General features: G+C 72.2%; 49 protein-coding genes (1 of these 49 only partly in view). 27 read left to right on the top strand and 22 right to left on the bottom strand.

The window, feature by feature from the left end:
- The 4 genes from hutU to hutI all read left to right on the top strand — a co-directional run.
- Positions 1-935, top strand: partial view of a urocanate hydratase gene (gene hutU / locus HG542_RS22195; protein ID WP_171084168.1) — the 3' portion only. 730 nt of this gene lie to the left of the window's left edge; 935 of the gene's 1,665 nt are visible here — the last part of the coding sequence; its start codon lies off the left edge, out of view; its stop codon occupies positions 933-935.
- A 74-nt stretch (positions 936-1,009) separates the two neighbouring features.
- Complete coding sequence (locus HG542_RS22190; RefSeq protein WP_171084217.1) at positions 1,010-2,197, top strand: allantoate amidohydrolase; 1,188 nt, start codon at positions 1,010-1,012, stop codon at positions 2,195-2,197.
- A complete protein-coding gene (locus HG542_RS22185; RefSeq protein ID WP_171084166.1) occupies positions 2,188-3,540 on the top strand; it encodes a formimidoylglutamate deiminase in 1,353 nt (450 codons plus the stop codon). Before HG542_RS22190 ends, HG542_RS22185 begins: the two co-directional genes overlap by 10 nt.
- Before the next feature lie 20 nt (positions 3,541-3,560).
- A complete protein-coding gene (hutI, locus tag HG542_RS22180) occupies positions 3,561-4,736 on the top strand; it encodes an imidazolonepropionase (protein WP_171084164.1) in 1,176 nt (391 codons plus the stop codon).
- Here hutI and HG542_RS22175 read toward each other — a convergent pair.
- Positions 4,676-5,179: a nitroreductase/quinone reductase family protein gene (locus HG542_RS22175; RefSeq protein WP_171084162.1), complete on the bottom strand. Its 504-nt coding sequence runs from the start codon at positions 5,177-5,179 to the stop codon at positions 4,676-4,678. The two genes, hutI and HG542_RS22175, sit on opposite strands and share 61 nt — an antisense overlap.
- A 61-nt stretch (positions 5,180-5,240) precedes the next feature.
- Here HG542_RS22175 and HG542_RS22170 point away from each other — a divergent pair, with 61 nt between their 5' ends.
- Positions 5,241-6,365, top strand: coding sequence for a hypothetical protein (locus HG542_RS22170; RefSeq protein ID WP_171084160.1), 1,125 nt, complete (start codon positions 5,241-5,243; stop codon positions 6,363-6,365).
- Positions 6,366-6,393: 28 nt separating this feature from the next.
- On the opposite strand, the gene HG542_RS22165 is transcribed toward HG542_RS22170, so the two are convergent.
- Positions 6,394-7,293, bottom strand: a complete 900-nt coding sequence (locus HG542_RS22165) for an RNA polymerase sigma factor SigF (RefSeq protein ID WP_373313078.1) — start codon at positions 7,291-7,293, stop codon at positions 6,394-6,396.
- 231 nt (positions 7,294-7,524) lie between these two features.
- Between HG542_RS22165 and HG542_RS22160 the strand changes: the two genes are divergently transcribed.
- Positions 7,525-7,893, top strand: coding sequence for an STAS domain-containing protein (locus HG542_RS22160; protein WP_171084157.1), 369 nt, complete (start codon positions 7,525-7,527; stop codon positions 7,891-7,893).
- A 173-nt stretch (positions 7,894-8,066) separates the two neighbouring features.
- Complete coding sequence (locus tag HG542_RS22155) at positions 8,067-8,549, top strand: ATP-binding protein (RefSeq protein ID WP_171084155.1); 483 nt, start codon at positions 8,067-8,069, stop codon at positions 8,547-8,549.
- Between the two features lie 84 nt (positions 8,550-8,633).
- On the opposite strand, the gene HG542_RS22150 is transcribed toward HG542_RS22155, so the two are convergent.
- Positions 8,634-9,791 carry an acyl-CoA dehydrogenase gene (locus tag HG542_RS22150; RefSeq protein WP_171084153.1) on the bottom strand — a complete coding sequence of 386 codons (1,158 nt, stop codon included), beginning with the start codon at positions 9,789-9,791 and terminating at the stop codon, positions 8,634-8,636.
- A 145-nt stretch (positions 9,792-9,936) separates the two neighbouring features.
- Here HG542_RS22150 and HG542_RS22145 point away from each other — a divergent pair, with 145 nt between their 5' ends.
- On the top strand, positions 9,937-11,277 hold the full coding sequence (locus tag HG542_RS22145) for a UDP-glucose dehydrogenase family protein (RefSeq protein WP_171084151.1): 1,341 nt from the start codon (positions 9,937-9,939) through the stop codon (positions 11,275-11,277).
- A gap of 73 nt (positions 11,278-11,350) precedes the next feature.
- On the opposite strand, the gene HG542_RS22140 is transcribed toward HG542_RS22145, so the two are convergent.
- Genes HG542_RS22140 through HG542_RS22130 form a run of 3 tightly spaced genes read right to left on the bottom strand, consistent with a single transcriptional unit; the run spans position 11,351 to position 14,288 of the window.
- Entirely contained in the window at positions 11,351-12,544 is a 1,194-nt protein-coding gene (locus HG542_RS22140; protein ID WP_171084149.1) for a dipeptidase, read from the bottom strand.
- An 11-nt stretch (positions 12,545-12,555) separates the two neighbouring features.
- Positions 12,556-13,092: a 5-(carboxyamino)imidazole ribonucleotide mutase gene (gene purE / locus HG542_RS22135; protein ID WP_171084147.1), complete on the bottom strand. Its 537-nt coding sequence runs from the start codon at positions 13,090-13,092 to the stop codon at positions 12,556-12,558.
- Positions 13,089-14,288 (bottom strand): 5-(carboxyamino)imidazole ribonucleotide synthase, encoded by a 1,200-nt coding sequence (locus HG542_RS22130; protein ID WP_171084146.1) that lies wholly within the window; start codon positions 14,286-14,288, stop codon positions 13,089-13,091. The genes purE and HG542_RS22130 overlap by 4 nt, the downstream gene beginning before the upstream one ends.
- Before the next feature lie 141 nt (positions 14,289-14,429).
- On the opposite strand from HG542_RS22130, the gene HG542_RS22125 reads away from it, so the two are divergent.
- Entirely contained in the window at positions 14,430-14,936 is a 507-nt protein-coding gene (locus HG542_RS22125) for a GtrA family protein (protein ID WP_171084144.1), read from the top strand.
- Between the two features lie 5 nt (positions 14,937-14,941).
- On the opposite strand, the gene HG542_RS22120 is transcribed toward HG542_RS22125, so the two are convergent.
- Positions 14,942-16,189 (bottom strand): sensor histidine kinase, encoded by a 1,248-nt coding sequence (locus HG542_RS22120; protein WP_171084142.1) that lies wholly within the window; start codon positions 16,187-16,189, stop codon positions 14,942-14,944.
- Positions 16,190-16,199: 10 nt separating this feature from the next.
- On the bottom strand, positions 16,200-16,880 hold the full coding sequence (locus HG542_RS22115; RefSeq protein ID WP_171084139.1) for a response regulator transcription factor: 681 nt from the start codon (positions 16,878-16,880) through the stop codon (positions 16,200-16,202).
- Between the two features lie 474 nt (positions 16,881-17,354).
- Here HG542_RS22115 and HG542_RS22110 point away from each other — a divergent pair, with 474 nt between their 5' ends.
- The gene (locus tag HG542_RS22110; protein WP_171084138.1) at positions 17,355-18,890 is read left to right on the top strand and encodes a peptide MFS transporter; all 1,536 of its coding nucleotides are present in this window, start codon (positions 17,355-17,357) and stop codon (positions 18,888-18,890) included.
- Here HG542_RS22110 and HG542_RS22105 read toward each other — a convergent pair.
- From HG542_RS22105 to HG542_RS22095, 3 genes are read right to left on the bottom strand one after another with little or no spacing between them, the layout of a single operon-like run.
- A complete protein-coding gene (locus HG542_RS22105; protein WP_171084136.1) occupies positions 18,847-19,833 on the bottom strand; it encodes a hypothetical protein in 987 nt (328 codons plus the stop codon). The genes HG542_RS22110 and HG542_RS22105 overlap by 44 nt on opposite strands.
- Complete coding sequence (locus tag HG542_RS22100; RefSeq protein ID WP_171084134.1) at positions 19,830-20,630, bottom strand: COG1470 family protein; 801 nt, start codon at positions 20,628-20,630, stop codon at positions 19,830-19,832. Before HG542_RS22100 ends, HG542_RS22105 begins: the two co-directional genes overlap by 4 nt.
- Before the next feature lie 5 nt (positions 20,631-20,635).
- Entirely contained in the window at positions 20,636-21,457 is an 822-nt protein-coding gene (locus HG542_RS22095; protein ID WP_171084132.1) for a peptidase, read from the bottom strand.
- 203 nt (positions 21,458-21,660) lie between these two features.
- Here HG542_RS22095 and HG542_RS22090 point away from each other — a divergent pair, with 203 nt between their 5' ends.
- The gene (locus HG542_RS22090) at positions 21,661-22,452 is read left to right on the top strand and encodes a VOC family protein (protein ID WP_171084131.1); all 792 of its coding nucleotides are present in this window, start codon (positions 21,661-21,663) and stop codon (positions 22,450-22,452) included.
- Between the two features lie 6 nt (positions 22,453-22,458).
- Here HG542_RS22090 and HG542_RS22085 read toward each other — a convergent pair whose 3' ends face one another.
- Positions 22,459-23,625 carry an LCP family protein gene (locus tag HG542_RS22085; protein WP_171084129.1) on the bottom strand — a complete coding sequence of 389 codons (1,167 nt, stop codon included), beginning with the start codon at positions 23,623-23,625 and terminating at the stop codon, positions 22,459-22,461.
- 93 nt (positions 23,626-23,718) lie between these two features.
- Between HG542_RS22085 and HG542_RS22080 the strand changes: the two genes are divergently transcribed.
- On the top strand, positions 23,719-24,270 hold the full coding sequence (locus HG542_RS22080) for an acyl-CoA thioesterase (RefSeq protein ID WP_171084127.1): 552 nt from the start codon (positions 23,719-23,721) through the stop codon (positions 24,268-24,270).
- An 87-nt stretch (positions 24,271-24,357) separates the two neighbouring features.
- Here the strand turns inward: HG542_RS22080 and HG542_RS22075 are convergent, their stop codons facing one another.
- Entirely contained in the window at positions 24,358-25,824 is a 1,467-nt protein-coding gene (locus HG542_RS22075) for an LCP family protein (RefSeq protein WP_227726109.1), read from the bottom strand.
- Between the two features lie 194 nt (positions 25,825-26,018).
- Here HG542_RS22075 and HG542_RS22070 point away from each other — a divergent pair, with 194 nt between their 5' ends.
- Positions 26,019-27,035 (top strand): glycosyltransferase family 2 protein, encoded by a 1,017-nt coding sequence (locus tag HG542_RS22070; RefSeq protein WP_171084123.1) that lies wholly within the window; start codon positions 26,019-26,021, stop codon positions 27,033-27,035.
- On the opposite strand, the gene HG542_RS22065 is transcribed toward HG542_RS22070, so the two are convergent.
- The 4 genes from HG542_RS22065 to HG542_RS22050 form a co-directional block, all read right to left on the bottom strand.
- A complete protein-coding gene (locus HG542_RS22065; protein WP_171084121.1) occupies positions 27,022-28,743 on the bottom strand; it encodes an LCP family protein in 1,722 nt (573 codons plus the stop codon). The two genes, HG542_RS22070 and HG542_RS22065, sit on opposite strands and share 14 nt — an antisense overlap.
- A gap of 124 nt (positions 28,744-28,867) precedes the next feature.
- A complete protein-coding gene (locus tag HG542_RS22060; RefSeq protein ID WP_171084119.1) occupies positions 28,868-30,595 on the bottom strand; it encodes an LCP family protein in 1,728 nt (575 codons plus the stop codon).
- A 261-nt stretch (positions 30,596-30,856) separates the two neighbouring features.
- Positions 30,857-32,260, bottom strand: coding sequence for an LCP family protein (locus tag HG542_RS22055; RefSeq protein WP_171084117.1), 1,404 nt, complete (start codon positions 32,258-32,260; stop codon positions 30,857-30,859).
- A 26-nt stretch (positions 32,261-32,286) separates the two neighbouring features.
- Positions 32,287-33,039, bottom strand: coding sequence for a TIGR03089 family protein (locus HG542_RS22050; RefSeq protein ID WP_171084115.1), 753 nt, complete (start codon positions 33,037-33,039; stop codon positions 32,287-32,289).
- Between the two features lie 128 nt (positions 33,040-33,167).
- Here HG542_RS22050 and HG542_RS22045 point away from each other — a divergent pair, with 128 nt between their 5' ends.
- The 3 genes from HG542_RS22045 (at position 33,168) to HG542_RS22035 (ending at position 36,797) form a co-directional block, all read left to right on the top strand.
- Entirely contained in the window at positions 33,168-34,694 is a 1,527-nt protein-coding gene (locus HG542_RS22045; RefSeq protein ID WP_171084113.1) for a peptidoglycan recognition protein family protein, read from the top strand.
- An 81-nt stretch (positions 34,695-34,775) separates the two neighbouring features.
- Positions 34,776-35,867, top strand: coding sequence for a mannose-1-phosphate guanylyltransferase (manB, locus tag HG542_RS22040; protein ID WP_171084111.1), 1,092 nt, complete (start codon positions 34,776-34,778; stop codon positions 35,865-35,867).
- A gap of 27 nt (positions 35,868-35,894) precedes the next feature.
- Positions 35,895-36,797 carry a DNA-3-methyladenine glycosylase family protein gene (locus HG542_RS22035; RefSeq protein WP_171084109.1) on the top strand — a complete coding sequence of 301 codons (903 nt, stop codon included), beginning with the start codon at positions 35,895-35,897 and terminating at the stop codon, positions 36,795-36,797.
- Positions 36,798-36,838: 41 nt separating this feature from the next.
- Here HG542_RS22035 and HG542_RS22030 read toward each other — a convergent pair whose 3' ends face one another.
- From HG542_RS22030 to HG542_RS22020, 3 genes are read right to left on the bottom strand one after another with little or no spacing between them, the layout of a single operon-like run.
- Positions 36,839-38,173 carry a coenzyme F420-0:L-glutamate ligase gene (locus HG542_RS22030; RefSeq protein WP_171084106.1) on the bottom strand — a complete coding sequence of 445 codons (1,335 nt, stop codon included), beginning with the start codon at positions 38,171-38,173 and terminating at the stop codon, positions 36,839-36,841.
- The gene (gene cofD / locus HG542_RS22025; RefSeq protein WP_171084103.1) at positions 38,170-39,135 is read right to left on the bottom strand and encodes a 2-phospho-L-lactate transferase; all 966 of its coding nucleotides are present in this window, start codon (positions 39,133-39,135) and stop codon (positions 38,170-38,172) included. The genes HG542_RS22030 and cofD overlap by 4 nt, the downstream gene beginning before the upstream one ends.
- 19 nt (positions 39,136-39,154) lie before the next feature.
- Positions 39,155-39,700, bottom strand: coding sequence for a cysteine dioxygenase (locus HG542_RS22020; protein WP_171084101.1), 546 nt, complete (start codon positions 39,698-39,700; stop codon positions 39,155-39,157).
- Positions 39,701-40,352: 652 nt separating this feature from the next.
- Here HG542_RS22020 and HG542_RS22015 point away from each other — a divergent pair.
- From HG542_RS22015 to HG542_RS22005, 3 genes are all read left to right on the top strand, one after another.
- Positions 40,353-40,616, top strand: a complete 264-nt coding sequence (locus HG542_RS22015; protein ID WP_004952403.1) for a WhiB family transcriptional regulator — start codon at positions 40,353-40,355, stop codon at positions 40,614-40,616.
- A 336-nt stretch (positions 40,617-40,952) separates the two neighbouring features.
- Positions 40,953-44,642, top strand: a complete 3,690-nt coding sequence (locus HG542_RS22010) for a glycosyltransferase family 2 protein (RefSeq protein ID WP_171084099.1) — start codon at positions 40,953-40,955, stop codon at positions 44,640-44,642.
- The gene (locus tag HG542_RS22005) at positions 44,639-46,126 is read left to right on the top strand and encodes a DUF5719 family protein (RefSeq protein ID WP_171084097.1); all 1,488 of its coding nucleotides are present in this window, start codon (positions 44,639-44,641) and stop codon (positions 46,124-46,126) included. Before HG542_RS22010 ends, HG542_RS22005 begins: the two co-directional genes overlap by 4 nt.
- Before the next feature lie 20 nt (positions 46,127-46,146).
- On the opposite strand, the gene HG542_RS22000 is transcribed toward HG542_RS22005, so the two are convergent.
- Positions 46,147-46,632 (bottom strand): metallopeptidase family protein, encoded by a 486-nt coding sequence (locus HG542_RS22000; protein WP_171084095.1) that lies wholly within the window; start codon positions 46,630-46,632, stop codon positions 46,147-46,149.
- 274 nt (positions 46,633-46,906) lie between these two features.
- Here HG542_RS22000 and HG542_RS21995 point away from each other — a divergent pair, with 274 nt between their 5' ends.
- The 6 genes from HG542_RS21995 to HG542_RS21970 all read left to right on the top strand — a co-directional run bounded on the left by HG542_RS21995 (position 46,907) and on the right by HG542_RS21970 (position 52,477).
- Complete coding sequence (locus tag HG542_RS21995) at positions 46,907-47,347, top strand: DUF3499 domain-containing protein (RefSeq protein WP_171084093.1); 441 nt, start codon at positions 46,907-46,909, stop codon at positions 47,345-47,347.
- Positions 47,348-47,441: 94 nt separating this feature from the next.
- Entirely contained in the window at positions 47,442-48,800 is a 1,359-nt protein-coding gene (locus HG542_RS21990; protein WP_171084091.1) for a phosphomannomutase/phosphoglucomutase, read from the top strand.
- 62 nt (positions 48,801-48,862) lie between these two features.
- Positions 48,863-49,048: a Trm112 family protein gene (locus tag HG542_RS21985; protein ID WP_171084089.1), complete on the top strand. Its 186-nt coding sequence runs from the start codon at positions 48,863-48,865 to the stop codon at positions 49,046-49,048.
- A 63-nt stretch (positions 49,049-49,111) separates the two neighbouring features.
- Complete coding sequence (locus HG542_RS21980; protein WP_171084087.1) at positions 49,112-50,278, top strand: SIS domain-containing protein; 1,167 nt, start codon at positions 49,112-49,114, stop codon at positions 50,276-50,278.
- Between the two features lie 73 nt (positions 50,279-50,351).
- Positions 50,352-51,572: a mannose-6-phosphate isomerase, class I gene (gene manA / locus HG542_RS21975; RefSeq protein ID WP_171084084.1), complete on the top strand. Its 1,221-nt coding sequence runs from the start codon at positions 50,352-50,354 to the stop codon at positions 51,570-51,572.
- A complete protein-coding gene (locus HG542_RS21970) occupies positions 51,569-52,477 on the top strand; it encodes a cation diffusion facilitator family transporter (protein WP_171084082.1) in 909 nt (302 codons plus the stop codon). Before manA ends, HG542_RS21970 begins: the two co-directional genes overlap by 4 nt.
- A gap of 18 nt (positions 52,478-52,495) precedes the next feature.
- Here HG542_RS21970 and HG542_RS21965 read toward each other — a convergent pair whose 3' ends face one another.
- The gene (locus HG542_RS21965) at positions 52,496-54,463 is read right to left on the bottom strand and encodes a fructose-specific PTS transporter subunit EIIC (protein WP_171084080.1); all 1,968 of its coding nucleotides are present in this window, start codon (positions 54,461-54,463) and stop codon (positions 52,496-52,498) included.
- A gap of 385 nt (positions 54,464-54,848) precedes the next feature.
- On the opposite strand from HG542_RS21965, the gene ahcY reads away from it, so the two are divergent.
- Together ahcY and HG542_RS21955 are read left to right on the top strand one after the other, a co-directional pair.
- Complete coding sequence (gene ahcY / locus HG542_RS21960) at positions 54,849-56,306, top strand: adenosylhomocysteinase (RefSeq protein WP_171084078.1); 1,458 nt, start codon at positions 54,849-54,851, stop codon at positions 56,304-56,306.
- A 93-nt stretch (positions 56,307-56,399) separates the two neighbouring features.
- On the top strand, positions 56,400-57,014 hold the full coding sequence (locus HG542_RS21955) for a hypothetical protein (protein WP_171084076.1): 615 nt from the start codon (positions 56,400-56,402) through the stop codon (positions 57,012-57,014).
- Positions 57,015-57,351: the final 337 nt, after the last annotated feature.

Below are 57,351 nucleotides of genomic sequence, written 5' to 3'. Positions count from 1 at the left end.
CGCAGCTGCTGGCGATGAACGCCCCCATCGACATCGTCACGGACCAGACCAGCGCCCACGACCCGCTGGCCTACCTGCCGCTCGGCATCGACTTCGGCGACATGGCCTCCTACGCGGCCGAGAAGCCCGCCGACTTCACGCGCCGCGCCCGCGAGTCCATGGCGAAGCACGTCGAGGCCATGGTCGGCTTCCAGGACGCGGGCGCCGAGGTCTTCGACTACGGAAACTCCATCCGCGGCGAGGCCCAGTTGGCGGGCTACGAGCGGGCGTTCGCCTTCCCCGGCTTCGTCCCCGCCTACATCCGGCCGCTGTTCTGCGAGGGCAAGGGCCCCTTCCGCTGGGCGGCCCTGTCCGGCGACCCGAAGGACATCGCGGCCACCGACCGCGCGATCCTCGACCTCTTCCCCGAGAACGAGTCCCTCGCCCGCTGGATCAAGATGGCCGGCGAGCGCGTCCACTTCCAGGGCCTGCCGGCCCGCATCTGCTGGCTCGGCTACGGCGAACGCGACCGCGCGGGCGAGCGCTTCAACGACATGGTGGCGAGCGGCGAGCTGTCCGCGCCCGTCGTCATCGGCCGCGACCACCTCGACTGCGGCTCGGTGGCCTCCCCGTACCGCGAGACCGAGGCCATGCTCGACGGCTCGGACGCGATCGCGGACTGGCCGCTGCTCAACGCCATGGTGAACGTCGCCTCCGGCGCCTCCTGGGTCTCCCTCCACCACGGCGGCGGCGTCGGCATGGGCCGCTCGATCCACGCGGGCCAGGTCACGGTGGCGGACGGCACCCCGCTGGCCGGCGAGAAGATCCGCCGGGTCCTGACGAACGACCCGGGCATGGGCGTCATCCGGCATGTGGACGCGGGTTACGACATCGCCGAGTCGGTGGCGGCCGACCGCGGGGTCCGCATCCCGATGCGCGAGGGCGAGCAGGCGTGAATACCGGGCAACCGCGCCCCGAAAGGGGCGCGACCAGCCACAACGGACCCGCACCCGCACCCTCGTTCCACGAGATGTGGCGCGACCTGCTCCCCATCGGCCGCAACGCGGCCACCGGCGGTTACCGCCGCTTCGCCTGGACCGGAGCCGATGCCGACTGCCGCGCCTGGTTCCGCGAACAGGCCGAGCGCCGCGGTCTCACCTACGAGCTGGACCGCAACGGCAACCAGTGGGCCTGGCTCGGCGACCCGGCCGGTGACGACGCCGTCGTCACCGGCTCCCACCTCGACTCCGTCCCCGACGGCGGCGCCTTCGACGGCCCCCTCGGCGTCGTGTCGTCCTTCGCCGCCCTCGACGAGCTCCGCGCCCGCGGCGCCCGGCCGAACCGCCCCCTCGCCGTCGTCAACTTCGGCGACGAGGAGGGAGCCCGCTTCGGCCTCGCCTGCGTCGGCTCCCGGCTGACCGCCGGACAGCTCACCGTCGACAAGGCGCACGCGCTCCGCGACGCCGACGGGATCACCCTCCCGCAGGCCATGGAACGCGCCGGGTACGACCCGGACGCCATCGGCCCCGACCCCGAACGCCTCGCCCGCATCGGTGCGTTCGTCGAGCTGCACGTCGAACAGGGCCGGGCCCTGGCCGACACTCCGCACCCGGTGGGCGTCGCGTCGGCGATCTGGCCGCACGGCCGCTGGCGCTTCGACTTCCACGGCGAGGCCAACCACGCCGGCACCACCCGCATCGAGGACCGCCGCGACCCGATGCTGACCTACGCCAACACCGTCCTCGCCGCCCGCAAGAAGGCCCGGCTCGCCGGTGCCCTGGCCACCTTCGGCAAGGTGAGCGTCGAGCCGAACGGCGTCAACGCCATCGCCTCGCTCGTCCGCGGCTGGCTGGACTCCCGCGCCGCCGACGAGGAGACCCTCGCCGAGGTCGTCGCCGCCGTCGAACAGGCCGCGGTCGAGCGCGGCAAGCGCGACGGCGTGGACGTCCGGATCACCCGGGAGTCCTTCACCCCCGTCGTCGAGTTCGCCCACGGCCTGCGCGACGAACTGGCCAAGATGCTCGGCGGCGCACCGGTCCTGCCCACGGGCGCGGGCCACGACGCCGGTATCTTGTCCGGCACCGTTCCCACCGCCATGCTCTTCGTCCGCAACCCCACCGGCGTCTCGCACTCGCCCGCCGAGACGGCCGCCGAGGACGACTGCACGGCCGGAGTGACCGCACTCGCCGACGTACTGGAGGGCCTCGCGTGCCGGTGACCGTGACCTACTGGGCCGAGCACGCCTGGATCGACCCCGCGGTCGAACCGGGCGTGGCCATCGAGGTGTCGGACGGCCGCATCACGGCCGTCCGCACCGAGGTGCCGACCCCGCCGCCCGGGGCCACCCTCCTGCGGGGCCTGACCCTGCCGGGGCTCGCGAACAGCCACAGTCATGCTTTCCACCGGGCCCTCCGCAGCCGCACCCAGGTCGGCTCGGGCACCTTCTGGACCTGGCGCGAGGTGATGTACCAGGCCGCCCAGAACCTCACCCCCGACTCCTACTTCGCCCTCGCCCGCGCCGTCTACGCCGAGATGGCGCTGGCCGGCATCACCTCCGTCGGCGAGTTCCACTACGTCCATCACGCCCCCGGCGGCACGCCCTACGGCGACCCCAACGCCATGGGCGAGGCCCTGACCGAGGCCGCGGCCGCAGCCGGCATCCGCATCACCCTTCTCGACACCGCCTATCTCTCGTCCGGCTTCGGCGAGCCCCCCAACCACCACCAACTGCGCTTCTCCGACGGCACGGTGGACGCCTGGGCGGACCGGCTCTCCGCCTTCAAGCCCGCCGACGCCGGCCACGTCCGGATCGGCGCCGCCGTGCACTCCGTGCGCGCCGTGCCCGCCGATGCCCTGGCGACCGTCGCCGCCTGGGCCGCGGAGCGCGACGCCCCCCTGCACGTCCACCTCTCCGAGCAGACCGCCGAGAACGACGCCTGCCGCGCGGCGCACGGCTGCACCCCCACCCGGCTCCTCGCCGACCACGGCGTCCTCGGCCCGCGCACCACCGCCGTGCACGCCACGCACCTCACCGACGAGGACATCGCCCTCCTCGGCGGCTCCGGCACCGGCACCTGCATGTGCCCGACCACCGAGCGCGACCTGGCCGACGGCATCGGCCCCGCCGCCGCCCTGCAGCGCGCGGGCTCCCCCCTCTCCCTCGGCAGCGACAGCCACGCCGTGATCGACCTGCTCGAAGAGGCCCGCGCGATGGAACTCGACGAGCGCCTGCGCACCCGCACCCGCGGCCACTGGACGGCGGCCGCCCTGCTGCGGGCCGCCTCCGCCGACGGTCACGCCGCCCTCGGCCGGCCCGACGCGGGCCGGCTGGAGGCGGGCGCGCTCGCCGACTTCACCACGCTGGCACTGGACTCCGTCCGCACCGCGGGACCGCCGCCCCGGCTCGGCGCCGAGACGGCCGTATTCGCCGGGACCGGAGCGGACATCCGGCATACGGTGACCGGCGGCCGGCACATCGTCCGCGACGGGGTCCACCAGCTCGTCCCGGACGTGCCCCGCGCCCTGGCCGACTCCATCGCCGCGCTGACCGGCGGACGTTGAAGGCGGAGGAAAGCACCCCGATGACCACAGCGACCACAGCCATCACGAACATCGGCAGTCTCGTCACCAACGACCCCTCCCTCGGTGCAGGCCCGCTCGGTCTGATCCAGGACGCGGCGGTCGTCGTCGACGGCGACCGCATCGCCTGGGTCGGTGCATCCAGGAAAGCACCCGCCACTGACAACGCCGTCGACGCCGCGGGCCGCGCCGCACTCCCCGGCTTCGTCGACTCCCACTCCCACCTGGTCTTCGCGGGCGACCGCACCGCCGAGTTCAACGCGCGGATGTCCGGGCAGAGTTACAGCGCGGGCGGCATCCGCACCACCGTCGCCGCCACCCGCGCCGCCACGGACGAGGAACTGGAGGCCAACCTCCTGCGATACGTCCGCGAGGCGCTGCGCCAGGGCACCACGACCCTGGAGACCAAGTCCGGCTACGGCCTGACCACCGCGGACGAGGCCCGCGCGCTGCGCATCGCCGCCGCCCACCTCGACGAGGTGACCTACCTCGGTGCCCACATCGTCTCCCCCGACTACGCGGCGGACCCGGAGGCCTATGTGGCCCTGGTCACCGGCGAGATGCTGGACGCCTGTGCCCCGCACGCCCGTTGGGTCGACGTCTTCTGCGAGAAGGGCGCCTTCGACGGCGACCAGGCCCGGACGATCCTGGAGGCGGGCCGGGCCCGTGGCCTGACCCCGCGCGTCCACGCCAACCAGCTCGGGCACGGCCCCGGCGTCCAGCTGGCGGTGGAGCTCGGCGCGGCCTCCGCCGACCACTGCACGCACCTGACGGATGCGGACGTCGACGCGCTGGCGGGCGGCGACACCGTGGCCACGCTCCTCCCCGGCGCGGAGTTCTCCACGCGGGCGCAGTGGCCGGATGCGCGCCGCCTGCTCGACGCGGGCGCGACGGTCGCCCTGTCCACGGACTGCAACCCCGGCTCGTCCTTCACCAGTTCCGTCCCGTTCTGCATCGCGCTGGCGGTGCGGGACATGGGCATGACGCCGGACGAGGCGGTGTGGTCCGCGACGGCGGGCGGCGCGGCGGCCCTGCGCCGCACGGACATCGGCCGCGTGGCACCGGGCGCCCGGGCGGACGTGCTGCTCCTGGACGCCCCGTCCCATGTCCACCTGGCCTACCGGCCGGGCGTCCCGCTGGTCTCGGCGGTCTGGCAGCGGGGCGTCCGGGTGGTGTGACGCCGCAGCGCGACGAGCGGTGTGACCCGGCCCGCCTGCAACGCCCGTTCCCGGAAGGCGGCGAACGCCGGGTCGGCGGCGATCTGCCGTGCCCACAGGGCGTCGTGCTCGGCCGCGTCGACGAGCCCGGCGCGGGCCGCGTAGCGCTCCTCGCCCACTTCGACGGTGATGTCGTCTGGCGCGGCCATCGCATTGCGGAACCAGGCGGGCGCGGTGGGCGCGCCGCCGTTGGACGCGAAGACGACGAGCCGTTCGCCGTCCGGCAGATGCACCAGCGGCGTCGTCCGCAGCAGCCCGCTGCGTGTACCGCGCGTGGTGAGCAGCAACAGCTTCACACCTGCGAACTGCCCGCCGACGCGGCCTCCGTTGGCCCGGAACTCCTCGATGACGCGGAGGTTGAAGGGATTGCTGTTGTGTGCGGGGTTGGTGTTGTCGTCCGGCATGGCCGCAACGCTAGATTCTCACACCGGTGTGAAGGTCAAATCCGAGGTGTGGGGGGGCAGGATGACGAACAACCCGGGCAGACCGGCCTTACCGGTGGCCCGCCGCCGACGGATCGAGGGGCGGTCGGCGCGCGTGAGCCGCCGGGTGGGCACGGTGGCGACCGTCCTGGCGGGGACGGGCGTGCTGAGCCTGGTGCTGTACGCCACGCGCTGCGCGGAACCGCTCTCGGTGATCGGCGCCGGGCTGCTGGTCACCGGCGCGGTGGCCGCCGTCGGGGCGGGGCTCGGGTTCCTGTTCGGCGTTCCCCGTGCCCTTGCGGCGCAGCCCGAGGGGACGCCACCGCAGGAGGAAGCGCGGCCCGCCTACGCGGCCAACACCAACCTGGAGCAGGTCTCCGACTGGCTGACCAAACTGCTCATCGGCGCCGGCCTCACCCAACTCGACAGCCTGGCCCGCCTGTTCAAGCGGCTCTGCAGGGACCTGGCCCCCGGCTTCGGCGCCCGGGCCGACAGCGCGGTCTTCGCGGGGGCGCTGACGGTGGAGTTCCTCATACTGGGCTTCCTCAGCGGCTGGCTCGTCACCCGGCTGCTCCTCGCCTCGGCGCTCTCCGAGGCGGACAGCAAGGCGCTCCAGAGCTTCGTGGAGGCCGAGACCCTGTCCGACCGCGGACGGCACGACGAGGCGGACACCTTGCGGGCCCTGGCCCTGGAGCAACTCGGGTCCCCGCAGCGGGAGGCGCAGCGCTACGACGAGCTGCGCCGCCGGCTTCCGTCGGGCAGCCACCGCACCATCCAGCTGCAGGCGGTGGTCGACGCCGCCCGGGCCTCGGCCCGGGATTCCGGCCTCGGCCCGGAGCAGGTGAAGGAATTCTTCGGCCGCGGAAGCGAGGGGGAGCGCGTCTACGCACTCGCCCTCATGCAGGGCGCGCCGGATCCCGCGCACCTGGATGCGGTCCTGGATTCCCTCACCCGGTCCCGGTCGGCCTTCGAGCAGTACCAGTCCCTGGTGGCAGCGGAGTTGCTGACCCCGTACCTGGCACAGCCGGAACGCAACCGGCTGGCCGCGGCTTTGCGCACGCAACTGGCTCCCGGCGGGTTCGTCGCCCGCTCGTCGGAGCGCAGCCGACTGGCCGAACGGATACTGCGGGTGCTCGAGACGGCCGACGAAGCAGAGCCCGGGGCCTGACCGGCTGCGGTCAGGCCCCGGCGGTCCGCTACTCCTCCGTCAGCAGCCCCCGCCGCAGCTTCACCAGCGTGCGCGACAGCAGCCGCGACACATGCATCTGGGAGATGCCCAGCTCCTCGCCGATCTCCGACTGCGTCATGTTCGCCACGAAGCGCAGGGAGAGGATCTTCCGGTCCCGGGGCGGGAGTTCGGCGATCAGCGGCTTGAGGGACTCGACGTATTCGACGCCTTCCAGGCTGTTGTCCTCGTAGCCGATGCGGTCCGACAGCGAACCCTCGGTGTCGTCCTCCTCCGTCTGGGCGTCCAGCGAGCTCGCGGTGTACGCGTTGCTCGCGGCCATGCCCTCGACGACCTCGTCCTCCGACAGGCCGAGGCGTTCGGCGAGTTCGGCGACGGTGGGGGAACGGTCCAGGCGCTGCGCCAGTTCGTCTCCCGCCTTGGCCAGGTCCAGACGGAGTTCCTGGAGGCGGCGCGGGACGCGCACCGACCAACTGGTGTCGCGGAAGAAGCGCTTGATCTCGCCGATGATGGTCGGCATCGCGAAGGTCGGGAATTCGACACCGCGGCTGAGCTCGAAGCGGTCGATGGCCTTGATGAGGCCGATGGTGCCGACCTGGATGATGTCCTCCATCGGTTCGCTGCGGGTGCGGAACCGGGAGGCGGCGAACTTCACCAGGGCCAGGTTGAGTTCGACGAGTGTGTTGCGGACGTACGCGTAGTCGTGGGTGCCCTCTTCGAGCGATTCGAGGCGCGCGAAGAGCGTCTTGGACAGCGCCCGTGCGTCGACCGCCCCGATCTCCTCGTAGGGAGGTATTTCGGGGAGCCCGTCGAGACCGGGGTCCCGTTGCTCGGGCAGGATTGCCGACGAGGCGGTCTCCTGGGGGGTGGAGCGCTTTTCGTCGAGCCGGGGTGACATGGTGTCCTCCATCATTCTCGGCATATGGCAGCCGAAGCCGTGACCTTTTGCTGCGGTTTGCGGCGCCTCCAAAGCCGTCCGTGGTGGATGTCCTCCTCTAGCCCTACCGGTCTTTGCCCTGCGATCGCAAGTGGCGTTTGTCCGTATATGGCCGGATACGCCGGAACTTTGGCTTCCGGAGCGCGTAAGGAAGGCGTAGGGTTCCACGGAGCATCACGCGCGGCACACCACGAAGGGATGCGCATGGACTGCGGTAAAGCCGGCAGTGCGAGCAGGGGTCGGCTGAAAGTCGAGTTCCGGCATCTCGGAAGAATGGCGGTCCTGACGCCCGCGGGTGAGCTCGATCACCATACGGCGGATCTGCTGCGTGAACTCCTCGACTCCTGTGTCGAGGAAGGTGCTCTCCGTGTCGTCGTCGACTGCGCGCAGCTCGAATTCTGCGATTCCACCGGACTGAATGTGCTCCTGGGCGCCCGGCTCAAGGCCGAGGCCGCCGGTGGCGCCGTCCATCTCGCCGCGATGGGGCCCGTCGTGGCCCGGGTCTTCGAGATCACGGGTGCCGGGGCCGTCTTCAGCATCCACGACACGCTCGACGCGGCACTCGCCGACTGAGGTCTTCGCAGGCCACCCCTCTCTTTTTCGACCGCTGTCGCTCCGTTGCCTGTGTCACAGGAGCCGCCTCGAATCCGTGGGTGTTCTCACGGTTCGCCGGGGCAGGAGACAGCTGACCCTGTGATGTGCGAGATGACCCCTTCTGAATCGGTGATCGGTGAGGTGAAGAGCTGATGAGCACCACTCGGCCGTCCCCGCCGTCGCCGGACGACCCCGGCCCGGGGGCCGACGGCTCGGAGCAGCCGGGCGGCCTGCGCCGTCGGCTGCGCCTCGTCGATGTCAGCGGTGCCGTGCCGCTCTCACGCGACTTCACGCGCCAGGCCCTGCACGACTGGGGCTGGCTCCCGGCGGCCACGGCCGACCACCGCGCCGCGGCCGAGGACGTGCTGCTGGTCGTCTCCGAGCTCGTCACGAACGCGTGCCTGCACGCCGACGGTCCGGAAGAGCTCTGCGTCACCCGCACCGGCAAGGTCCTCCGCCTGGAGGTCTCCGACCTCGGCGCCGGCACCCCGGCCCCTCGCACCCCGCATCGCGCGGGCCGCCCCGGCGGTCACGGCATGTTCATCGTCCAGCGCCTGTGCCTGAACTGGGGCGTGATCCGCCACGAGGGCGGCGTGGGCAAAACGGTATGGGCGGAACTGGCAGGGCCGTCGTAGGAAGGGGCGCCGACAACCCGCACCCGGGTACGGCAAAGGCCCCGACGGCGAACCGCCGGGGCCCATGGAGCCGGCCGCAGTGCCTTACGGCAGGTTCCGCGCCATCACAATGCGCTGCACCTGGTTCGTGCCCTCGTAGATCTGCGTGATCTTCGCATCCCGCATCATCCGCTCCAGCGGGTAGTCACGGGTGTAGCCGTAACCGCCCAGCAGCTGGACCGCGTCCGTGGTGATCTCCATGGCGGCGTCCGACGCGAAGCACTTGGCCGCCGCGCCGAAGAACGTCAGATCGCCGTCCAGGCGCTCGGACTTGGCCGCTGCCGAGTACGTCAGCTGACGTGCCGCCTCCAGCTTCATCGCCATGTCGGCGAGCATGAACTGGATGCCCTGGAAGTCCGCGATCGGCTTGCCGAACTGCTTGCGCTCCTGGACGTACGCCTTGGCGTAGTCCAGCGCGCCCTGGGCGATGCCGAGGGCCTGGGCCGCGATGGTGATACGGGTGTGGTCCAGGGTCTTCATCGCGGTGGCAAAGCCCGTGCCCTCCTCGCCGATCATGCGGTCGGCGGGGATGCGGACGTTGTCGAGGTAGACCTCGCGGGTGGGGGAGCCCTTGATGCCGAGCTTCTTCTCGGGGGCACCGAAGGAGACGCCCTCGTCGTCCTTCTCCACCACGAAGGCGCTGATGCCCTTGGAGCGCTTCTCCGGGTCGGTGACGGCCATGACCGTGTAGTACTCGGAGACGCCCGCGTTGGTGATCCAGCGCTTCACGCCGTTGAGGACGTAGTGGTCGCCGTCCCGCACGGCACGGGTCTTCATGCCCGCCGCGTCCGAGCCCGCGTCCGGCTCGCTCAGGCAGTACGAGAACATCGCGTCGCCCTTGGCGAGCGGGCTCAGGTACCGCTTCTTCAGGTCGTCCGAGCCGGACAGCGCCACCGGCAGCGAACCGAGCTTGTTGACCGCCGGGATCAGGGAGGAGGACGCGCACACGCGGGCCACCTCCTCGATGACGATCACGGTGGCGAGCGCGTCCGCGCCCGCGCCGCCGAACTCCTCGGGGACGTGCACCGCGTGCAGGTCCGCCGCCGTGAGGGCGTCACGCGCCTCCTGGGGGAAGCGCCCCTCCTCGTCCACCTCGGCCGCGAACGGAGCGATCTTCGCCTCGGCGAGCGAGCGTACGACCTTGCGCAGCTCGTCGTGCTCCTCGGACGGCCGGTACAGGTCGAAGTCCTTTGATCCCGCCAAGGCGTACTCCCCAGAGAGTTAACTACCGTTTAGTAACCCCGATTCTAGGGCGGCCCTCCGGAGTGCGCCTACGTGAGCTTGCCGACAGGGACGTATGCTCGGGCGCGCAGTCCAGCCAGTGTCGTAGTACGTATGGAGCACACGCATGGCCCTCAAGATCACTGTGATCGGCACCGGGTATCTCGGCGCCACGCACGCGGCGGCCATGGCCGAGCTCGGCTTCGAGGTGCTGGGCCTGGACGTGGTCCCCGAGAAGATCGAGATGCTCTCGCGGGGCAAGGTCCCGATGTACGAGCCCGGCCTCGAGGAACTGCTGCGCAAGCACGTCGCCGGGATCGAGGGCTCCACCGGGCGGCTGCGCTTCACGACCTCCTGGGAGGAGGTCGGCGAGTTCGGCGACGTCCACTTCGTCTGCGTGAACACTCCGCAGAAGCACGGCGAGTACGCGTGCGACATGTCCTTCGTCGAGAGCGCCTTCGCGGCGCTGGCGCCGCAGCTGAGGCGCCCGGCGCTGGTCGTCGGCAAGTCCACCGTGCCGGTCGGCAGCGCCGCCCGGCTCGCGGAGCTGCTGGCCGATCTGGCGCCGGCGGGGCGCGACGTGGAGCTCGCCTGGAACCCGGAGTTCCTGCGCGAGGGCTTCGCCGTCCAGGACACCCTGCAGCCGGACCGCATCGTGGTCGGCATCGGCGGGGAGCGCGGCGAGAAGCTGCTGCGCGAGGTGTACGCGATCCCGATCGCGGAGGGCTCGCCGTTCGTCGTCGCCGACTACCCGACCGCCGAGTTGGTCAAGACGGCCGCCAACTCCTTCCTCGCCACCAAGATTTCCTTCATCAACGCCATGGCCGAGGTCTGCGAGGCCGCCGACGGCGATGTGGCCAAGCTGGCCGAGGCCATCGGGCACGACGAGCGGATCGGGAAGAAGTTCCTGCGGGCGGGCATCGGCTTCGGCGGCGGGTGCCTGCCGAAGGACATCCGCGCCTTCATGGCCCGCGCCGGCGAACTGGGCGCCGACCAGGCCCTGACCTTCCTGCGCGAGGTCGACTCCATCAACATGCGGCGCCGCGCCCACATGGTCGAGCTCGCCCGCGAGACGGTCGGCGGCAGCTTCCTCGGGCAGCGGGTCGCCGTCCTGGGCGCCTCGTTCAAGCCGGACTCGGACGACGTCCGCGACTCGCCGGCCCTGAACGTCGCCGGGCAGATCCATCTGCAGGGCGGCCAGGTGACGGTCTACGACCCCAAGGGCATGGAGAACGCGCGCCGCGTCTTCCCCACGCTGACGTACGCGCCCTCGGCACCGGAGGCGTGCCGGGGGGCGCACGTGGTGCTGCACCTCACGGAGTGGGGGGAGTTCCGGGAGCTGGACCCTGCGGCGCTGGCGGAGGTTGTGGCCGAGCCACGGATCCTGGACGGCCGCAACGCGCTGGACGCTGCGGTGTGGCGTGCCGCCGGCTGGACGTACCGGGCGATGGGCCGCCCCCGGGTGTGACGCGCCCGCGCCCCGTCAGGGCCGCGGGAACTGCGTGACCGGCCACGGACGGCCCGCAGTTCCCGCGCAGCGCTCAGCCGTCCAGCTGCTCGATCGTCGCGATCGACGGGCCCCGGCGCGCCCCGAGATCGGCCGCGACGTCCTCACAAGCCCGCAGCACGCGCACCGCATTGCCCCACGTCAGCTTCGCCAGGTCCCCCTCCGACCAGCCCCTGCGCAGCAGTTCGGCGATCAGGTTCGGGTAGCCCGAGACGTCCGCCAGGCCGTCCGGCGTGAACGCCGTGCCGTCGAAGTCGCCGCCGATGCCGATGTGGTCGACGCCGGCGACCTCGCGCATGTGGTCCAGGTGGTCCGCGACCGTCGAAGCCGTCGCCCGCGGGCGCGGGTTCGTGGCCTCGAAGGCGTGGTGGACCGCCATGCCCTCCGGCGAGCGGTCGAGCGGGTGCAGGCCGTGGGCGCGCATGTTCTCGTCCGCGGCGCGGGTCCACTCGACCGCCGCGGGGAGGATGAACTTCGGGACGAACGTGGCCATGGCCACGCCCCCGTTGGCGGCCAGCGCCGCGAGCACGTCGTCGGGGACGTTGCGCGGGTGGTCGCACACCGCACGGGACGAGGAGTGCGAGAAGATCACCGGCGCCTCGGTCACCCGCAGCGCGTCCCGCATCGTGTCGGCGGAGACGTGCGAGAGGTCGACGAGCATGCCGATGCGGTTCATCTCCCGCACGACCTCCTCGCCGAAGCGGGTCAGGCCGTTCGCCACGGGGGTGTCCGTCGCCGAGTCCGCCCAGGCCACGTTGTCGTTGTGCGTGAGCGTCATGTAGCGGACACCGAGCTGGTGCAACGCCCGTAGCGTGGCGAGGGAGTTGTTGATGCTGTGGCCGCCCTCGGCGCCCATGAGGGAGGCGATGCGGCCCTCGGTGCGGGCGGCCTCCATGTCGTCGGCGGTGAGGGACAGGCGCAGCTCGCCGGGGTAGCGGTCGGCCATCTGCCGCACGATGTCGATCTGTTCGAGCGTGGCGCTGACCGCCTCGTCGCCCGCCATGTCCGTGCGCACGTAGACGGACCAGAACTGGGCGCCGACCCCGCCCGCCCGCATCCGGGGCAGGTCGGTGTGCAGGCCGGTGGCGCTCTGGTCGGCGGCGATGTCGCGCCGGTCCAGGTCGTAGCGGACGTGCTCGCGCAGCGCCCAGGGGAGGTCGTTGTGACCGTCGACGACGGGGTGCGCGGCCAGCAGTTCGCGGGCGCGTTCGAGGTGTGCAGACGTCATGGTCGCCATCGTCACTTACCGAACCCGAAACCGGCGCTTCCGTCGACCTTGGCGCGCAGCCGCTTGCCCTTCGCCGTGGCCTGCTCGTTGAGCTCGTCCTGGAAGCGCCGCATGCGGGCGAGGAGTTCCTCGTCGTGGGCGGCGAGCATCCGCACGGCCAGCAGGCCCGCGTTGCGGGCGCCCGCGACGGAGACGGTGGCGACGGGCACCCCGGCCGGCATCTGGACGATGGACAGCAGCGAGTCCATGCCGTCCAGGTACTTCAGCGGTACCGGCACCCCGATCACCGGCAGCGGGGTGACGGAGGCCAGCATGCCGGGCAGATGGGCGGCGCCGCCCGCGCCCGCGATGATCGCCTTGAGCCCGCGGCCGGCCGCCTGCTCCCCGTACGCGACCATCTCGCGCGGCATCCGGTGGGCGGAGACGACGTCGACCTCGTAGGGGACCCCGAACTCCGCCAGGGCCTCGGCCGCGGCCTCCATCACGGGCCAGTCGGAGTCCGAGCCCATGACGATGCCGACGCGGGGGGTGGTGCCGGGGGCGCTCATTCCGTGATCGTTCCTCGCAGATATCCGGCGGCATGGCTCGCGCGCTCGCGCACGTCCGCCAGGTCGTCGCCGTAGGTGTTGACGTGTCCGACCTTGCGGCCGGGCTTCACGTCCTTGCCGTACATATGGATCTTCAACTGCGGGTCGCGCGCCATGCAGTGCAGGTACGCGGAGTACATGTCGGGGTAGTCGCCGCCGAGCACATTGGCCATCACGGTCCACGGGGCGCGCGGCCGCGGGTCGCCGAGCGGCAGGTCCAGCACGGCCCGGACATGGTTGGCGAACTGCGAGGTGACCGCGCCGTCCTGGGTCCAGTGGCCGGAGTTGTGCGGGCGCATGGCCAGCTCGTTGACGAGCACCCGGCCGTCGCGGGTCTCGAAGAGCTCCACGGCGAGGTGCCCGACGACGCCCAGCTCCTTGGCGATCTTCAGGGCGAGTTGCTGCGCGTGCGCGGACAGCTCCGGGGACAGCCCGGGCGCGGGCGCGATGACCGTGTCGCAGACGCCGTCGACCTGGACGGACTCGACGACCGGGTACGAGACGGCCTGGCCGTGCGGGGAGCGCACCACGTTGGCGGCGAGCTCGCGGACGAAGTCGACCTTCTCCTCGGCCAGTACGGGCACGCCCGCGCGGAACGCGTCGGCGGCCTCCGCGGGGGAGCGGACGATCCACACGCCCTTGCCGTCGTAGCCGCCGCGCACGGTCTTCAGGACGACCGGGAAGCCGTCGCCCTCGGTGGCGAAGCGCTCCACGTCGGCGGGGTCGTCGACGATCCGGTGCCGCGGGCAGGGCACCCCGATGGCGTCCAGCTTCGCCCGCATCACGCCCTTGTCCTGGGCGTGCACCAGGGCGTCCGGGCCGGGGCGGACGGGGATCCCGTCGGCCTCCAGGGCTCTCAGGTGCTCGGTGGGCACGTGCTCGTGATCGAAGGTGATCACGTCACAGCCTTGTGCGAACGCACGAAGGGTCGCCAGGTCGCGGTAGTCGCCGATGACGACGTCGCCGACCACCTGGGCCGCAGAGTCCTGCGGGGTGTCGCTGAGCAGCTTGAACCTGATGCCGAGGGGGATGCCCGCCTCGTGGGTCATACGGGCGAGCTGGCCGCCGCCGACCATGCCGACTACAGGGAACGTCACGGCACCAGGGTATCCGTACGCACGAACCACTCTCGCCCCTCCTGGATGATCCTCCAACATGCGGGGAGGGTTTTGTCCGATTCCCCGGCGCCCGAAAGCATCTCGAATGCCGGATGAAATCCGCGTGAGAATACGGAGGTTCGCCGTCTGTTTACCCACTCCCGGACTCGGCGCCATCCACCGCTGGTTAGCATGAACAGCATGACTCAACGGCGCACAGTGCGTTCCCGGCTGGAGCGGCTGGCCCGCGAAATCGCGAAGTTCGGTGCCGTCGGCGCCATCGGGTTCGTGGTCAACCTCGCCGTGTTCAATCTCTGCATCCACGGCCTGCACCTCGCCGTGGTGCGCTCGGGTGTGATCGCCACCGTCGTCGCGATCGGTGCCAACTACGTCGGCAACCGCTACTGGACCTACCGCGACTGCGACCGGAGCCGGCGCAGCCGTGAGCTCACGCTCTTCCTGCTGTTCAGCGGTGTCGGCCTGGTGATCGAGAACGGGATCCTGGCGCTGTCGCACTACGGCTTCGGCCTGACGTCGCCGCTGGCGGACAACGTCGCCAAGAACGTCGTGGGACTCGGGCTGGGGACCGTCTTCCGGTTCTGGTCCTACCGGACCTGGGTGTTCCGGGCCATTCCGGCGCGGGAGGCCGTGGAGACGGCCGAGTCCTTCCTGGCGGAGGCGCCGGAGCACGTCGGGGCGCGCCGGTAACCCGGTTACGGCGCCTCCGGGTCCGCGCCCATCGACAGGAACAGTGCGAAGACCGGCGGCCGTTGCTGCAGGAGTTCCAGGCGGCCGCCGTCCGCCTCCGCGAGGTCGCGGGCGACGGCCAGGCCCAGGCCCGTGGAGTTGCGGCCGCTGACCGTCCGCTCGAAGACCCGCGAGCCGAGGTCCGGCGGGACGCCCGGTCCCTCGTCCGTGACCTCCACGACCGCCTGGTTGCCGGTGACGCGGGTGCGCAGGGCGACCGTTCCGGTGCCGTGCATCAGCGAGTTCTCGATGAGCGTCGCCAGCACCTGCGACACCGCACCGGGCGTGCCCACCGCCTGCAGGCCCTGCTTGCCGGAGCGCACCAGGGCCCGGCCGCTGCCGCGCGTGGCGGGGCGCCACTCCTCGATCTGCTGCTTGATGACCTCGTCGAGGTCGAAGGTGACCGCCGAACCCGTCTGCGGATCGCGGGAGTTGGTGAGCAGCCGCTGGACGACGTCGGTGAGCCGCTCGACCTGGGTGAGCGCGATCGTGGCCTCTTCCTTCACCGTGTCCGGGTCGTCGGTGAGGGTGATCTCCTCCAGCCGCATCGACAGGGCGGTCAGCGGCGTGCGCAGCTGGTGCGAGGCGTCGGCGGCCAGCCGCCGCTCGGCCGTGAGCATCCGGGCGATCCGCTCGGCGCTGCCGTCCAGCACGTCGGCGACCCGGTCCAGTTCGGGCACCCCGTAACGGCGGTGCCGGGGACGGGGGTCGCCCGAGCCCAGCCGCTCGGCGGTCTCGGCGAGGTCGGTGAGCGGGGCGGTGAGCCGGTTGGCCTGGCGCACGGCGAGGAACACCGCGGCCACCACGGCCAGCAGTGCCACCGTGAGGATCACCAGCAGGGTGCGGCCGACCTCCCGGCTGACCGCGGAGCGGGACTCCTCGACGCGGACGGTCTCGCCCTGCTCGCCCTTCTCCGTCGCCGTGATCACGCCGCCGGTGGGCCGGTCCCCGAGCTCGATGACGGGCCGGCCCGGGATCTCGATCCGGGCGTACCGGTCCGGGGTGAACTGCTCGCGCAGCACCCCGGACTCCACGCGTTCGCCGCCGAGCAGCCGGGAGTCGACGATGCCCGTCAGCCGGACGGCCTCGGTCTGGACGCTCTCCTGGGCGCTGCTCTCGATCGTGCGGGTCTCGACGATGACGAGCGAGATGCCGAAGACGGCGATCACGACCAGGACGACGGCGAGCGTGGAGTTGATCAGTCGGCGGCGCACTGTGCGGGTATCAGCTCTTCTCGAAGCGGAAGCCGACGCCGCGGACGGTGGCGATGTAGCGCGGGTTGGCTGCGTCGTCGCCCAGCTTCTTGCGCAGCCAGGAGATGTGCATGTCCAGGGTCTTGGTGGAGGACCACCAGGTGGTGTCCCAGACCTCGCGCATCAGCTGGTCGCGGGTGACGACCCGGCCGGCGTCCCGGACGAGGACGCGCAGCAGGTCGAACTCCTTGGCGGTGAGCTGGAGTTCCTCGTCGCCCATCCAGGCGCGGTGGGACTCGACGTCGATCCGGACGCCGTGGGTGGCGGGGGGCTGCTGGTGGGACTCGACGGTGCCGCGGCGGAGCAGGGCCCGTACACGGGCGAGCAGTTCGGCCAGGCGGAAGGGCTTGGTGACGTAGTCGTCGGCGCCGGCGTCCAGGCCGACGACGGTGTCCACCTCGTCGGCGCGGGCGGTGAGCACCAGGACGGGGAAGCCGTGGCCTTCGTTGCGCAGCCGGCGGCAGACTTCCAGGCCGTCCATGCCGGGCAGCCCGAGGTCGAGGACGAGCAGGTCCACCCCTCCCTTGAGGCCGGCGTCCAGCGCCGTGGGACCGTCTTCGCGTACGTCCACCTCATACCCTTCGCGGCGCAGCGCGCGTGCGAGCGGTTCCGAGATGGAGGCGTCATCCTCGGCGAGCAGTACTCGGGTCATGCAAGTGATGGTAGTCCGCCCGGCCGCACGTCAGAGGAGTACTCAGGGCTACCCGGGGCAACACTTCGACAGAAGGGTTACCACCATCGAACATGCGCGAACGGTTCCCGGCCCGCCTGTGATCCATGTCTCAACGCCTTCCATAAGCGGGCAGGGTCTGACGTATGGTGCTGGGAACGTCTGTAGCACAAGGGGGACTTTCGGCTGGGCCACACACTTCGCCGGAGGTCTCTGTTGTGTACAGGGCCGGGTACCCCCGGGCCTGTCACAGTGAATGACCTGTCGGCCGGGTCCGTCGCGCGAGGATGCGCGGGGGCGTGGATCCCGGGAGTACGGCTGTCCTGCCGGATCCTCGTTGCGAGGAGCCGAACCCCTTGGGCGTGGGGGCGGGCAGCGCTGTAACCGGTGCCGGCCTACCCCCACCCGGGCGCGCATCAGCTCCATACCGCGCGTCCCGAGACACAAGGATCGACCATGGCGTCCAGCCTGACGAAGGGACCTGCCGAGGCGGAGAAGACCTCTCCTGCCGCGAGCGAGAAGACCTTCCTCGGCCATCCGATTGGCCTGGCCCCGCTCTTCATGACGGAGATGTGGGAGCGCTTCAGCTACTACGGCATGCGTGCCCTTCTCGTCGTCTACCTGATCGCCGGCGGCCCCGACGCCAAGGCCGGCAGCCTGGGCGGCGGTCTGGCCATGCCGAAGGCCAGTTCGGTGGCCATCTACTCCGTCTACGTGGCCATGGTGTACCTGCTCGCCATGCCCGGCGGCTGGATCGGCGACCGGATCTGGGGCCCGCGCAAGACGGTCACCGTCGCGGCGAGCACCATCATGTGCGGCCACCTGCTGCTGGCGGTTCCGGGCAAGCCGACCTTCTTCATCGGCCTCGCGCTGGTCGCGATCGGTTCCGGTCTGCTCAAGGCCAACATCTCCACGATGGTCGGCCACCTCTACGACGGTCCCAAGGACCCGCGCCGCGACGGTGGCTTCACGATCTTCTACATGGCCATCAACATCGGTGCGTTCTTCGCCCCGCTGGTCATCGGCACCGTCGGCCAGAAGGTCAGCTGGCACCTGGGCTTCAGCATCGCCGCCGTCGGCATGGCGATCGGCCTCGCGTTCTTCCTGTGGGGCACCCGCCACCTGAACCCGCGCAGCAGCGAGGTCCCGACCCCGCTGACGGCCGAGGAGCGCAACTCCTGGCTGAAGAAGGGCCTGATGTGGCTCGCCGTCGCCGCCGTCTTCTACGGCGTCGTCGGTGGCACCGGCCACTTCACGATGAACTGGGCCACCGTGCCGCTCGCCCTGCTGGGCCTGGTCATCCCGATCTCCGTCCTGGTCCGCATCAAGCGCGACAAGGAGCTCTCGGACACCGAGCAGACCAAGGTCAGCGGCTACATCTGGTTCTTCGTCGCCGCCGCGGTGTTCTGGATGATCTTCGACCAGGCCGGTTCGACCATGTCGACCTTCGCCGAGTCGAAGACCGCGGACAACGTCTTCGGCATCAACTTCCCGTCGACCTGGTTCCAGTCGGTCAACCCGCTGTGGGTCATGGCCCTCGCCCCGGTCTTCGCCTCCGCGTGGCTGGCGCTGGCCAGGCGCAACCGCGAGCCCAGCACCACCGTGAAGTTCTCCATGGCGATGATCTTCGCCGGTGCCTCGTTCGTCATCTTCGCCATCCCGATGTCGATGGCCACGGGCGGCCACACGGTGAGCCCCGCCTGGCTGATCGCGATCTACATGGTCCAGACCATGGGTGAGCTCTGCCTCTCCCCGGTCGGCCTCTCGCTGACCACCAAGATGGCGCCGCAGAAGTACGCCAGCCAGATGATGGGCGTCTGGTTCCTCGCCGTCACCGCCGGTGACTGCGTGACCAGCCTGCTCGCCACGGGCGGCGTCAACCTCGACGGCATCGGCGTGATCCTCGGCGAGGCGGCCGCCGCCGTCCTGGCCGGCGCCGCGATCTGGGTCAACCGGAAGAAGATCGTGGCCCTGATGGGCGACGTCCACTGACGGACCCCGTACCCGTACCGAGTGCCCCCGGCGCGTTCCCGCGCCGGGGGCGCTTTGTCGTCCGGCGCGGTTTCCGCCGGCGCGGCTTCCGCTGCGGCGGACGGATCCGGTCGACCACCGCCATCCCGAGCCGGTAGACGCCCGCCGGGATCACCACGCACAGCAGCACCCAGAACAGCGTCACGCCCCACGGGCGGCTCACGTCCCATGGCTCCTCGACGAGCAGCCTGCCCCCGTACTCCAGCGAGACCAGGTAGTCCCCGTACGCCCCCGCCGCCAGCTCCACGTCCAGCGCCACCCGTGCCGTGCGCCCGGGCTCCACGGTGCCGCGCCAGTGGCGGTCCTCCCAGGAGGGGGCGAGGACGCCGTGCGAGGTGCCGAGCCGGAAGACCGGGTCCCGGGCCGGCGTGGTGCCCACGTTGCCGACGGTGAGGACGAGCGTCCGCTCCGGCGGTGCGCCGAACCACGTCAGCAGCCCGTCACCGCCCTGCAGGCGCGCCGCCAGGATGCTCAGCCGCTCCCCGCCCTCCTGGCGCGGCAGCGTGGCGCTGGGGTGCCCGGAAATGGTCAGTGCGGCATCGGCGGCAGCGGGCGTGCCCATGACGGTCGCCACGTGGACGACACAGGGGCAGGGCGTGGGCGGTGCCGGGACCGGGATGTTCCGCCGGAACGTGCCGTCGGCGGCGGTGGTGACCGTGCGGCCGTCGGCGTTGGCGCAGGAGCCGGTGCCGCCGATCATGTTCTGCCCGCACACCAGCAGCGTCAGCAGCGCCCCGGGCCGCCAGCCCGCGCCGGTGACGGTGGCGCTGCCGCCCTTGACGGCCTCGCCCCCGCTCACGACCGCCGTGGGCCCGTCGGCCGCGGTGGCGGGTGCGGTGCAGGGCCCGGCCAGGAGCGCGAGGAACAGGAAGGCGCACTGCACGGCCCGCACCACCGCTCTCACGTCCGCACCACCTTCCGGCGCCGCCGTATCAGCAGGCCGGCCGCCGCGGCGGCCACGGCCGCGCCCAGTCCCGGCAGCAGCCAGGGCAGCGGCGTGTATGTGCCCGAGGCGGTGGAGTGCGCAGCGCCGGGCGCCGTGGCGGTGACGCTGACCCGGACCCGGTCCAGTCGCGGGGCACCCGGCCACGGCTCCGCGAGCCGGACGCCGCGCCCCGGCGGCAGCTCCGCGGGCACCCCGTCCGCCGCGCGGTGCAGCACCTCGCCGAAGACGCCGGCGGCACGGATCTCCAGGTGCGGGGCGAGCACGGTGTTGCCCCGGTTGACCAGCGCGTAGTGGATCACGGTGCCCCGGCCCGTACCGCTGACCCGCACGTGCTCGACCGACAGCGCCGCCAGCGTCGGCCCCGTGACGCGCACGGTCACCGGCACCTGCAGCTGCCTGCCGTCCCCGCCGACGGCCACGGCGGCCGGGTGCTCGCCGGGCACCGCGCCCGTGGGCACGGTCACGCTCAGCGGTACGTCCGCGCGGGTGCGCGGCGGGACCCGCACCCGGCGCTCGGCCAGGGCGATCCACGCACCGGTGGCGCGCAGCTCGACGGTGCGGGGTGCGGTGCCGGGGTTGACCACCGACAGCCTGTCCTCGAACACGGTGCCGGGGGCGCCTTCCAGGGCGATCGCGGACCGTCCGCCGGCCGGCGCGGCCCACCACGGCTGCGGCTCCGCGGCGGCCGGTGCGGCGAACAGAGCCGCTGCGACGGCCGGGACGGCCAGGGCCGCCGCGCGGGTACGGGGCTGCACCGGCCCTAGCCCGCGGCGCGGTTCCGCCGGGTCAGCCAGAGCGTGCCCGCGATCCCGGCGAGCAGCACCGTGCCGCCGAGGGTGCCGAGGGCGATGGCGCTGTCGGAGGGACCGGTCTGCGGGAGCTGCCCGCCGCCGGTGGAACTGCCGGTGGATCCGGATGTGGATCCGGCGGTGGATCCGGACGTGGTGCTGCCGCCCGTGGACGACCCTCCGGTGGTCGACCCTCCGGTGGAGGCGCCGCCTGACGTCGACCCTCCGGACGTCGAACCCCCCGTCGTGGACCCGCCCGTCGTCCCGCCGCCCGCCTTGACGTCCAGCGTGAGCGACGGCTTGGGGTTGTTGGTGGGGTCGCAGGTGGTCGTGGTGCCCAGCGCCAGGATGGTGAGCGTGGAGGCGGTGAAGGTGACCTTGCCGTCCTTCTTGGGTGTGTACGTCCCCGACAAGTCGCCTATTTTGATCGGGGTGTTGGCCGGTATCGGCTCTGCGTTGCCGGGCCCCGAGACGGCGACCGTGCCGGAGTCCGCACCGCCCAGCTTGATGACGGCACTTGGCTTCATCGCCCCCTTGCCGAGTTCGACGGGGCTGGAGGAAACGCCTTTCTGGAAGGACATGGTGAGCTTGTACGAGTCGCCGCTCTGCTCGCCCTTGATGTCGATGGGCGAGACGGCGCTCCGGTCCCCGATGGGCGTCTTGCAGTGGTAGTTGACGTCGACCGTCTCGGCGTGTGCGGCCGGTGCGACCAGCGCGATCGTGCCGCCTGCCAGCGCCGCCGAGAGCGCGAGCGCGCTGCGTCGGCGCGCTGTGCGATGTGGGATGCGGGACACGTGGGGTTCCCTTCTCGTCCGGTGCCGCAGCCGGAAAGCACTGACGGCACATCAGATCGGGCGCCGACAGTACGCCCGGGGCCGTGGAGAAGGAAGACACGGAACACGCCGATGGGGGCCCTGCGGTGGCGGGAGCGCTCCCGGCCCGCCAGGGTGGTCGGTGGCGGGGGACTGCACGCCCGGATCCCGTGGAGGAACCCGTCATGCCCGAGGCAACCACCCCGTACCGGCCCGGCACCCCGTGCTGGACGGAGCTCACGGTCCCCGACCAGCGGGCGGCCCTGGACTTCTACCGCGACCTCTTCGGCTGGCAGGGCGAGCCCGGCCCGCCGGAGACCGGCGGCTACGCCGTGTGCACCCTGCGCGGCAGGCCGGTGGCCGGGATCATGACGGCGATGGCACCGGAGGGCCTGCCCGTCCCGCCCACGGTCTGGACGACCTATCTCGCCACCGCCGACCTGGACGCCGCCCTGCAGGCGGTCCCGGCCGGGGGCGGCCGGGTGATGTTCGGCCCGATGGACGTCATGACCCTCGGCCGCATGGCGATCGTCGTCGACCCCGCGGAAGCGGTGTTCGGGCTGTGGCAGGCAGGGGAGTTCTTCGGCGCGCAGATCGTGAACGAGCCCGGCTCGGTGGTGTGGAACGAGCTCAACACCGCGGACCCGGACGCCGCCCGGGCGTTCTACCCCGCACTCGGCCTGGAGGCGGCCCCCATGGAGGAGGCCCCCGGCTACTTCGCCCTCACCGCCGGCGGCCGCACGGTCGGCGGGATGCAGGGGCTCGGCGAACTGCCGCCCGGCACGCCCTCGCACTGGCTGACGTATTTCTCCGTCGACGACACCGACAGCACGGTCGACGCACTCGTCCGCGCCGGCGGCTCGGTGCTCAAGCCGCCGTTCGACATGATGGACTTCCGGATGTCCGTCGTGGCCGACCCGCAGGGCGCCCCCTTCGCCCTGGTGAACACCACGGGCCCGGAGCCGACAGCAGCCTGACGGGGCTCACCTGCTGCCGGAGGCGGTGACCTTCTCGTCCTTCTTCAGCTGATCGAAGAGCTGCTTCGACTTCACCGGGTCCCACTTCACCGCGACGCCGTCGCTGCGCGTCGGCAGGTTCGGGTTCGAGATCGGCACGGTGAGCTGCTGCCCGTCCTCGCCCGTGACGCCCTTCATGGCCCAGAACATCGAGGTCAGGTCCCACAGCCCCATGTCCTTGTCGACGATGAGGGTGTCGAGGCCGGAGCCGATGACCGGGTAGAGCCGGAAGGGATTGAGGATCGTCGAGGGCGAAGCGGCCTGCTTGGCAAGGGTGTTGAGGAACTTCTGCTGGTTCCGCATCCGACCCAGGTCCTGGTCGGCCTCCTGGTGCCGCTGCCGGACGAACGCCAGCGACTGGGTGCCGTTCAGCGTCTGGCAGCCCGCCTTGAAGTCCGCGCCCGAGTCCCGGTCCTTGATCGGCTTGTCGATGCACATGTCCACGCCGCCGAGCGAGTCGACCAGGCTGCGGAAGCCGCCGAAGCCGATCTCCGCGTAGTGGTCGATGTGCAGCCCGGTGTTGAACTCGATTGCCCTGATCAGCAGTTCGGCGCCGCCGTCCGCGAAGGCCTGGTTGAGCTTGTGCGTGGACTGCGGATAGTGCTTGCCGGACTTCTCGCCGGTGAAGGCCGGGACGGTGACGTACGAGTCGCGCGGCAGGCTCAGCATCGTGGTGCCGTTGTCACCGGTGTGCAGGATCATCATCGAGTCGGTGCGCTTGCCGTCCGCCGACCCGGTGTGCATCTCCTCCTTGTCCTGCTCCGACAGGCCCTCGCGGCTGTCCGAGCCGACGATCAGGTAGTTGGTGCCGCTGCCGGACGGCGCGCGGTCCTGGATCTTCCCGAGGTCGACCTCGCGGCGCAGCTGGGAGTCGGCCCAGAAGTATGTGACGGTGGCCACGACGAGCAGCGTGCCGAGGATCACGATCGCCCCGATTCTGATCCGCCGCCCCCAGTTCGGCGCCCCTCCGCGCGGCGTACGGCCCCTGCCGCCCCGGCCGTGTACCTGGCCGGTGCTGTAGCCGTTGTCGGGGTGGGAGGCACCCGGACGATACTGCGGCGGCAGGCTGCCGCCGCGCCGGGTGGGCGGTACGGCGCGGGCGTCGTTTGTCCGATTCTGGGGCCAATCGTTCATGGGACGAAGTGTGCCTGGTGCGGCACGCCGACCCACAGGGTGCGGACGGGATCGGGGCAGGGCTGTTGCAGAGCTGATGCAATAGTGGAAGGCATGACCCTTCAGGACCGGAGCCCGGAGCCGGCGATATCCGGCAAGCCGACCTCGGCGTCCCGCACGACGCTGTCCCACATCATGACCAGCCATGACACCAACCTGCTGGGCACCGTCCACGGTGGCGTGATCATGAAGCTGGTGGACGACGTCGCGGGCGCCGTCGCCGGCCGCCACTCCGGCGGACCCGCGGTCACCGCCTCGATGGACGAGATGGCCTTTCTGGTGCCCGTCCGGGTCGGCGACCTGGTCCATGTGAAGGCCCAGGTCAACTGGACCGGCCGGTCCTCGATGGAGGTCGGGGTACGGGTCCTCGCGGAGCGGTGGAACGAGTCCACGCCCGCGGTGCAGGTGGGCAGTGCCTACCTGGTGTTCGCCGCCGTGGACGAGAACGGCAAGCCGCGCTCCGTGCCGCCGGTGCTGCCGGAGACGGACAAGGACCGGCGCCGTTACCAGGAGGCGCAGATCCGCCGGACGCATCGGCTTGCACGGCGGCGCGCGATCATGGAGCTGCGGGAGAAGGCGGCCGCGGAGGGTCCGGACGCCGACTGATTCCGCGGGCCGTATGCGGTTGCTCGCGCAGTTCCTCCCCCGGCTACCGCTGGGGGGACCCCCAGCGCCCCTTGCGGGGCGCCCCGCCTACGCCCCGGCCGGGCACACCGCCTGGTCGCCGGTCAGTACGGAACCGCCGCCGCCTCCCTGGGCGCCCCGTACCGGATGGACGGACCGGAAGTCCTGGCCCACAATCACCCGCATCATCGGCCCCTGCCCCGGTTCGGCCCGTAGTTCGGCCCCCGGGAAGGCCGCCGCCAGGGTGCGGACCGAGCGGTCCCAGCGCGGGTCGTAGCTGAGCACCGTCCGCTCCGCCGTCGGCGCGTTCGTCGGCGAACCGGTCGTCATGAAGCCCGTCGCCCGCAGCGCCGCGTCCACGGACTGCCCCAGCCCCGGCCGCCCGGTGCCGTTGAAGACCTGGACGTGCACCCGCTCCGGCGGCACGTCCACTCCCGCGCTCCCCGGCGGCACCCCCTTCGCCTCCTGCGCCTCCGGTGCGTGCCCCGCCGGCCGTGAGGTGATCGGCCGGTCCTCCCGCAGTGCCGCGAACAGCCGGTCGGCCGCCGCCTCGTCCCACTTCACGGTCGAGCCCAGGTGCGGCACCGGGAAGTCGACCACCCCGATCGGCACGGACGTGAACTCCGCCGAGGAGGGCGCCAGGTTCCGCATGGCCTCGCCGAGCTCGACGAGCTGCGCCGTGCCGAACCCCCGGTCGGCCCGCATGGAGCCGATCACGGTGGAGGCCACGTCGTGGAACTTCACCGGGTTCAGCAGCACCCCGCTGCCCGCGACCCGGTGCATCAGCGCGGCGAGGAAGCGCTGCTGCCGCTGCATCCGGCCCAGGTCGGCGGCCCCGTCGAGGTGCCGGGAGCGGACGTACTGCAGGGCCTGCCCGCCGTTGAGGCTGCTGGTGCCGACGGGGAGGTCGAGCCCGGTGTAGTCGTCCTTCAGCGGCTTCGGGGTGCACACCTGCACCCCGCCCACGGCGTCGACGGTTTTCATGAAGCTGGTGAAGTCGACTTCCAGGTAGTGGTCGAGGTGCACGCCGGTCAGCCGCTCGACCGCCCGCACGGTCAGCCCGGGCCCGCCCTCCGCGTAGGCGGCGTTCAGCTTCTGCGGATGGACGGGGTGCACCCGGCCGTTCTCGTCGGTGTACTCGGGGATCTCGGTGTACGTGTCGCGCGGCAGGCTGACCACACTGGCCCGGCTGCGGTCGGCCGAGAGGTGCACCAGCATCACCGTGTCCGTGCAGTGACAGGCGGTGCCGCCGAGGTGGTACGCGGTGCGCTCCGCTTCCGTGATCTTGTCGCGGCCGTCGGTGCCGACCAGCAGGAAGTTCGTCCCGCGGCTCACCCGCGGCCGGTCGGAGAGCCCGCTGAAGGGGTCGATGCGGCTGATGCCCCCGTCGATCCCGGCGACCAGCGCATGCCCCAGCCCTCCGGCGGCCAGCACCGCGGCCGCCGCGCCCATGGCCATGCGCAGCCCCCAGCGCCGGTGGCGGGGGGCGCTGTGGCGGGGCCGGTTCGGGCGGGGGGAGCGGGCCGGTGCGGTCACGTCGGGACCTCCGCAGCGATCAGGAGGGGGCGGGGAGAAACCGGGCGGAAACCGAAAGAACCGTATGCCCATACGATCAGCAGGCTGCGGCACCGCGCCGTCCGAGGGGCCCCCGCCACCCGGCCGGAGCGGACCCCTGTCCCCCATTGGCGGTAACGTGACGAACGACCCCGTAGCCCTGTCCCCGAGGAACCATGCCAGTTCAGCAGCCGCCCGCCGTTTCCGTGATCATGCCGGTGCTCAATGAAGAACGGCACCTGCGCACCTCCGTCCGGCACATCCTGGAGCAGGAGTATGCCGGGGAGCTGGAGGTGGTCATCGCCCTCGGACCGTCCACGGACCGCACGGACGAGATCGCCGCAGAGCTCGTGAAGGAGGACGCACGGGTCCATACCGTGCCGAATCCCACCGGACGCACCCCTGCCGCACTCAATGCCGCGATCAAGGCATCACGTCACCCGATCGTGGTACGGGTCGACGGGCACGGCATGCTGTCCCCCGACTACATCGCCACCGCGGTGCGGCTGCTGGAGGAGACCGGCGCGCAGAACGTCGGCGGCATCATGCACGCCGAGGGCGAGAACGCCTGGGAGCAGGCCGTCGCCGCGGCGATGACGTCGAAGATCGGCGTGGGCAACGCCGCCTTCCACACCGGTGGCACGGCCGGCCCCGCCGAGACCGTCTACCTGGGCGTCTTCCGGCGCGCGGCGCTGGAGCAGCAGGGCGGGTACAACGAGGAGTTCATCCGCGCCCAGGACTGGGAGCTGAACTTCCGCATCCGCGAGGCCGGCGGGCTGATCTGGTTCTCGCCGGAGCTCAGGGTCTCGTACCGCCCCCGGCCCTCGGTCCGGGCGCTCGCCAAGCAGTACAAGGACTACGGCCGCTGGCGGCACGTGGTCGCCCGCTACCACCGGGGCTCGATCAATCTGCGCTACCTCGCCCCGCCGGCCGCCGTGCTGGCCATCGCCGCCGGTGTCGTGGCGGGCGCGGCCGTCACCCCGTGGGGCTTCGTGGTGCCCGCCGGATACCTGGCGGCCATCGCGGCCGGCTCGGTGCCGGCCGGCAAGGGGCTGCCGCTGAAGGCGCGGGCACAGATCCCGGTCGCGCTGGCGACGATGCACATGTCGTGGGGCTTCGGCTTCCTCACCAGCCCGCGCTCGCTCGCACAGCGCGTCATCGCCAGCCGCCGCCCGGCGGTCACCAGCGATTGAGCGAATTGACCTTCATGCAGGCCGACTTGTCGTCGCCGTTGAGGGGGTCGGAGCTCTCGGGCGCCTTGTTGTCGCCGGGCTTCCGGGCACCGTTCTTCGCATCGGGCGACGGGGAGGCGGATGCGGACGACGAGGCGTCCGGGGCGTCCGGGGCGGGCACGTCGCTGTTCGGGTAGACCGTGCCCTCCCGCCAGTCGCCGCCGACGACCAGGGTGATCTGCTGCACCTCGGGCGACAGCCGCACCGCCGTCTCCGGCAGGCCGAGCGCCTTGGCGACGGTCAGGGCGTCGCCGCGCTGCGCGGCCCGCGGGTAGGTGATCGTCGTGTCGGCCTGCGCGCGGGGCGTGGAGTCGGAGACGGCCTTGGCGAAGCCCTGCTTGACCAGCAGGGCGGCGATGTCGGCGCCGCGCCCGGTGGCCGGCGGGAGGACGACGGTGCCGGTGCCGTTGAAGACGGTCACCGGGATGTTCGTCCTGGCCGAGGCGGGGGCGGTGCCCGTCGCACCGTCCTCGGCCTTCTTCTTGTCCTTGCCGTCCAGCGCGATGTCGTTGCGGACGAGCGAGAAGAGCTTGTCCGCGTCGCCGGGCTTGGGTATCACATGGGCGTCGGGGTCCTGCGGGTCGGCGATCCACGGCATCGTGGTCATGGTGATCCGGCCGGAGGGCACGCGCTTGATGTCGTCGGCCAGGTCGTAGAGCTTCTTGACCGAGCCGAGGTCCTTGTCGACGGTCAGCGCCTTGGTGGCGGCCTCGGCGAGGCCGGTGAGCTGGGCCGGGTCGGAGAGCTTGGTGCCGGCCTTCAGCTGACGGACCATCGAGTTCATGTACAGGTGCTGGGCGTGGGTGCGGCCGATGTCGCTGCCGTCCTCGAAGCCGTGGCGGGTGCGCAGCCACTGCAGCGCCTGCTGGCCCTTGATCGTGTGCGTGCCCTTCGGCAGCCGCAGCCCGGACTTGTCGTCGTAGACGTTGGCGTCCACGCAGACCGGGACGCCGCCGACGGCGTCGGCCATGTTCACCACACCGGAGAAGTCGATCATCATGAAGTGGTCGACGGGGATGCCCGTGAGCTCCTCCCACGTGGCGACCGTGCAGCCCGGACCGCCGTTCGCCAGGCTGGTGTTGATGATCTGCGACGTGGTCTCCTTGTAGACCTTGCCGCTGTCCGGGTCGGTGCACTTGGGGATCGTCACGCGGGTGTCGCGCGGGACGCTGATGACGGACATGTTGCTGCGGTCCGCCGAGACGTGCACCAGCATCTCGACGTCGGCGAGCGGCGGCCGGTCGGCGTCGTCCCGGGCACCGCCCAGGTCCTGGTTCTCCTTGCCGATCCGGCTGTCGGAGCCCAGCAGCAGAATGTTGAGGGGGCGCTGCCCCTCGGCATTGGCGACGGCCCGGTCGAGCTGCTTGTCGCCGAGGTTGAGGGCGCCCTTCCTGATGTTGTCGTTGAGGTGCTCGTAGTAGAACCACCCCACACCGCCGGCGGCCACCACGGCGAGGGCCACCCCGAGCGCGGTCCACCGCACGATGCGCAGGGTCCGCTTGCGTGTGGCGGCCCCGCCGCCGGCCTCTGCGGGGCGGTCACCGGAACCGTCGTCCCCGCCGGATCCGCCGCCGGCCTGCGCGGGGATACCGGCTTGCGCCGGGTCGCCCGCCTCCACCGGTATCTCGTCCTGCGCCGCATCCCGCTCTTCGCCGGTGCTCTGGCGCATCGGGCCTCCCCTGAAGTGGTGCGTGCGTCCGGCCCGATGGGCAGGCGTGTTGTGCCGGTTGGTGCACGGTGGACTGTGTTACTGCATTATGCGGCGCGCAAATATGTTCGACGGACGCGCTGTCCTACTTCGCGCACACGTTCTCGTCGTCGGCTTCGATCTTCTGCACGCCCTCCGGCGCCTTGGACGGAGCCGGCGCCGAGACGGGGGTGCCCGCGCCCTTGAAATCCGCGCCGAGCGTCAGCCTCATCTCGGCCTTCGGCGGCGCGTCGCCGCCGCTCTGCCGGAGGGCGTCCGCGGGCAGCCCCATGGCGTCCGCCAGCCGCCGGGCCTGGTCGGCCTGGTTGGGGGCGAACTCCAGGACCGTCTTGTCCGTCTTGCCGCCGGTGGCGTTGCCGCCGTTGCTCGTGCGCGTCATGCCCTTGGAGTTCTGCATCCAGGCGACGGCCTCCTGCGCGGCGCCCACCCGGCGGCTGCCGTTGAAGACCCGCACCCTGACGTTCGCGGGCTCGGCCTTCGGGCCCTGCAGCAGCGCCTGCTGCCTGGCGTCCGCGTCCTCCTGGGCCTTCTTCTCCTTCGCCTTGACCTCGGTGAGGGAGACGTCCTGCCGCACCATGGCCAGCAGCGGGTCGGCCTTCGCCTTGTCGAGCACGACGGTCTTGTGCACCTTGCCGTCGGCCGGGTTGTCGATGACGGGCAGGGTGGCGAAGGTGATGTTCTTCAGGTTGACCTTGCTGAGCTCCTTGCCCAGGCTGGCCAGTTTGCCGACGGAGTCGATACCGGTGTCGACGGTCAGCGACTTGGTGGCCGCGTCACCGAGGTCGTAGAGCTTCTTCGGATTGGTCAGGGTGTCGCCCGACTTCATCTTCCGGATCATCGAACTCAGGAACTGCTGCTGGAGTTTGATGCGGTCCAGGTCGCTCTCGAAGCCGACGCTGTGCCGGGTGCGGACGAACGCCAGCGCGTCCTCGCCCTGGATCTCGTGCCGTCCCTTGCTCAGTTTGAGGTGCGACTTGGGGTCGTCGATGTCCTTGCCGAGACACACCTCGACGCCGCCGACCGCGGAGGAGAGCTGCTTGACGGCGTTGAAGTCGGCCATCATGAAGTGCGTGACCTTCAGGCCCGTCAGCTGCTCGACCGTCCGCCAGGTGCAGCCGGGGTCGCGGTCCTCCTGGCCCAGGCTCTCGTTGAAGCGGACGTTCCTGGAGCCGGGGATCGTCTTCGTCGTCCCGCCGGACCTGGTGGGGCAGTCCGGGATGTCGGTGATCATGTCGCGGGGGATGGAGAGCGCGGTGGCGTTCGACCGGTCCTCCGAGACGTGGAAGAGCACGGTGGTGTCGGCGTGGCCGACGCTTCCGTCGTCGCCGTAGCCGGTGTTGCCCTTGCCGGAGCGCTTGTCGGTGCCGATCACCAGGATGTTGACCGGGCCCTTGGTGACGGCCGCGTTGTCGATGCCGACGTCGACCTTGTCGATGTTGCCGTTCAGGTGCTCGTAGAGGAGATACGCGCCCACCGAGCCGCCGACCAGGACGAAGGCCAGCGTGCCGCCCGTCCAGATCAGGGCTTTCTTCCTGCCGGTCCGTTTCTTCGGTTTGGGCCTGCGGCGGTCCGCTCCCGCGGACTTGCCGCCGCCGGTGCGGCGGCCGGCGGCGCCGCTGCGCTGGCCGGGCACCGGGCGGGGGGCGGGTCGGGGCCGGGTTCTCCGGGCGGCCGGGGCGGCGGGGGTGCCGGCGGGGGCCGACGGCTCCCCCGCCTCGTCGAGGCGCAGCTCGTAGCTGCCGGTCTTGGGGTCGAACACCCACTGGTCGGCGGGGTCGATGCCACCCGCTCGCCCACGGCCTTGCGCGTCCACGGTCGCCTGAATCCTCCGTCGGGTGCCACCCGGCGCCCTTCCCCCTGGGACGCCCGATCACCTTCACGTCGTCTGTGCAGTGCGCGCCGAGCCGGCAGCGCGCACCGGATCGCTCACACTATCCGCCCAGTTCAGCGTCCAGCGACGCCGGGGACAAAAAGCACTCCCCGACAACTGGGCGGTCCCCCCGATCCCTTCATGGGCACGAACGCCTCGGCGAACGCGGGGGTGAAAGAGATGATCGCACCTTTTCGGCGGTGCTCAGCCGCAGATGCCGCGCGCGGCGGTCGTCCCCTCGTATGTGGGCGGGGCATCGGGCCTGGTGGACGGCATCGGAGACGGCTCTGCGGTCTCCTGCGAACGCCCGCCCGTGGTCGGCGCCGCGGGTGCCGACGGCAGGATGGACCGGTGTGCCGCAGGGGGTTCGGGCGCGACGCCGGTACCGGGGTCCGACACGTCGGCCGGATCGGGTTCGTCGTCCCGCGGGGCCCGCGGAGGACGCCGCCCGTCCGGCTTCCCGTCCGCGGGCCGGACATGCTCACTGACCGTCACCGGCCGGTCCATGCGCAGCTGCTCGAACAGCTGGTCGGCGTCCGGCTGGACGAGCTCGTCCCGGTCGGAGTTGTACGGGTACGGCTTGCGCGGCACCGTCAGGAACTGCACATGGCTGCTGGGGATGTTGCGCACCGTGCGCACCAGGTCGTACATCTTGCGCAGCGAGTCGAGCCCGGAGTCCGTGGTGAGCGACTTGGTGGCCGCGTCGAGCACCGGGTAGAGCCGGGCGGGGTTGAGCAGCACCCCGTCGCTCTGCATCTCCTGGAACAGGGCGCCCATGAACAGCTGCTGACGGCCCATCCGTTCGGTGTCGCTGCCGTCGCCGATGCTGTAGCGGGCCCGCACGAAGCCCAGCGCCTGTTCCCCGTGCAGCACTTGGCGCCCGGCGGGCAGTGTCAGGTGCGCCTCGCGGTCGTCCACAGGCTTCTTCAGGCAGACCTCGACCCCGTCGACCGCGTCGACCAGGCGCTTGAAGCCGCTGAAGTCCAGGACGATGTGGTGGTCGATGCGGACCCGGCTGATGCCCTCGACGGTGCGGATGGTGCAGGCGGTGCCCGCGAGTTCGTACGCCCAGTTGAACTGCGCGAAGCGCTCGTTGGTGTAGCTGCCGTCCGGCTTGCGGCAGCGGGGGATCGTGGCCATCAGGTCGCGGGGCAGGCTGACGGCGGTGGCGCTGTGCCGGTCGGCGGCCAGGTGCAGCAGGATCGTGGTGTCCGAGCGCTGCGAGCCGCTGTCCTCGCCGTACCGGGAGTTGCCGGCGCCGCTGCGCGTGTCGGAGCCGATGATCAGGATGTTCTGGGCGCCGTTGACCATGGCCTGCGGGCGCTCCTTCTCCCAGCGCCTGAGCTCCGCGGCGGTCTCGTCGTCGGTGTGGATATTGCTGTTGAGCTGCTCGTAGAGCACCCAGCCGATCCCGGCCACCGCCAGCACCAGCAGCGCCGTGCCCCCGGCGAGCCACCGCAGCCAGCGCCGGCGCCGGGACAGGCCCGCCCTGCCGTCCGGCCCCTCGGAGAGGGGGCCGTCCGGCAGACGGGGCCTGCCCGGGCTGTGGTTCACGGCTGCATTGCGTCCTTCCCGCGCGGGGTCGGTCGGCGGCGTACCGTCGATCATCGCGCGGAACCGGCCGTCCGGCAGCGTCAGAGGGCCGTCACGGTGACGCGCTCGCTCGCGCGCCGCTGCTCCAGGCCGTCCGCGGACAGCAGACCGAGGTGGCGGCACAGCACCACCGAGCCGCCCGCGGCGAGCGGTGCGAAGAGCCCGGCCGACAGGCCGTCCCAGTCGTCGTAGGACAGGCCCGACAGCAGGCGCGAACCGGCGGCGAGGCCGCGCCGCTCGGCGTCCGCACGGGCGCGTCCGACGAGTTCGGCGCCGGTGAGCTCCAGCCCGTCCACGGCCAGCGCCGGGCCGTCGGGGTCCACGGGGGCGTACGGGGCGAAGCGGTCGCCCTGGCCCGGCACCTCGACGGCGTAGTCGAGGAAGCCCTGCGGCGGCTCGGGGAAGCGGCCGCCCAGGGGGCGCAGGGCCAGCGCGACGCGCTCGCCGGAGCAGGCGCGCGCCTGCTCCAGGGTGTCGGGCCCGCTGACGACCAGGTCGGCGGCGGCCGGGTCGCCGCCGACGTCGGCGAGCACGCCCACCGAGGAGCAGGCGAGCAGCCAGACGGCCGTCTGCCAGTGGGCGGGCAGCAGCAGGGCGAGCCGGTCGCCGGGCTCGGCGGCGAGATCGCCCTGCAGCAGATTGGCGGTCTTCGCCACCCAATTGGCGAAGGTGGCCACGGAGAGTTCCACGCGCTCGCCGGTGGCGTCGTCGTAGAAGGTCACCAGCGGGCGGGCCGGGTCCGCGGCGAGCGCGGAACGCAGCAGGTCGGCGGGGGTGCGGTCGGTGGCGTTCATCCGCGCCAGGGTACGCGGGGCGGGGGCTGACGGTCAGTCGGACGGGGGGTGTCCCGGGGCCGTTCCGGGCCGACATACCAGCAGTTGAGAAATGGACAGGAATGTCCCATTGTGTTCAGGTTTCTTTCATGCGTGGAATCCTCATCACCCCCGCCGTCACCGCCTGCGCCGCCCTCGCCCTGCCGCTCCTGGCCCCGGTCTCCTCCGGAGCGGCGCCGCACCGCGCGACCGGGCCGGAGAGGAGACCACCCGCCGCCCCCGCCGCACCGGCCGGCGCGACGCGCTCGTTCCCGCTGGTCCCGCTCGGCACCGCCCGCCGCGCGTACGGCACGGCCTCCGGGACGGCCGGGATGGGTCTGCCGGCCCAGGAGGTCCGGCCGTTCTCGCTGATCGGCATCGTCTGGGACGACGCGGACGCCGAGCTGCACGGCCGGGTCCAGGTCCGTACCCGCTCGACGGCCACCCACCAGTGGTCCGGCTGGCAGGACATCCAGGCGCACGACGACGACCGCCCCGACCCCGACTCGGACGAGGGCCGCCACTCCAAGGTGCACGGCTCCACCGCACCGCTGTGGGTCGGTGCCTCCGACGCCGTCCAGGTACGGGTCCGCCCCGAGCCCTCGGCCGACCGGCAGCCCGCGGGCCATGGCAGCGGCCTGCCCCGCGGCATGCGCGCGGAACTCGTCGACCCGGGCCGCGACCCGGCCCCCGCGCCCGCCGGCCGCCCCGGCCGACGGGCCGTCACCCCGCCCGGCCCGGTCCCCGGCGGCGACAACGAGAGCTCCTCCTCCGCCTCCGCGGCCAACGCCCCCCTGGCCCCCCTCGGCGCCACCGAGATCCCCGCCCTGGACCGCCCGGACTCCCAGCGGGACGTCGCCGCGGCGCACATCGGCATCGGGCGCATCACCGCCGACGTGAACACGGAGGACCCGGAGACCCAGGACGTGCCCGAGACGGCACCCTCCCAGGACGGCATCGGCCTCCCGCTGACCCCCGAGACGGACCGGGGCACGGAGGAGAACGCCGACGACTCCGAGTCCGCGGGGCGCTACGTGGGCCCGCGCCCGCGCATCGTCACCCGGGCCGGCTGGGGGGCCGACGAGTCCATGCGCGAGCGGCAGTTCGCGTACACCAAGACCGTCAAGGCGGCCTTCGTCCACCACACCGCCTCGGGCAACGGCTACAGCTGCTCGGAGGCCGCCTCCGTCATCCGCGGTATCTACCGCTACCACGTGGTGAGCAGCGGCTGGCGGGACATCGGCTACAACTTCCTCGTGGACAAGTGCGGCACGGTCTACGAAGGCCGCGCGGGCGGCGTGGCCAAGGCCGTCAAGGGTGCTCACACGCTCGGTTTCAACACCAACAGCATGGGCATCGCCGTGATCGGCACGTTCAGCAAGAACGGGGCCCCCGGTGCGGCCGTGGACGCCGTGGCCAGGCTGGCCGCGTGGAAGCTGGGGCTCTTCGGCGTCAACCCCAAGGGGTCGGTGTCCCTGGTGTCGGGAGGTGGCAATCTCTACAAGAAGGGCACGACCGTCAAGATCAAGGCGATTTCGGGGCACCGTGACGGTTATGCCACGGAATGCCCCGGTGACAAGCTGTACTCCCGTCTCGGCACCATCCGTTCGACCGCCGCCCGGCTCCAGGGCCGCTGACCGGCGCGAAGCGGACTCGAAGGTTCTGCATACACTGGCCGCCGTTCACGGCCCGGCCCCAGCAGGAAGCAGAGACAACAGTTGACTTCTTCGCGAGAAGCGATCCTCCTGGTCGGCGGCAAGGGCACACGGCTGCGCCCGCTCACGGTGCACACGCCCAAGCCGATGGTCCCGGCGGCGGGCGTCCCGTTCCTCACCCACCAGCTCGCGCGGGCCCGCGCGGCCGGGATCGAGCACATCGTGATGGCCACGTCCTACCTGGCCGAGGTCTTCGAGCCGTACTTCGGCGACGGCTCCGCCCTGGGCCTGCACCTGGAGTACGTCACCGAGGAGGAACCGCTGGGCACCGGCGGGGCGATCCGCAACGTGGCCTCGCGCCTGCACTCGGCCCCCGGCGACCCGGTCCTGATCTTCAACGGCGACATCCTCACGGGCCTCGACATCGAGGCCCTGGTGGAGACGCACCGCAGGGCGAACGCGGACGTCTCGCTCCACCTCACCCGCGTGGCGGACCCCAGGGCGTTCGGCCTGGTCCCCACGGACGGGACGGGCAGGGTCACGGCCTTCCTCGAAAAGCCGCAGACGCCCGAGGAGATCGTCACCGACCAGATCAACGCCGGGGCCTACGTCTTCAACCGCTCGGTCATCGACACGATCCCGGCGGACCGCCCGGTCTCGGTCGAACGCGAGACGTTCCCGAACCTCCTCTCCTCGGGTGCCCACCTCCAGGGCATGGTGGACTCCACCTACTGGCTGGACCTGGGCACCCCGCAGGCCTTCGTGCGCGGCTCGGCGGACCTGGTCCTGGGCCGCGCCCCGTCCCCGGCGGTGCCGGGCCGGTGCGGGGAGCACCTGGTGCTGGACGGCGCCGAGGTGGCGCAGGACGCCAAGCTGATGGGCGGCACGGTGATCGGCAAGGGCGCGCGGGTGGAGCCCGGGGCGCGCATCGAGGGCAGCACGGTGATGGACGGCGCGGTCGTGGAGGCAGGCGCCCAGATCACGGACTCGCTCATCGGCGCGGGCGCGGTCGTAGGGGCCCGCTGCGTGCTGGACGGGGCGGTGGTCGGCGACAACGCGCGCATCGGCGCGGACAACGAACTCCGCGCAGGAGCCCGCATCTGGTGCGACGCGACGATCCCGCCGGGATCGATCCGCTTCTCGTCGGACCAGTAGCCACAGCGGCCGACGTACCCTGGCCGAATGGCCACCCGCACATGGGCCCCGCCGGGCCCGTACGACCTGGGACGCACACTGGGCGTCCTGGCAAGGGGTCCGGGCGACCCCGCGTACCGGGTGGCACCGGACGGCTCGGTCTGGCGGTCGAGCCGCACCCCTGCCGGACCGGGAACGCTCCACGTCAAAGCCACGGCCAACGGCATCGAGGCGGAAGCGTGGGGCCCGGGAGCACCCTGGCTCCTGGACACCCTCCCCGCCCTCCTGGGCGCGACGGACACCCCGGAAGCGTTCGTCCCCCGCCACCGCCTGCTCCACGAGGCGCACCGCCGCAACCCGGGCCTGCGGCTGGCCCGTACGGGTCTGGTCCTGGAATCGCTGATCCCGTCGATCCTGGAGCAGAAGGTGACGAGCGACGAGGCGTACCGCGCGTGGCGCCTGCTCCTCCAGCGCCATGGCGACCCGGCCCCGGGCCCGATGCCGGGCCTGCGGGTCATGCCGGATCCGAAGCGCTGGGCCCTGATCCCGTCCTGGGAGTGGCACAAGGCAGGGGTGGACACCAAACGCGCGTCGACGATCATCAGAGCAGCCCGCGTGGCCCCCCGCCTGGAAGAGGCAGCCGCGATGGACGATCAGCAGGCATCGGCCCGCCTCCAGGCGATCCCGGGCATCGGCCCGTGGACGACGGCGGAGACGCTGCAGCGGAGCAACGGCGCGGCGGATGCGGTGACGACGGGCGACCTGCACCTGCCGAAGATCATCGGCTATGCCCTCACGGGTGCCAGGGGCACGGACGACGAGGGCATGCTGGAACTCCTGGCCCCGTACGAGGGCCAGCGCCACCGGGCCTGCCGCCTGATCCTCCTGACGGGCCAGGTGCCGCCGAGGCGGGCTCCCCGCTTCCCGGTCGGCAACATCGCGCCGCTCTGAGGGCGGGCGGGAGCGGTCGCCGAGCCGCTCCCGCCCCCCGACTACCGCACCTCGACGAACGCCCCCGCATCCCGCCCGGGCCGCGCCGCAGGCGCAGCGGCCGCCCGCCCCACGGCCACGGCCCCCATGGGATCCCACTCCTCCGGCAGCCCCAGGACGTCCCGCACCACGTCGCGGCAGAACATCGTCGACGAAACCCAGGCCGACCCGAGTCCCTCCCCTGCGAGCGCCACCAGGAAGTTCTGCACCCCGGCCCCGGCCGCGACGACGAACATCTCCCGCTCCGCGGCAGCGCGCCGCGCATCGGGGTAACGATGCGACCCGTCCATCACCAGGCACGGCACCACCAGATACGGTGCCCGGCGCAGCACGTCCCCCCGCCGCACCCGCTTCGCGACGGCCTCCTCCGAGCGCCCGTCCGCCCGCAGGTCCGCGATCCACGCGTCCCGCATCGCGTCCAGCAGCCGCACCCGCGACTCCTCGGACTCCAGCAGCACGAACCGCCACGGCGTCGTGTGGTGCGGCGCCGGCGCCGTGACCGCGGCCGCGACGGCCCGCCGCACGGCCCCCGGGTCCACCGGGGCGTCCGTGAACTCCCGTACGGTGCGGCGCAGCGTCACCGCCTCCCGCACGGCCTCGGACGTCCCCAGCCGGAACATGTCACCGGCCGCATCACGCACCAGCTCCCGCGCCCCGGACCCGTCGTGCTCACCGCCCACCACATGCGGCAATCCCCGCACCACGGCCACCGGCAGCCCCCCGGCCTTGCCCTTGACCAGGTCGCCGGCGGCGGCGAGTTCGTCGGCGGTGGCCACCACGGTGACCCCGAGCTCGTTCCCGTGGGCATCGACGGCGCCGCGCAGGTCCTCCAGGACCCGCACCCCGGCGGCCCCGATGGCGACGTCCGTCAGCCCGCTGCGCCAGGGCCGCCCGAACGTGTCGGTGATGACGACACCGACCTCGACGCCGAGCGCGTCCCGCAGCCCGTCCCGGATCCGCCGCGCGGAGGCGTCGGGGTCCTCGGGCAGCAACAGGACGGTCCCAGCAGGGGTGTTGGAGGCGTCGACGCCGGCAGCGGCCATCACAAAACCCTGGCGGTTCTCGACGATGCGCAGCGTGCCGCGCCGCGCCACGACCCGCACGGTCTCGGCGTCGATCGCGGCCTCGCGGTCGCTGGCGAGGACGACCCGCCCCTCTGCCTTGCTGACGATCTTCGAGGTGACGACGAGAACATCGCCGTCGGCAAGCCCGGGCAGCCCGTCCCCGAGGACCGCGGAGGCGATGATCTTGCCGAGGTCATCGCCCCCCTGCACCTCGGGAATCCCGGGAACAGCCCACACCCGGAAACCGGGAACGTCACCGTAGGAACCATTCACGAGCCCCGCACCTCCTCGGCCAGGGCCAGCGCCGCGGAGGCCATCCGGGCGGTGGCCGGAACATCGGTCATCATCAGCGGCACGGCCCGGCACCGGATCCCGGCGGCCTCGACATCCGCGACGGCCCCGGCGTCGACGGTGTCGACGAGCCACCCGTCCAGCAGCCCGGACCCGTAGTGCCGGGCGACGGCGGCGGCGGTGGACTCGACGCCCACGGCGGCGAGGACCTTGTCGGCCATGCCGCGCACGGGCGCGTCCCCGACGATGGGGGAGAGGCCGACGACGGGCGCCCCGGCGTCGGCGACGGCCTCGCGGACACCGGGCACGGACAGGATGGTGCCGACGCTGACGACGGGGTTGGACGGCGGGAAGAGCACGACGTCCGCGGCGGCGAGGGCCTCCAGCACCCCGGGCGCGGGCTTCGCCTGCTCGGCCCCCACCGGAACGATCGCGTGGGCGGGCACGGAGGCCCGCATGCGCACCCAGTACTCCTGGAAGTGCACGGCCTTGCGCCCGTCCTCGGTGTCGACGAGGACGTGGGTCTCCACCCGGTCGTCACTCATCGGCAGCAGCCGGACGCCCGGCTGCCACCGCGCGCACAGCGCCTCGGTGACGGCGCTGAGCGGGTATCCGGCGCCGAGCATCTGCGTCCGCACGATGTGCGTGGCGAAGTCGCGGTCGCCGAGCCCGAACCACTCGGGCCCCACGCCGTAGGCCGCCAGCTCCTCCTTCACGGCGAAGGTCTCGCCGGCCCGGCCCCACCCCTGCTCCTCGTGGATGCCGCCGCCGAGGGTGTACATCACGGTGTCGAGGTCGGGACAGACCTTGAGGCCGAAGAGATGGATGTCGTCGCCGGTGTTGCCGATGACGGTGATGTCGGCGTCGGGAGCTGCTGACTTGAGGCCGCGGAGGAAGCGGGCGCCCCCGATCCCGCCGGCCAGAACCACAATGCGCTGCTGCATGCCTGCAGTCTGTCAGCCGCTACGAGCCGCCCTGAAGAGCGGTCCGGGCGCGGCCGCCGCCCGCGTGGCCCGAGGCGCACTGCGGCCACGCGGCCTGCGGCCGGTGCATCGGCATCTCGGTGAGCCCGGGGAAGTAGACGTGCAGGCTCACGGCGGGCTCGAGCGAGTCGTTGAGGACCTCGTGCGCATAGCCGGGGGCGAAGACACGCTGGTCCCCGGCGGCCAGCCGGCGCCGCACGGCACCGGAGGCGGTGGTGGCGGCCTCGGTGAGCTCCCCCTGCACGACGGTCAGCACGCCGGACGACCGCCCGTGGCCGTGCAGCCCGCTGCCCTGGCCGGGCACCCAGCTGAGCAGCCAGACCTCGTACCCGGGCCCGGTGCGCAGCCGGTGGTACCAGCGGCTGACGGCGTCGTAGCGCACGAGGTGCGCCCAGGAGGCGCGGTCGGCGGCGAGGGTACGGGCCAGTCCGGCGAACTCGGCGACGGTGGCGGGGTGGGCGGCGGGCGGGGGCATCAGGTGCGGGACGGCGAGCGGGTCGCCGGCGATCTGGACGTCGCTGTTCATGAAAGGTGTTCCTCGTACGGGAAGGAAGAGACCGGGGCGGCGGGGCGCACGACGAGCGGGTGTGCGGAAGCGCCGGGAAGAACCGGAAGGGATCAGCTGGAGCGAGGACGGCGGAAGCGCGTACGCATCAACAGCTGGAACAGCGACAGCGCGCCTGAACAGCACAGCGGGACCCGTAGGCACGGGTCAGGCTGAGGTTCCCCAGGGGGAGGGAGGTCGCTGGCATGCCACCAAGGAGACCGGGCCACCGGCCCCTCTGTCAACTGGATGTCTGTTTTGACGTTATTGGTTCACCTCTTCCGGTGTCCGAAAGGGGCAAAGGGTTTGTGGCGCCGTAATGTCGGACAGGTGGCGCACCGTCCGGGCCGTCGGCGAGCTCCGCGGACCGTGCTGCAACTGGGATCGGCCCCCTCGGCGTCCTCCCTTACGGAAGGGAGAAACGGGGTCCCTGTGACGAGTGGGAGATGTGTCCACTCTTGTGATGGTTTGGCAACTTTACGCTCAGCCTTGGTTCCGCAGAGTGAATAAGGGGCCCAATAGCAGATCCCGGCTTGACTGCCCCGGATCGCCGCACTTGTAATTTCACTCGTGTCGTTCTGTCGCACCTGATAGCGGCAGCACACGGGGACGCAATGACAGACGAGGGGCGCACATGACCGAGCTGTTCCAGCAACTGCTGGTCGAGGAGGCGGACGAGGAGCTCGGCTGGCAGGAGCGCGCACTGTGCGCTCAGACCGACCCCGAGTCCTTCTTTCCCGAAAAGGGCGGATCCACGCGCGAGGCGAAAAAAGTGTGCCTGGCCTGTGAAGTCCGTTCCGAGTGCCTTGAATATGCCTTGGCCAATGATGAACGCTTTGGCATCTGGGGCGGATTGTCCGAACGTGAGCGCCGCCGCCTCAAGAAGGCCGCGGTCTGACGGTCGCCGGTCCAGGACCGACGCACACGAGTCACGACCTGACGCAATGTCTTGTACAAGGCCCGCACAGGGGACTGAAGGACCATCCGGTCCGAGCACTCCCGCACCAGCAACCGCAACACCGTCCATAGCGAACAGTCCGCCTCCCGCGCCCCGCAAGCGGGAGGCGGACTGCTGTCCGCCGAGCCACTAGGGTGGGTGGCTCGACGACGCGCCGGGCGACGGCGGCCGTGCCCTTCCGGGCCCGCCGGACCCGCCCGCGTCCACCGCAGCAGTCCAGCACCGCAGTCCTCCGGGGGTGACCCGGGGACGCCCGGCCGGAGGGCCTGTACCTCGATGTCCGTGCACAGCACTACGGCGGCCCGCTTCCCCGCCGGCTCCCTGTCCGACCACACGGTTCCCCCGGCGTTCCCGCGCCACGTGGTCACCGCCGTGCTCGTCGCCCACGACGGCGCCCGCTGGCTGCCCGACGCCCTCGCCGGACTGCTCGGCCAGGAACGGCCCGTGCAGAACGCCGTGGCCGCCGACACCGGCAGCACCGACGACTCCGCCCGGCTCCTCGCCGACGCCCTCGGCGACGACCGCGTCCTGCACCTCGCCCGCCGCGCCGGCTTCGGCACGGCCGTCGACGAGGCCGTCCGCGCCGCCCCCGCGCCCACCGCCGACGAACTGCCGTACCTGCGCAGGTCCAGCGGCTGGGACCCGGTCGGCCGCACCTGGAGCGAGGATGAGGACGGCGCGTACACCGCCGACCTCGAACCCGTGCAATGGCTCTGGCTGCTGCACGACGACTGCGCCCCCGAGCCCGGCGCACTGCACGAACTCCTGCGCGTGGCCGACGCCGAGATCACCGCGGGCCGGCCCGCCGCCGTCATCGGCCCCAAGCTGCGCAGCTGGTACGACCGCAGGCAGCTGCTGGAGGTCGGCGTCTCCATCGCCCGCAGCGGCCGCCGCTGGACGGGCCTGGAGCGCCGCGAACAGGACCAGGGCCAGCACGACCAGGTCCGCCAGGTGCTCGCCGTCTCCTCCGCCGGCATGCTCGTCCGGCGCGACGTGTGGGAGCAGCTGGGCGGCTTCGACCAGCGCCTGCCGCTCATGCGCGACGACGTCGACCTGTGCTGGCGCGCCACCGCCGCCGGGCACCGCGTGCTCGTCGCCCCCGAGGCCGTCCTGCGGCACGCGGAGGCGGCCGCCCGCGAGCGCCGCCCGGTCGACTGCGCGGGCCGCAAGCCCGCCGACCCGCACAAGGTCGACAAGGCCGGCGCCGTCTACACGCTCCTCGCCAACACCCGCGGCGCGCTGCTGCCGTACGTGATGCTCCGGGTCGTCCTCAGCACCCTGCTGCGCACCCTCGGCTACCTCGTGGGCAAGGCCCCCGGGCAGGCGCTCGACGAGGTCGCGGGGCTCATGGCCACGCTGCTGCGCCCCGGGCGCATCCGCGCCGCGCGCAAGCGGCGCGGGCAGCCGTCCGTCACGGCCGGCGAACTGCGGGCCCTCTTCCCGCCGCCGGGCGCGACCGTCCGCGCCACCGTCGAGCAGCTCGCGAGCGACTTCGGGGCGGGGAAGGACGACGGAACCTCGTCCGCCGGACGTCACGGGGCCGTCGAATCGGGACCGGGCGGGGACGACGCGGACTTCCTGGAGGTCGAGCAGTTCGCCCGGCTCCGGCGCATCGCCCGCAAGCCCGCCCCCGTCCTCTTCACCGTCCTGCTGCTCGTCTCCGCCATCGCCTGCCGCGGACTGTTCGGCGGCGGCGCGCTCTCCGGCGGTGCGCTGCTGCCCGTACCGGACGGCGCGTCCGCCCTGTGGGCGAGCTACACCGACGGCTGGCATCCGGTCGGCACCGGCACCACCGCCGGGGCGCCGCCCTATCTGGCCGTCCTGGCCGCCCTGTCGACGTTCTTCCTCGGCTCCACGAGCTTCACCCTCACGCTGCTGCTGGTCTGCTCGGTGCCACTGGCCGGTCTCACCGCCTACTTCGCCTCCCGCCCACTGGTCGACTCCCGGCTGCTGCGCGCCTGGGCGAGCGTGGCCTACGCCTTCCTGCCCGCCGCCACCGGCGCCCTCGCGACCGGCAGGCTGGGCACCGCCGCCCTGGCCGTCGTCCTGCCGCTCATGGCGCGCGCGGCGGTCACCGCCGCGGGCCTCGGCACGGCAGGGGCGCGCCCCTCGTGGCGTGCCTGCTGGACGTACGCGCTCCTCCTGACCGTCACCATGTCCTTCACTCCGGTCGTCTGGCCGCTCGCGGTCGTGCTCGGCCTCGGCGTGCTCGTCCTGCGCTGTGTGCGCGGCGGTGCCGGACAACTGACCGTGCAGGGGCCGCGGCTGCTCGCCGTGCTCCTCACACCGGTCGCCGTACTGGCCCCCTGGTCGCTCGGACTGTTCACACATCCGGCGCGCTTCCTCGGTCAGGCGGGCCTGGACCTGGGACACGGATCCGCCTCACCGCTCGGACTGCTCACCGGAGACCCCGGCGGGCCGAAGACCGGTGCGTTCCTGCTGACCGGTGTGGTGCTCGCCGCGCTGGCCGCCCTGCTGCGCAGCGACCGGCAGTTCGCGGTCCGCACGGCGTGGGCCGTGGCACTGACCGGTCTGCTGTGCGCGGTGCTGGGCAACCGGACCGCCTGGGCCGGTCCGGCCACCCTGGTCTACGGGCTGGCGCTCATCGCGGCGGCCGTCGTCGGTGCCGAGGGCGCCCGGGAGCGGGTGGCGGCGCAGAGCTTCGGCTGGCGGCAGCCGGTCGCGGGCCTCATCGTGCTCGCCGCAGGGGCCGCACCGCTCGTCGCCGCCGTCGCCTGGACGGTCAGCGGCGCGGACGGGCCGCTGACGCGCCGCGACCCGGCGCAGGTGCCCGCGTTCGTCGCCGAGGAGGCGGGCACCCGCGACCAGGCCCGCACCCTGGTGCTCGGCGGGGACACGGCGCACGTCACGTACACGCTCGTCCGCGGTGCCGGGGCGCGCATGGGCGACGCCGAGCTGAGCGAGGCCGCGGGCCGCGACGGGCGGCTCGACTCCGTCGTGGCGCACCTGATCGGCGGCTCCGGCGCGGACCAGGCAGGCCGCCTCGGCGACTACGCGGTCGGCTACGTCCTCGTTCGCGACAACGACAGCGCGACCGCCCGCACGGTCCGCGTCCTGGACTCCACTCCCGGGCTGACCCGGCTGAGCCAGGAGGGCCACACCGCACTGTGGCGGGTCGACCGGCAGGTCGCCCGCGTGACGGTCGTCGGTGGTGCACAGCAGGACGGCGGCCTTCCGGTCCCCGTCGCGGCCGGGCCCGTCACGGCCCGCGCCACGCTGCCGGCCGGCTCCGCGGGCCGCGTGCTGCGGATCGCCGACAAGGCCGCGCCCGGCTGGAAGGCCACGCTGAACGGCAAGGCGCTCAAGCGCACCACGGTCGACGGCTGGGCCCAGGGCTTCACCCTCCCCGCGGGCGGCGGCAAGCTGTCGCTGTCGTACGAGACCCCGGTGGCGCACACGGCGTGGCTGTGGGGGCAGGGCCTGCTGGCGCTCCTCCTGGTGGTCCTCGCCCTCCCCGGCCGCCGGCGCCGGGTCGACGACGACCTGCCGGAGAGCGACGCCCCGGCCGCCGCCGCACCGGCCGCCGCGGCCGTGCCCGAGCAGCCCGTGCCGGGAGAGGGCCGCCGGGCCCGCCGCCTGCGCGCGGCCGCCGCTGCGGCCGCCCCGGAGCCGGCCCCGCCGGCCGGGGCACCTCCGGCGGACCCGTACGAGGAGCAGGCTCCGGCCGACCCGTACGCCGCCGTGCCGCACCAGCAGCCGTACACGGAGTACGGCGAGTGGGACGCCCGGAACCAGCCGTACCAGCAGTCCGGTCACGGCACCGGGTACGAGCAGGGCCACGACCCCGCGTACCCCTCGTACCCGTCCCCGCAGTACGACGCACAAGGCCAGGTCCCGTACCCGCAGGACCCCTACGCGGCCGGTTCGTACGGCCAGTACGACGCCTACGACCCGTACGGCTACGGACACCAGCAGCCCCACCGTGACGGGAGCGAGCAGCAGTGAAGCGCACCACCCTCTCCCTGTTCGCCTGCACGGCGGCACTCGCCGCCGTCACCGGTGTCGCCGTGCTCACCGGCCCGTCAGACGTTTCCGCGCCGGGTGGCAAGAGCGGTCGGACGGTCACGGGCGCGAAGGCGCCCGTGCAGCGGTCCGCGCTGGTGTGTCCGGCGCCGACGTCGTCCGACGTGGGGGACACGACGTACACCGCGTTCACACCGGCCGGCGGCAAGGGCACGGGCAAGTCCGCTGACCTGCTGCCCGCGGCGGGCGGCAAGAGCGGCAAGAACGACGGCAAGCCGGTCCTCTCCCTCAAGGAGCCCGGCAAACCGGTCACGGCCACGACCGACCGCTCGGACGCACCGGCCCTCTACGGCGCCGCCGACGGTCCGCTCGCCCCCGGCTGGACGGCGCAGCAGACCACCACCATCAGCGCGGGCAGCGGACGCGGTCTGCACGGTCTGACGTGCACACCGCCCGACACGTCGTTCTGGTTCCCGGGCGCGAGCACCGCCAAGGGGCGTCAGGACTACGTCCACCTGACCAACCCGGACGCCACACCGGCCGTCGTCGACCTGGAGCTGTACGGCAAGGACGGCCGCATCAAGGCGCCTTCGGGCGAAGGCGTCACCGTTCCGCCGCACACGACCGTGCCGGTACTGCTGTCGACGCTGACGGATGCGCCCACGGACGACCTGACCCTCCACGTGGCGGCCCGTTCGGGCCGCCTGGGCGCCGCCGTGCAGGCCGCCGACGAGAAGGCCGGCGGCGACTGGCTGGCGCCCTCCGCCGACCCGGCGGCGGACGCGGTGCTGCCCGGCATCCCCGCCGACGCCACGTCCGTGCGGCTCGTCGCCTACGCACCCGGCTCCGACGACGCGGACGTCGGTCTGCGCTTCGTCGGCCCGAACGGCACGATCTCCCCGGCCGGTCACGAGTCGCTGCACCTCAAGGGCGGCATGACGACCGCCGTCGACCTCGGCGACCTCACCCGCGGCGAGGCGGGCTCCCTGATGCTCACGGGCGGCAGCGGCGGCACCCCGGTCGTCGCCGCGCTCCGCGTCACGCGCGGCAAGGACGACAAGCAGGAGACGGCGTTCATCCCCGCCACCTCCGCGATCGACGGCCGCGGCACCGTGGCGGACAACCGCCCCAAGGCGGCCACCCTGTCGCTGACCGCACCGGGCAAGGCGGCCACGGTGCGCGTCACGTCCTCGGCGGGCAGCGAGGGCGGCGCACCGGTGACCAAGACGTTCACGGTCAAGGCGGGAACGACCCTCGCCTTCGAACCCCCGCAGCCGGACGGGGCCAAGGGCTCCTATGCGGTGACGGTGGAGAAGACGGACGGGGGACCGGTGTACGCGTCCCGGATGCTCGCCCTGCCGAAGGACGGCGTCCCGATGTTCACGATCCAGCCCCTCCCGGACGACCGCTCGACGGTGGCGGTCCCGGAGGCGAAGACGGATTTGTCGTTGCTGAACCGGGGTTGAGGCCACGCGCCGCGCAGGCCCTAGTCCTGCCCGTACCGCGGATCCACCGACTCGGGTGCCAGCCCCAGGAGTTCGGCGACCTGCTCCACCACGACCTCGTGGACGAGCAGCGCCCGCTCGTCCCGCGTCTTGGTGCGGATCTCCACCGGCCGCCGGTAGACGACGATCCGGTCGGGGCTGTCGCCGTGGGCGGGGACATACCGCCCGAGCGGCACGGCGTCCCCGTCGAGCAGCGCGGCGAGGGCCTCGGCCTCGTCGCCCCCGACGGGTACCTCCCGGACCACGAAATCCACCGAGGCCAGCTGCGGCCACCGGCGTTCGAGCCGTTCCGCGGAGTCGTGCACGAGGTCGATGAACGCCTCGGCCCGGCTGACCGACAGCGGAACCTGGGGCGGGGCGACCGGCCCGCGCATACCGCGCCCGTGGCGGTCGCGGTGGCGGGGGCGCGGGGGCGTCGGCCCGGGGTGCCCGCCGGCGCCGGTCGGGGGAGGTACGGGGCTGTCCATCACTCCTGAGAGTATCCGTCGGAGGCCCGTGTACACGCCGTGGCCACGCATCTCATCGCATGTCGCCGGATGAACGTTTCGGCCGTTTCTGCGACCGATTACGGCCGCGTGCTGAGTCGCCCGCCGCATGCGGAATGACACTATCTGTTCCGGGTGATGACGGTTTCTCCCTCCGCCCCGCACCGTGTTCCTCGTCTCGTGTACGGGTCAACCAGGCGCTTTGACAACGGTGTCCACCGGACGAACCGGGACGACACGGAGGGGTGAGCCGAGGGTGAGTCGTCGCGGCCCGCTCAAGAGTGCGGTACCGTCCAACCTCGTGAGCCCTGTACGTCGCTGTTCGCGCACCGCGTGCGGCCGCCCGGCCGTCGCGACGCTGACGTACGTCTACGCCGATTCGACCGCCGTCCTCGGTCCGCTCGCCACCTACGCCGAACCCCACTGCTACGACCTGTGCGCCGAGCACTCCGAGCGTCTGACCGCCCCGCGCGGCTGGGACGTCGTACGCCTCGCGGTCGACAGCGGCCCCGCCCGCCCCAGCAGCGACGACCTCGAAGCCCTCGCCAACGCCGTGCGCGAGGCGGCCCGTCCGCAGGAGCGCGCCGCCGGACCGGGCGCCGCACCCGGCGTCATGGGCCCGGCCGGCCGCGAGGCCAACCCGATGGAGGTCGCCCGCCGTGGTCACCTCAGGGTGCTCCGCTCGCCCGACTCCTGACAGCGCGTACGCCCGTTGTCACACGCGGCAGGTAGGTTTGGTGTCCCGATGAAACGCACCGGTGTCCCGAACCGCACTCAAGGAGGGGTCGGCAGTGGCTGATCTGTCGCAGATCGTGAAGGCGTACGACGTACGCGGCGTCGTCCCCGAGCAGTGGGACGAGAAGCTCGCCGAGCTGTTCGGCGCCGCCTTCGCCCAGGTCACCGATGCCCGTGCCATCGTCGTCGGCCACGACATGCGGCCCTCCTCGCCCGGCCTGTCGCAGGCCTTCGCGCGCGGCGCGGCGGCGCGGGGCGCGGACGTCACCCTGATCGGCCTCTGCTCCACGGACGAGCTCTACTTCGCCAGCGGCCAACTCGGCCTGCCGGGCGCCATGTTCACGGCCAGTCACAACCCCGCGCAGTACAACGGCATCAAGATGTGCCGCGCAGGCGCTGCCCCGGTCGGCCAGGACACCGGCCTCGCCGAGATCCGCGCCCTCGTGGAGGGCTGGCTGGAGAGCGGCGCCCCCGAGCCCGCGGCCGTCCCCGGCACGGTCGCCGAGCGGGACGTCCTCGCGGACTACGCGGCGCACCTGCGCTCCCTCGTCGACCTCGGCCGGATCCGCCCCCTGAAGGTCGTGGTGGACGCGGGCAACGGCATGGGCGGCCACACCGTCCCGACCGTCCTCGACGGCCTGCCGGTCGACCTGGTGCCCATGTACTTCGAGCTCGACGGCACCTTCCCGAACCACGAGGCCAACCCCCTCGACCCGAAGAACATCGTCGACCTCCAGGCCAAGGTCCGGGAGACGCACGCCGACATCGGCCTCGCCTTCGACGGCGACGCCGACCGCTGCTTCGTCGTCGACGAGCGCGGCGAGCCCGTCCCGCCCTCCGCGATCACCGCCCTGGTCGCCGCCCGCGAGCTGGCCAAGCACCCCGGCGGCACGATCATCCACAACCTGATCACCTCCTGGTCGGTGCCGGAGGTCGTCGGGGAGCACGGCGGCAGGGCCGTCCGCACCCGCGTCGGCCACTCCTTCATCAAGCAGGAAATGGCCGCGCACGGCGCCGTCTTCGGCGGCGAGCACTCCGCCCACTACTACTTCCGCGACTTCTGGAACGCCGACACCGGCATGCTCGCGGCCCTCCACGTCCTGGCGGCGCTCGGCGGCCAGCCCGGCCCGCTCTCGGAGCTCGTCCGGCAGTACGACCGCTACGCCGCCTCCGGCGAGATCAACAGCACCGTCGCCGACCAGGCCGGCCGCACTGCAGCGGTCCGCGCCGCGTACGAGGGCACCGAAGGCGCCGAGCTCGACGAACTCGACGGCCTGACCGTCACCACGCCCGACTGGTGGTTCAACCTCCGCGCGTCCAACACCGAGCCCCTCCTCCGCCTCAACGTGGAGGCCCGCGACGCGGCCACCGTGGCCCGCGTGCGGGACGAGGTCCTGGCGATCGTCAGGGCGTGAGCGCGCCGGGCCCCCGGCGGTAGGCTGACCACACAGAACCGCACATCCCGAAGGGAATCCCCATGCCGCTCGAAGCCGGTCTCCTGGAGATCCTCGCCTGCCCGGCGTGCCATGCCCCCCTCCGCGAGGAGAACGCGGCCGGGGAGACCCCCGAGCTGGTGTGCGAGAGCCAGAGCTGTGCCCTGGCCTACCCCGTCCGCGACGGCATCCCCGTCCTGCTCGTGGACGAGGCACGCCGCCCCGCCTGACCCCGCCGCTGCCGCAGGCAGCCAGGCACGCGTATCCCCTCGGCGATCGGAGGCTGAGCAACGGTGTTCGACGAGTCACTCCTCGATGACCCCGACGGCCTCTCCCGCGCCGATCTGCACGGGCTGCTCCGCGGCGCCGCCGAATCCGGCGCCCGGGTCCGCACGGCCGTGCGCAACGCCACGGAAGCCGGCATCGGCTCCCTGCAGCCGGACGGCCGGCCGCGCGCCGTCCTGGTCGCCGGCCCCGGGCCGGCCGCCGGCTCCACGGCGGAGCTGCTCTCGGCACTCGCCGACGGCAGCTGCCCCGTCGCCCTGATCCGCCCGGCGGGCGTGGCCCCCGCCCCCGGCGCCCTGCGCTGGACCCTCCCCGGCTGGACGGGACCGCTCGACCTGCTCCTCGTCGCCAGCCCGGACGGCACGGAGCCGGGCCTCGCCGTGCTGCTGGAGCAGGCCTACCGGCGCGGCTGCACCGTCGTCTCCGTCAGCCCCGCGGGCTCCCCGCTCGCCGAGGCCACCGCCCAGGTCCGCGGCCTGGCCGTGCCGCTCACCGCCACGCCGTACGAGGCCGCCGCGGCGCGCGGCGGCGACGCCTACGAAGGCACCCGGGCCGTGCTGCCCACCGGCCCCGGCACCCTCTGGTCGCTGCTCACCCCGCTGCTCGCCCTCGCCGACCGCCTCGGCCTGTTCAGCGCGCCGCCCGAGACCCTGGAGGCGCTCGCCGACCACCTCGACCAGGTCGCCGAGCGCTGCGGCCCCGCCATCGCCACGTACAGCAACCCGGCCAAGACTCTGGCGGCCGAGGTCGCCGACACCCTCCCGCTCATCTGGAGCGAGGGCGAGCTCGCCGCCGCGGCCGGCCGCCGCTTCGCGACCGTCCTCGCCGCGCTCGCCGGCCGCCCCGCCCTCGCCGCCGAGCTCCCCGAGGCGCTCACCGCCCACGGCGCCCTGCTCTCCGGGGCCTTTGCCGCCGGGGCCGATCCGGAAGACTTCTTCCGCGACCGGGTCGAGGAGCAGGAGGCCGCCCTGCACGCCCGCGTCGTCCTGCTCCGCGAGCGGGAGCCCGACGTCACCTCGCCCGCCCCCGCCGCCCGCGAGCTCGCCCTCCACCGCGACACCCCCGTCAGCGAGCTGGAGGCCACCGAGGGCAGCAGCGCCCTGGAGACCGCCGCGGAGCTGCTCTCCATCACGGACTTCGCCGCCGTCTACCTGGCGCTCGCCTCCACGTCGTAACCGGCCGCGCGCCCGCCCGCCACCCCGGTCGTCCCCCGACAGCCCACCCAGGACAGTCAGGAACAGAGCCCCCATGGACCTTCTCGCCAACACCGTGCGCCCCTACGCCTGGGGCTCCACCACCGCGATCCCCGGGCTGCTCGGCGTCGACCCCACCGGCGAGCCCCAGGCGGAGCTGTGGATGGGCGCCCACCACGGCGCGCCCTCCCGCATCGACCGGGGACAGGGGCCCCGAGCCCTGTCCGAGGTGATCGCCGCCGACCCCGAGGGCGAGCTGGGCGCCGGACCCGTCGCACGCTTCGGCCCCCGGCTGCCGTTCCTGCTGAAGATCCTCGCCGCGGCCTCGCCGCTCTCCCTCCAGGTCCACCCCGACCTGGCACAGGCCGCAGCGGGCTACGCGGAGGAGGAGGCCCGCGGCATTCCCCTCGACGCCCCCCACCGCAACTACAAGGACGCCAACCACAAGCCCGAACTCATCTGCGCCCTCACCCCGTTCGAGGGTTTCTGCGGCTTCCGCGCCCCCGAGGCGACGGCCGGCCTGCTCGGCGCACTCGGCGTCGACTCCCTCGTCCCGTACGCCGACATCCTGCGGGCGCAGCCCGAGGAGGCCGCCCTGCGCGAGGTCCTCGCCGCCGTCCTCGGCGCCGAACCCGAGGCCATGGCCCGGACGGTGACGAAGACCGCCGCCGCGGCGGAGCGGCTCGGCGCCGTCGACGGCCCGTACCGCGAGGCGTACGTCGCCTACGCCTCCCTCGCCCACCACCACCCCGGCGACCCGGGCGTCATCGCGGCCATGCTTCTCAACCACGTACGCCTGCTCCCCGGCGAGGCCCTCTACCTCGGCGCCGGAGTCCCGCACGCCTACCTCGAGGGCCTCGGCATCGAGATCATGGCCAACTCCGACAACGTCCTGCGCTGCGGCCTGACCCCCAAGCACATCGACGTCCCCGAACTCCTGCGCGTCGTCCGCTTCGAGGCGTCCGACCCCGAGGTGCTGCGGCCCGAGGCCGACGCCGAGGGGGAGGAGGTCTACGACACCCCGGTCCACGAGTTCCGGCTCTCGCGCTACGTCCTGGCCCCCTGTGCGGGCGACGACGGCGCGGGCACCGCACTGCCGTCCGGCGCCGCGCAGATCCTGCTGTGCACGTCCGGCACGGTCGTCCTCCGCAACATGGAGGGCCGCGAACTGCCCCTGGATCCGGGCATGTCCGCCTTCGTCCCCGCCGGCGAAGACGTCGTGCTCCTCGGCGAGGCAACGGTCTTCCGGGCCACCACCGACGGCGGCGCCGCATGAGCGCAACGGGCGGTACGAAGGCCATCGTCGCCGCGCTCGGCGCCAACCTGGCCATCGCGGCAGGCAAGTTCATCGCCTTCGCCTTCAGCGGCTCGTCGTCGATGCTCGCCGAAGGCGTCCACTCCGTCGCGGACTCCGGCAACCAGGCCCTGCTGCTGCTCGGCGGCAAGAAGGCCCGGAAGCAGGCGACCGAGGAACACCCCTTCGGCTACGGCCGCGAACGCTACGTCTACGGATTCCTCGTCAGCATCGTCCTGTTCACCATCGGCGGCGTCTTCGCGCTCTACGAGGGCTACGAGAAGATCAGGAGCCCGCACGAACTGGAGCACTGGTACTGGCCGGTGGGCGTGCTCCTCTTCGCCATCGTCGCGGAGGGCTTCTCGTTCCGCACGGCCGTCAAGGAGGCGAACGAGCTGCGGGGCAAGCAGTCCTGGAGCTCCTTCGTCCGCACGGCCAAGGCGCCCGAGCTCCCGGTGGTGCTGCTGGAGGACTTCGGCGCCCTGATCGGCCTCGTCCTCGCGCTGGGGGGCGTCGGTCTGACGCTCCTCACCGGGGACGGGGTGTGGGACGGCATCGGCACGCTGTGCATCGGCGCCCTGCTGGTCGTGATCGCCCTCGTGCTGGCGGCCGAGACCAAGTCCCTGCTGCTGGGCGAGGCCGCGGGCCCTGACCAGGTGGCCAGGATCCGCGCGGCGGCGGTGGACGGGAACACCGTCACGTCCGTCATCCACATGCGCACCCTCCACCTCGGCCCCGAGGAGCTCCTGGTGGCCGCCAAGATCGCGGTCCGCCACGACGACACGGCGGCCCAGGTGGCCCGCGCCATCGATGAGGCGGAAGCCCGCATCCGCGAGGCCGTGCCGATCGCCCGGGTGATCTACCTGGAGCCGGACATCAGACGCTGAGCGCAGCGCCCGCCGGCCTCAGCGGATCTCCTCCAGGATCCCCATCACCTCGTCCGTGCCCGCCGCTGCCAGCAGACGCTCACGGAACCCCGTGTCCAGCAGCTTCCGCGCCAGCAGCGCCAGAATCCGCAGGTGTTCGTCCCCTGCGGCCGCCTCCGGCACCGCGATCATGAAGATCAGCCGCGCCCGTGTCCCGTCGAGCGCCCCCCACTCGATGCCCGCGCCGGACCGGGCGAAGGCGACGACCGGAGCCGACACCGCACCGGTCTTCGCGTGCGGGATCGCGATCTCCTCGCCGAGCCCGGTCGTACCGAGCTCCTCCCGCGCCAGCGCGGCCGCCGTCAACGCGTCCACATCCGTCACCCTGCCCGTGCCGGCGAGGAGTTCGGCCATCTCCCGGATGGCCGCCTCCTTGCCCTCCGCTGCCAGGCCGAGGCTCACCGTCCGCTCGGTGAGGTACCCCGACAGCACCTCGGCCCGGGCCGCGGGCGGCACGGCCACAGGAGGCGCGGCAGCAGCGGGACCGCCGACGGCAACGGGCGTGCCGCCGAGCGACATCAGCGTGACCGTCGCCAACGCCGTGACCACCGCGCCGATGACCACGGCGACGAAGAACATCGGCACCCCGCTCACCGCGCCCAGCACCGCCACGATCGGCCCGCCGTGCGGCACGCTGTCCTCCACCGCCGCGAGGCCCGCGACCGCGCCCGCCACGGCGCCGCCCAGCATGTTCGCCGGGATCACCCGCGCAGGCCGGGCCGCAGCGAACGGAATCGCCCCCTCCGTGATGCCGAAGAATCCCATGAACAGCGCGGCCAGCCCGGTCTCCCGCTCCTGCTCGTCGAACATCCGCCGCCGCAGCAGCGTCGCCAGCCCCTGCCCGAGAGGCGGCACCGGGATGGCGGCCGCGCACATGCCCATGATCTCGGGGTTCTTGGAGACCAGCCCCGCGCCGAACAGGAACGCCGTCTTGTTGACGGGCCCGCCCATGTCGAAGGCGATCATCAACCCCAGGAGCACGCCGAGCAGCGCCGCACTCGCCCCGGTCAGGCTGCCCAGCCAGTCGGTGAGATGCTCGAAGACCCAGGCGATGGGCCGGCCCACCACATAGATGAAGAACAGGCCGAGGGCGGACGTCGCCACGACCGGGATCACGATGATCGGCATGATCGGCCGGACGAACCGCGGGACCCTGACCTTCTTGATCCACAGCACCAGACAGCCGGCCAGGAAGCCCGTGACGATCGCACCGATGAAGCCCGCACCCGACTTCGAGCCGTACAGCGCACCGGTGTTGGCGATCCAGCCCCCGATCATGCCGGGCACCAGCGCCGGCCGGTCGGCGATCGCATAGGCGATGTAGCCGGACAGGATCGGCACCATCAGCGTGAAACCGATGACACCGATGTCGTTGACGTGCTTCCAGAACGAGCCGTCCGGAATCACCAGCCCGCCGCTCGCGTTCGGGTGCCCGCCCAGGGCGAGGGACACCGCGATCAGCAGACCGCCGACGACGACGAACGGAATCATGTACGAGACGCCGTTCATCAGCGCCTTGTACATGACCCCGCGGCCCTTCCCCGCACCGCCGCCCGCGGCTCCGGCCAGGATCCCGCCGCCGTCGCCCTCGTGGACCGGTGCCGACTGCACTTGCTCGATCAACTGCTCGGGATGGTGGATTCCCTCCGCGACGCCGACCACCAGCACCCTCTTGCCGGCGAACCGGCTGCGGTCGACGTCCTTGTCGGCGGCGATGATGACGCCGTCGGCCTCCCTGACATCGTTGTCGGTCAGGACGTTCTCCGCGCCGATCGACCCCTGCGTCTCCACCTTGATCTCATGGCCGAGCGCCTGCGCGGCCTGCACCAGCTTCTCCGCGGCCATATACGTATGGGCGATACCGGTGGGGCAGGCGGTCACCGCGAGCAGCTTGAGCCGTCGCCCGCTCGACCCCGCGGCGGGGGGAGGACCGGCTGGACTGGTCACATGGATCTCCTCACAACTCGCGTTGACGGCATCCTGCAACACCGGAGGGGCGGAGCAAAGCGAGAGAGACCAAGCTCATTGCCCCGGGCGGAACCTGACGGTCCGCCGGATCGCCGTTCCGGGCGGCCCGATCGGGGCCGAGAAGGGGCTGGGGTTCTCCGCCGCACCCGGTGTAGATTCGGGGCAGAGCCAGACGTCGCTGCTGATGGCGGTCGGGCGGCCCGCACGACGGACCGGCCGAGGGAGAGAGGGCCTCCGACGGACTGCGCTGCGGTCAAGGGCGATTCGATCAGTGTGGATCAGTGTGTCCGCACACATCCAGCCCGGCCGCGTGCACAGCCACAGGTACCCACCCTCGCTCGACCTTTCAGGAGGAGCAGCCCGAATGACCACCACCTCCCATGGCCAGGACTTCAAGGTCGCGGACCTGTCCCTGGCAGCTTTCGGCCGCAAGGAAATCACCCTCGCCGAGCACGAGATGCCCGGTCTGATGGCGATCCGCAAGGAGTACGCGGCGGCACAGCCCCTCAAGGGCGCCCGGGTCACCGGCTCGCTGCACATGACGGTGCAGACGGCCGTGCTGATCGAGACCCTGGTGGCGCTGGGCGCCCAGGTCCGCTGGGCGTCGTGCAACATCTTCTCCACCCAGGACCACGCCGCTGCCGCGATCGCGGTGGGCCCGCAGGGCACCCCCGAGAACCCGCAGGGCGTCCCCGTCTTCGCCTGGAAGGGCGAGACGCTCGAGGAGTACTGGTGGTGCACGGAGCAGGCGCTGACCTGGCCCGGTACCCCGACCGGCGGCCCGAACATGATCCTGGACGACGGCGGCGACGCCACGCTCCTGGTCCACAAGGGCGTGGAGTACGAGAAGGCCGGCAAGGCCCCCTCGGTGGACACCGCGGAGAACGAGGAGCACCGCGTCATCCTCGAGCTCCTCAACCGCACCCTGGCCGAGTCCCCCCAGAAGTGGACGCAGCTGGCCTCGGAGATCCGCGGCGTCACGGAGGAGACCACCACCGGCGTCCACCGCCTGTACGAGATGCACCAGGCGGGCACGCTCCTCTTCCCGGCGATCAACGTCAACGACGCCGTCACCAAGTCGAAGTTCGACAACAAGTACGGCTGCCGCCACTCCCTGGTCGACGGCATCAACCGCGCCACCGACGTCCTCATCGGCGGCAAGGTCGCGGTCGTCTGCGGCTACGGCGACGTGGGCAAGGGCTGCGCCGAGTCGCTGCGCGGCCAGGGCGCCCGCGTGATCGTCACCGAGATCGACCCGATCTGCGCCCTGCAGGCCGCGATGGACGGCTACCAGGTCGCCACGCTGGACGACGTGGTGGAGACCGCCGACATCTTCATCACCACGACCGGCAACAAGGACATCATCATGGCCGGCGACATGGCCCGGATGAAGCACCAGGCCATCGTGGGCAACATCGGCCACTTCGACAACGAGATCGACATGGCCGGCCTCGCCGCCGTGCCCGGCATCGTCAAGGACGAGGTCAAGCCCCAGGTCCACACCTGGACCTTCCCCGACGGCAAGGCGATCATCGTCCTCTCCGAGGGCCGCCTGCTGAACCTGGGCAACGCCACCGGCCACCCCTCGTTCGTGATGTCCAACTCCTTCGCGAACCAGACGATCGCCCAGATCGAGCTCTTCACCAAGCCCGAGTCCTACCCGACCGACGTCTACGTCCTGCCCAAGCACCTGGACGAGAAGGTCGCCCGCCTCCACCTCGACGCACTGGGCGCCAAGCTCACCGTGCTGCGCCCGGAGCAGGCCTCCTACATCGGCGTCCCGGTCGAGGGCCCGTACAAGCCGGACCACTACCGCTACTGACAGCACCATCAGCCGCCGGACCCGGCAGAGCTGATAGAACAGGCCTCCGCCCCCTGGGCGGGGGCCTGTCCGCTTTCCGTCAAGGACCCCACCATGCCTCGCGGCCGCTACTCCCTGCACGACCCGCACGACCACACCCCCCTCGGTGAAGAGCACTTCCACTGCGCCACCGGCCCCTCCGGCTGGCGCTACGTCTCACAGATCACCACCCCCTCGGGCGACCCGGCCGGCTCGGTGGACCTGGCCATCGACGACCTCGGCCGCCCCATCCGTCTCCAGCTCCAGGCCGGGGACTGGCAGGTACGCGGCGGCGCGCTCGAGGGCGTCACCTGGGTCCGCACGGACGCGACCGGCGAACACGCCTCCGAGGGCAACGTCCGCGCACACGCCTTCACCGGCACATCCCCCGCCTTCTACGTGGCCGTCTCCCGCCTCCTCCGCCTTTCCCTCGGCACAGGCGCCACCCGGATCCGCTTGGTCGCCTTCACGTCCCCCGTCCTCGCCCCCCTCACCGTCGACCAGACGTGGGCGCTGAGGGGAAGGACAGCACACGCCACTGACAACGGCCCCCTGGAAGTGGACGAGTACGAGGTCAGCGCCCTGGACACGGGGGAGCGGCACACGATCCACATCGCCGGCGACGTGGTGCTGGCGGCCCCCGGCATCGAGCTCGAGGACCTGGAGACCCCGCCCTCGTCCTTCGCGTAGCCCGGGGACGTGCGCCGGACGGTGACGGCCGATGTGCATGAACGCCGGGTGTCCTGCTAGTGTCCTTTTCACCTCGCCAAGACTGTTGACACGGTCTGGGTGGGGAGGTAGATTCAAACGGTTGCGGCGAGCGGGACAGCTCGCGGGCAACGGTTGGTATCTCACCGGCTTCGGTCAGTGAAGTTCCTTCACATACGAAGCATCCTCGACTCCCTGTCGGAAGCGAAAAGGCCGATGTGATCGGCCGGAACGAATCTGATAAAGTCGGCAAAGCCGGAAAGCGAAAGCCGGAAGGCACACCCCGATTCAACAGGGGGCCGGAAACGAAATTCCGAAC

Source organism: Streptomyces morookaense (genome assembly GCF_013030945.1).
GTDB classification, from domain to species: Bacteria; Actinomycetota; Actinomycetes; order Streptomycetales; family Streptomycetaceae; genus Streptomyces; species Streptomyces morookaensis.
Note: the sequence above shows the minus strand (reverse complement) of the source record. Positions and strands in the feature narration are given on the sequence as shown.

What these genes read in the sequence shown, in the direction of transcription:
- HG542_RS22190 (WP_171084217.1), top strand. Translation starts at nt 1,010, where the DNA reads ATGTGGCGCGACCTGCTCCCCATCGGCCGCAACGCGGCCACCGGCGGT.
- hutI (WP_171084164.1), top strand. Translation starts at nt 3,561, where the DNA reads ATGACCACAGCGACCACAGCCATCACGAACATCGGCAGTCTCGTCACC.
- HG542_RS22175 (WP_171084162.1), bottom strand. Translation starts at nt 5,179, where the DNA reads ATGCCGGACGACAACACCAACCCCGCACACAACAGCAATCCCTTCAAC.
- HG542_RS22170 (WP_171084160.1), top strand. Translation starts at nt 5,241, where the DNA reads ATGACGAACAACCCGGGCAGACCGGCCTTACCGGTGGCCCGCCGCCGA.
- HG542_RS22165 (WP_373313078.1), bottom strand. Translation starts at nt 7,293, where the DNA reads ATGGAGGACACCATGTCACCCCGGCTCGACGAAAAGCGCTCCACCCCC.
- HG542_RS22160 (WP_171084157.1), top strand. Translation starts at nt 7,525, where the DNA reads ATGGACTGCGGTAAAGCCGGCAGTGCGAGCAGGGGTCGGCTGAAAGTC.
- HG542_RS22155 (WP_171084155.1), top strand. Translation starts at nt 8,067, where the DNA reads ATGAGCACCACTCGGCCGTCCCCGCCGTCGCCGGACGACCCCGGCCCG.
- HG542_RS22145 (WP_171084151.1), top strand. Translation starts at nt 9,937, where the DNA reads ATGGCCCTCAAGATCACTGTGATCGGCACCGGGTATCTCGGCGCCACG.
- HG542_RS22140 (WP_171084149.1), bottom strand. Translation starts at nt 12,544, where the DNA reads ATGACGTCTGCACACCTCGAACGCGCCCGCGAACTGCTGGCCGCGCAC.
- purE (WP_171084147.1), bottom strand. Translation starts at nt 13,092, where the DNA reads ATGAGCGCCCCCGGCACCACCCCCCGCGTCGGCATCGTCATGGGCTCG.
- HG542_RS22130 (WP_171084146.1), bottom strand. Translation starts at nt 14,288, where the DNA reads ATGTTGGAGGATCATCCAGGAGGGGCGAGAGTGGTTCGTGCGTACGGA.
- HG542_RS22125 (WP_171084144.1), top strand. Translation starts at nt 14,430, where the DNA reads ATGACTCAACGGCGCACAGTGCGTTCCCGGCTGGAGCGGCTGGCCCGC.
- HG542_RS22115 (WP_171084139.1), bottom strand. Translation starts at nt 16,880, where the DNA reads ATGACCCGAGTACTGCTCGCCGAGGATGACGCCTCCATCTCGGAACCG.
- HG542_RS22110 (WP_171084138.1), top strand. Translation starts at nt 17,355, where the DNA reads ATGGCGTCCAGCCTGACGAAGGGACCTGCCGAGGCGGAGAAGACCTCT.
- HG542_RS22090 (WP_171084131.1), top strand. Translation starts at nt 21,661, where the DNA reads ATGCCCGAGGCAACCACCCCGTACCGGCCCGGCACCCCGTGCTGGACG.
- HG542_RS22085 (WP_171084129.1), bottom strand. Translation starts at nt 23,625, where the DNA reads ATGAACGATTGGCCCCAGAATCGGACAAACGACGCCCGCGCCGTACCG.
- HG542_RS22080 (WP_171084127.1), top strand. Translation starts at nt 23,719, where the DNA reads ATGACCCTTCAGGACCGGAGCCCGGAGCCGGCGATATCCGGCAAGCCG.
- HG542_RS22070 (WP_171084123.1), top strand. Translation starts at nt 26,019, where the DNA reads ATGCCAGTTCAGCAGCCGCCCGCCGTTTCCGTGATCATGCCGGTGCTC.
- HG542_RS22065 (WP_171084121.1), bottom strand. Translation starts at nt 28,743, where the DNA reads ATGCGCCAGAGCACCGGCGAAGAGCGGGATGCGGCGCAGGACGAGATA.
- HG542_RS22055 (WP_171084117.1), bottom strand. Translation starts at nt 32,260, where the DNA reads ATGATCGACGGTACGCCGCCGACCGACCCCGCGCGGGAAGGACGCAAT.
- HG542_RS22050 (WP_171084115.1), bottom strand. Translation starts at nt 33,039, where the DNA reads ATGAACGCCACCGACCGCACCCCCGCCGACCTGCTGCGTTCCGCGCTC.
- HG542_RS22045 (WP_171084113.1), top strand. Translation starts at nt 33,168, where the DNA reads ATGCGTGGAATCCTCATCACCCCCGCCGTCACCGCCTGCGCCGCCCTC.
- HG542_RS22035 (WP_171084109.1), top strand. Translation starts at nt 35,895, where the DNA reads ATGGCCACCCGCACATGGGCCCCGCCGGGCCCGTACGACCTGGGACGC.
- cofD (WP_171084103.1), bottom strand. Translation starts at nt 39,135, where the DNA reads ATGCAGCAGCGCATTGTGGTTCTGGCCGGCGGGATCGGGGGCGCCCGC.
- HG542_RS22020 (WP_171084101.1), bottom strand. Translation starts at nt 39,700, where the DNA reads ATGAACAGCGACGTCCAGATCGCCGGCGACCCGCTCGCCGTCCCGCAC.
- HG542_RS22015 (WP_004952403.1), top strand. Translation starts at nt 40,353, where the DNA reads ATGACCGAGCTGTTCCAGCAACTGCTGGTCGAGGAGGCGGACGAGGAG.
- HG542_RS22010 (WP_171084099.1), top strand. Translation starts at nt 40,953, where the DNA reads ATGTCCGTGCACAGCACTACGGCGGCCCGCTTCCCCGCCGGCTCCCTG.
- HG542_RS22000 (WP_171084095.1), bottom strand. Translation starts at nt 46,632, where the DNA reads ATGGACAGCCCCGTACCTCCCCCGACCGGCGCCGGCGGGCACCCCGGG.
- HG542_RS21985 (WP_171084089.1), top strand. Translation starts at nt 48,863, where the DNA reads ATGCCGCTCGAAGCCGGTCTCCTGGAGATCCTCGCCTGCCCGGCGTGC.
- manA (WP_171084084.1), top strand. Translation starts at nt 50,352, where the DNA reads ATGGACCTTCTCGCCAACACCGTGCGCCCCTACGCCTGGGGCTCCACC.
- HG542_RS21970 (WP_171084082.1), top strand. Translation starts at nt 51,569, where the DNA reads ATGAGCGCAACGGGCGGTACGAAGGCCATCGTCGCCGCGCTCGGCGCC.
- ahcY (WP_171084078.1), top strand. Translation starts at nt 54,849, where the DNA reads ATGACCACCACCTCCCATGGCCAGGACTTCAAGGTCGCGGACCTGTCC.
- HG542_RS21955 (WP_171084076.1), top strand. Translation starts at nt 56,400, where the DNA reads ATGCCTCGCGGCCGCTACTCCCTGCACGACCCGCACGACCACACCCCC.